This window comes from Citrobacter sp. LJND-P06, from assembly GCF_058188415.1.
In genome coordinates this window covers 3508137-3565807 of the sequence record NZ_CP187317.1, presented here as the reverse complement: position 1 = coordinate 3565807, position 57671 = coordinate 3508137, and the positions used below count along the sequence as shown (strand labels likewise).

49 protein-coding genes (2 of these 49 cut by a window edge) are annotated in these 57671 nt (G+C 52.6%); 33 read left to right on the top strand and 16 right to left on the bottom strand.

Annotated elements, in window-relative coordinates:
* Positions 1-839 carry the beginning of an alkyl/aryl-sulfatase gene (locus tag ACO7SM_RS16915; protein WP_490468492.1) on the bottom strand. The gene continues 1138 nt to the left of window position 1, outside the view, so 839 of the gene's 1977 nt are visible here — the first part of the coding sequence; the start codon lies at positions 837-839; its stop codon lies off the left edge, out of view.
* A 408-nt stretch (positions 840-1247) separates the two neighbouring features.
* Between ACO7SM_RS16915 and ACO7SM_RS16910 the strand changes: the two genes are divergently transcribed.
* Complete coding sequence (locus tag ACO7SM_RS16910) at positions 1248-2864, top strand: mechanosensitive ion channel family protein (RefSeq protein ID WP_490470970.1); 1617 nt, start codon at positions 1248-1250, stop codon at positions 2862-2864.
* Between the two features lie 4 nt (positions 2865-2868).
* Here the strand turns inward: ACO7SM_RS16910 and ACO7SM_RS16905 are convergent, their stop codons facing one another.
* Positions 2869-4257 carry a diguanylate cyclase gene (locus ACO7SM_RS16905; protein WP_490468491.1) on the bottom strand — a complete coding sequence of 463 codons (1389 nt, stop codon included), beginning with the start codon at positions 4255-4257 and terminating at the stop codon, positions 2869-2871.
* A 337-nt stretch (positions 4258-4594) separates the two neighbouring features.
* On the opposite strand from ACO7SM_RS16905, the gene ACO7SM_RS16900 reads away from it, so the two are divergent.
* Together ACO7SM_RS16900 and ACO7SM_RS16895 are read left to right on the top strand one after the other, a co-directional pair.
* Positions 4595-5224, top strand: coding sequence for a winged helix-turn-helix transcriptional regulator (locus ACO7SM_RS16900; protein ID WP_490468490.1), 630 nt, complete (start codon positions 4595-4597; stop codon positions 5222-5224).
* A gap of 179 nt (positions 5225-5403) precedes the next feature.
* Entirely contained in the window at positions 5404-6009 is a 606-nt protein-coding gene (locus ACO7SM_RS16895) for an outer membrane beta-barrel protein (protein WP_490468489.1), read from the top strand.
* Between the two features lie 62 nt (positions 6010-6071).
* On the opposite strand, the gene ACO7SM_RS16890 is transcribed toward ACO7SM_RS16895, so the two are convergent.
* A complete protein-coding gene (locus ACO7SM_RS16890) occupies positions 6072-6461 on the bottom strand; it encodes a hypothetical protein (protein WP_490468488.1) in 390 nt (129 codons plus the stop codon).
* Positions 6462-6767: 306 nt separating this feature from the next.
* Here ACO7SM_RS16890 and ACO7SM_RS16885 point away from each other — a divergent pair, with 306 nt between their 5' ends.
* Positions 6768-8750, top strand: coding sequence for an alkyl/aryl-sulfatase (locus ACO7SM_RS16885; protein ID WP_490468487.1), 1983 nt, complete (start codon positions 6768-6770; stop codon positions 8748-8750).
* A 164-nt stretch (positions 8751-8914) separates the two neighbouring features.
* A complete protein-coding gene (locus ACO7SM_RS16880) occupies positions 8915-10099 on the top strand; it encodes an OmpP1/FadL family transporter (protein ID WP_490468486.1) in 1185 nt (394 codons plus the stop codon).
* 12 nt (positions 10100-10111) lie between these two features.
* Here ACO7SM_RS16880 and ACO7SM_RS16875 read toward each other — a convergent pair whose 3' ends face one another.
* Complete coding sequence (locus tag ACO7SM_RS16875; RefSeq protein WP_490468485.1) at positions 10112-10744, bottom strand: LysE family transporter; 633 nt, start codon at positions 10742-10744, stop codon at positions 10112-10114.
* 164 nt (positions 10745-10908) lie between these two features.
* Positions 10909-13581 carry an autotransporter outer membrane beta-barrel domain-containing protein gene (locus ACO7SM_RS16870; protein ID WP_490468484.1) on the bottom strand — a complete coding sequence of 891 codons (2673 nt, stop codon included), beginning with the start codon at positions 13579-13581 and terminating at the stop codon, positions 10909-10911.
* Between the two features lie 845 nt (positions 13582-14426).
* On the opposite strand from ACO7SM_RS16870, the gene yahO reads away from it, so the two are divergent.
* Positions 14427-14702, top strand: a complete 276-nt coding sequence (gene yahO, locus ACO7SM_RS16865) for a DUF1471 family periplasmic protein YahO (protein WP_490468483.1) — start codon at positions 14427-14429, stop codon at positions 14700-14702.
* 43 nt (positions 14703-14745) lie between these two features.
* Here yahO and prpR read toward each other — a convergent pair whose 3' ends face one another.
* Positions 14746-16341 carry a propionate catabolism operon regulatory protein PrpR gene (prpR, locus tag ACO7SM_RS16860; RefSeq protein WP_490470969.1) on the bottom strand — a complete coding sequence of 532 codons (1596 nt, stop codon included), beginning with the start codon at positions 16339-16341 and terminating at the stop codon, positions 14746-14748.
* Positions 16342-16593: 252 nt separating this feature from the next.
* On the opposite strand from prpR, the gene prpB reads away from it, so the two are divergent.
* The 4 genes from prpB (at position 16594) to prpE (ending at position 22291) form a co-directional block, all read left to right on the top strand.
* Positions 16594-17481, top strand: coding sequence for a methylisocitrate lyase (prpB, locus tag ACO7SM_RS16855; RefSeq protein ID WP_490468482.1), 888 nt, complete (start codon positions 16594-16596; stop codon positions 17479-17481).
* A gap of 106 nt (positions 17482-17587) precedes the next feature.
* Entirely contained in the window at positions 17588-18757 is a 1170-nt protein-coding gene (gene prpC / locus ACO7SM_RS16850) for a bifunctional 2-methylcitrate synthase/citrate synthase (RefSeq protein WP_490468481.1), read from the top strand.
* Positions 18758-18914: 157 nt separating this feature from the next.
* Positions 18915-20366, top strand: a complete 1452-nt coding sequence (locus ACO7SM_RS16845) for a bifunctional 2-methylcitrate dehydratase/aconitate hydratase (RefSeq protein ID WP_490468480.1) — start codon at positions 18915-18917, stop codon at positions 20364-20366.
* 38 nt (positions 20367-20404) lie between these two features.
* On the top strand, positions 20405-22291 hold the full coding sequence (gene prpE, locus ACO7SM_RS16840; protein WP_490468479.1) for a propionate--CoA ligase: 1887 nt from the start codon (positions 20405-20407) through the stop codon (positions 22289-22291).
* A 55-nt stretch (positions 22292-22346) separates the two neighbouring features.
* Here the strand turns inward: prpE and ACO7SM_RS16835 are convergent, their stop codons facing one another.
* Positions 22347-25424: a beta-galactosidase gene (locus ACO7SM_RS16835; RefSeq protein ID WP_490468478.1), complete on the bottom strand. Its 3078-nt coding sequence runs from the start codon at positions 25422-25424 to the stop codon at positions 22347-22349.
* Positions 25425-25640: 216 nt separating this feature from the next.
* Between ACO7SM_RS16835 and ACO7SM_RS16830 the strand changes: the two genes are divergently transcribed.
* Entirely contained in the window at positions 25641-26249 is a 609-nt protein-coding gene (locus ACO7SM_RS16830) for a class I SAM-dependent DNA methyltransferase (protein WP_490468477.1), read from the top strand.
* Positions 26250-26257: 8 nt separating this feature from the next.
* Here ACO7SM_RS16830 and ACO7SM_RS16825 read toward each other — a convergent pair whose 3' ends face one another.
* Positions 26258-27211 carry a GlxA family transcriptional regulator gene (locus ACO7SM_RS16825; protein WP_490468476.1) on the bottom strand — a complete coding sequence of 318 codons (954 nt, stop codon included), beginning with the start codon at positions 27209-27211 and terminating at the stop codon, positions 26258-26260.
* Positions 27212-27239: 28 nt separating this feature from the next.
* Positions 27240-28016 carry an MBL fold metallo-hydrolase gene (locus ACO7SM_RS16820; protein WP_490468475.1) on the bottom strand — a complete coding sequence of 259 codons (777 nt, stop codon included), beginning with the start codon at positions 28014-28016 and terminating at the stop codon, positions 27240-27242.
* Positions 28017-28259: 243 nt separating this feature from the next.
* Between ACO7SM_RS16820 and ACO7SM_RS16815 the strand changes: the two genes are divergently transcribed.
* From ACO7SM_RS16815 to tauD, 7 genes are all read left to right on the top strand, one after another.
* Positions 28260-28799 (top strand): DUF2058 domain-containing protein, encoded by a 540-nt coding sequence (locus ACO7SM_RS16815; RefSeq protein WP_490468474.1) that lies wholly within the window; start codon positions 28260-28262, stop codon positions 28797-28799.
* 103 nt (positions 28800-28902) lie between these two features.
* Positions 28903-29385: a cold-shock protein gene (locus tag ACO7SM_RS16810; protein WP_490468473.1), complete on the top strand. Its 483-nt coding sequence runs from the start codon at positions 28903-28905 to the stop codon at positions 29383-29385.
* A gap of 406 nt (positions 29386-29791) precedes the next feature.
* Entirely contained in the window at positions 29792-30724 is a 933-nt protein-coding gene (gene mmuM, locus ACO7SM_RS16805) for a homocysteine S-methyltransferase (RefSeq protein ID WP_490468472.1), read from the top strand.
* Between the two features lie 620 nt (positions 30725-31344).
* Positions 31345-32307: a taurine ABC transporter substrate-binding protein gene (gene tauA / locus ACO7SM_RS16800; RefSeq protein WP_490468471.1), complete on the top strand. Its 963-nt coding sequence runs from the start codon at positions 31345-31347 to the stop codon at positions 32305-32307.
* 11 nt (positions 32308-32318) lie between these two features.
* Entirely contained in the window at positions 32319-33086 is a 768-nt protein-coding gene (tauB, locus tag ACO7SM_RS16795) for a taurine ABC transporter ATP-binding subunit (protein WP_490468470.1), read from the top strand.
* Positions 33083-33910, top strand: coding sequence for a taurine ABC transporter permease TauC (gene tauC, locus ACO7SM_RS16790; protein WP_490468469.1), 828 nt, complete (start codon positions 33083-33085; stop codon positions 33908-33910). The genes tauB and tauC overlap by 4 nt, the downstream gene beginning before the upstream one ends.
* The gene (gene tauD / locus ACO7SM_RS16785) at positions 33907-34758 is read left to right on the top strand and encodes a taurine dioxygenase (RefSeq protein ID WP_490468468.1); all 852 of its coding nucleotides are present in this window, start codon (positions 33907-33909) and stop codon (positions 34756-34758) included. The genes tauC and tauD overlap by 4 nt, the downstream gene beginning before the upstream one ends.
* A gap of 175 nt (positions 34759-34933) precedes the next feature.
* On the opposite strand, the gene hemB is transcribed toward tauD, so the two are convergent.
* A complete protein-coding gene (gene hemB / locus ACO7SM_RS16780) occupies positions 34934-35908 on the bottom strand; it encodes a porphobilinogen synthase (RefSeq protein ID WP_192611314.1) in 975 nt (324 codons plus the stop codon).
* Between the two features lie 507 nt (positions 35909-36415).
* On the opposite strand from hemB, the gene ehaB reads away from it, so the two are divergent.
* Positions 36416-39346, top strand: a complete 2931-nt coding sequence (gene ehaB, locus ACO7SM_RS16775; protein WP_490468467.1) for an autotransporter adhesin EhaB — start codon at positions 36416-36418, stop codon at positions 39344-39346.
* An 89-nt stretch (positions 39347-39435) separates the two neighbouring features.
* Positions 39436-40059 (top strand): hydrogen peroxide resistance inhibitor IprA, encoded by a 624-nt coding sequence (gene iprA / locus ACO7SM_RS16770; protein WP_490468466.1) that lies wholly within the window; start codon positions 39436-39438, stop codon positions 40057-40059.
* A 1-nt stretch (position 40060) separates the two neighbouring features.
* Here the strand turns inward: iprA and ampH are convergent, their stop codons facing one another.
* Positions 40061-41218, bottom strand: a complete 1158-nt coding sequence (gene ampH / locus ACO7SM_RS16765; RefSeq protein WP_490468465.1) for a D-alanyl-D-alanine-carboxypeptidase/endopeptidase AmpH — start codon at positions 41216-41218, stop codon at positions 40061-40063.
* A 425-nt stretch (positions 41219-41643) separates the two neighbouring features.
* On the opposite strand from ampH, the gene sbmA reads away from it, so the two are divergent.
* Both sbmA and ACO7SM_RS16755 read left to right on the top strand, forming a co-directional pair.
* A complete protein-coding gene (gene sbmA, locus ACO7SM_RS16760; protein WP_490468464.1) occupies positions 41644-42864 on the top strand; it encodes a peptide antibiotic transporter SbmA in 1221 nt (406 codons plus the stop codon).
* 14 nt (positions 42865-42878) lie between these two features.
* Positions 42879-43982 carry a DUF1615 domain-containing protein gene (locus tag ACO7SM_RS16755; RefSeq protein ID WP_490468463.1) on the top strand — a complete coding sequence of 368 codons (1104 nt, stop codon included), beginning with the start codon at positions 42879-42881 and terminating at the stop codon, positions 43980-43982.
* A gap of 25 nt (positions 43983-44007) precedes the next feature.
* Here the strand turns inward: ACO7SM_RS16755 and ACO7SM_RS16750 are convergent, their stop codons facing one another.
* Positions 44008-44316: a YaiY family protein gene (locus tag ACO7SM_RS16750; protein ID WP_490468462.1), complete on the bottom strand. Its 309-nt coding sequence runs from the start codon at positions 44314-44316 to the stop codon at positions 44008-44010.
* Positions 44317-44576: 260 nt separating this feature from the next.
* Here ACO7SM_RS16750 and ACO7SM_RS16745 point away from each other — a divergent pair, with 260 nt between their 5' ends.
* Positions 44577-44792 carry a DUF2754 family protein gene (locus ACO7SM_RS16745; RefSeq protein ID WP_490468461.1) on the top strand — a complete coding sequence of 72 codons (216 nt, stop codon included), beginning with the start codon at positions 44577-44579 and terminating at the stop codon, positions 44790-44792.
* Positions 44793-44869: 77 nt separating this feature from the next.
* Here ACO7SM_RS16745 and ddlA read toward each other — a convergent pair whose 3' ends face one another.
* Complete coding sequence (ddlA, locus tag ACO7SM_RS16740; protein WP_490468460.1) at positions 44870-45964, bottom strand: D-alanine--D-alanine ligase; 1095 nt, start codon at positions 45962-45964, stop codon at positions 44870-44872.
* Positions 45965-46562: 598 nt separating this feature from the next.
* On the opposite strand from ddlA, the gene iraP reads away from it, so the two are divergent.
* The 4 genes from iraP to adrA all read left to right on the top strand — a co-directional run bounded on the left by iraP (position 46563) and on the right by adrA (position 50087).
* The gene (iraP, locus tag ACO7SM_RS16735; protein ID WP_490468459.1) at positions 46563-46823 is read left to right on the top strand and encodes an anti-adapter protein IraP; all 261 of its coding nucleotides are present in this window, start codon (positions 46563-46565) and stop codon (positions 46821-46823) included.
* A 149-nt stretch (positions 46824-46972) separates the two neighbouring features.
* Positions 46973-48388, top strand: coding sequence for an alkaline phosphatase (gene phoA / locus ACO7SM_RS16730; protein WP_490468458.1), 1416 nt, complete (start codon positions 46973-46975; stop codon positions 48386-48388).
* A gap of 152 nt (positions 48389-48540) precedes the next feature.
* The gene (psiF, locus tag ACO7SM_RS16725) at positions 48541-48861 is read left to right on the top strand and encodes a phosphate starvation-inducible protein PsiF (RefSeq protein WP_490468457.1); all 321 of its coding nucleotides are present in this window, start codon (positions 48541-48543) and stop codon (positions 48859-48861) included.
* Between the two features lie 110 nt (positions 48862-48971).
* On the top strand, positions 48972-50087 hold the full coding sequence (gene adrA, locus ACO7SM_RS16720) for a diguanylate cyclase AdrA (protein WP_490468456.1): 1116 nt from the start codon (positions 48972-48974) through the stop codon (positions 50085-50087).
* Positions 50088-50102: 15 nt separating this feature from the next.
* Here the strand turns inward: adrA and proC are convergent, their stop codons facing one another.
* Positions 50103-50912, bottom strand: a complete 810-nt coding sequence (gene proC, locus ACO7SM_RS16715; RefSeq protein WP_490468455.1) for a pyrroline-5-carboxylate reductase — start codon at positions 50910-50912, stop codon at positions 50103-50105.
* A 149-nt stretch (positions 50913-51061) separates the two neighbouring features.
* Here proC and ACO7SM_RS16710 point away from each other — a divergent pair, with 149 nt between their 5' ends.
* From ACO7SM_RS16710 to ppnP, 5 genes are all read left to right on the top strand, one after another.
* Entirely contained in the window at positions 51062-51520 is a 459-nt protein-coding gene (locus tag ACO7SM_RS16710; protein ID WP_490468454.1) for a YaiI/YqxD family protein, read from the top strand.
* Between the two features lie 181 nt (positions 51521-51701).
* Positions 51702-52247, top strand: a complete 546-nt coding sequence (gene aroL / locus ACO7SM_RS16705) for a shikimate kinase AroL (protein WP_490468453.1) — start codon at positions 51702-51704, stop codon at positions 52245-52247.
* Between the two features lie 30 nt (positions 52248-52277).
* The gene (locus ACO7SM_RS16700; RefSeq protein WP_490468452.1) at positions 52278-52469 is read left to right on the top strand and encodes a YaiA family protein; all 192 of its coding nucleotides are present in this window, start codon (positions 52278-52280) and stop codon (positions 52467-52469) included.
* A gap of 234 nt (positions 52470-52703) precedes the next feature.
* Positions 52704-53381 (top strand): AroM family protein, encoded by a 678-nt coding sequence (locus ACO7SM_RS16695; RefSeq protein WP_490468451.1) that lies wholly within the window; start codon positions 52704-52706, stop codon positions 53379-53381.
* 70 nt (positions 53382-53451) lie between these two features.
* Positions 53452-53736 carry a pyrimidine/purine nucleoside phosphorylase gene (ppnP, locus tag ACO7SM_RS16690; RefSeq protein ID WP_192611331.1) on the top strand — a complete coding sequence of 95 codons (285 nt, stop codon included), beginning with the start codon at positions 53452-53454 and terminating at the stop codon, positions 53734-53736.
* 316 nt (positions 53737-54052) lie between these two features.
* On the opposite strand, the gene rdgC is transcribed toward ppnP, so the two are convergent.
* The gene (gene rdgC, locus ACO7SM_RS16685) at positions 54053-54964 is read right to left on the bottom strand and encodes a recombination-associated protein RdgC (protein WP_192611332.1); all 912 of its coding nucleotides are present in this window, start codon (positions 54962-54964) and stop codon (positions 54053-54055) included.
* A gap of 249 nt (positions 54965-55213) precedes the next feature.
* On the opposite strand from rdgC, the gene mak reads away from it, so the two are divergent.
* The gene (gene mak / locus ACO7SM_RS16680; RefSeq protein WP_490468450.1) at positions 55214-56122 is read left to right on the top strand and encodes a fructokinase; all 909 of its coding nucleotides are present in this window, start codon (positions 55214-55216) and stop codon (positions 56120-56122) included.
* A 51-nt stretch (positions 56123-56173) separates the two neighbouring features.
* Here mak and sbcC read toward each other — a convergent pair whose 3' ends face one another.
* Positions 56174-57671, bottom strand: partial view of an exonuclease subunit SbcC gene (gene sbcC, locus ACO7SM_RS16675; RefSeq protein ID WP_490468449.1) — the end only. Its footprint extends 1646 nt past the window's final position; the window shows 1498 of its 3144 coding nt (coding positions 1647-3144); its start codon lies beyond the right edge, outside the window; its stop codon occupies positions 56174-56176.

Genomic DNA, 57671 nt, shown 5'->3' with positions numbered 1-57671 from the left:
AAGTCATAGGTCAGCCCGTCAATGACTTCCTTCTGGCCGTCCTTCTCAATGAAATTGGTCGGCGCAATCAGGGTGACGGTACCGGCAGAGGTCGTCGTCCCCAGTCCTGCACCCACCTGACCTTTGGCATCCGGCTTCAGCAGGTTGCCGTACATATAACTGGCACGGCGACTCATTACATTACCGGCCATAATGTTTTCCGCGACGGCGGCTTCCATAAAGCCAGCAGGCGCATACACTTTCACTTTACCGGATTTCACATCGGCTTCATCCACCACGCCGCGCACGCCGCCATAGTGGTCAACGTGACTGTGAGTGTAGATAACCGCGACCACCGGTTTTTTACCGCGGTTTTTAAAGTAGAGATCCATACCGACTTTGGCGGTTTCGGCAGAAACCAGCGGGTCGACGACGGTAATCCCCTCTTTCCCTTCGATGATGGTCATGTTCGACAGGTCAAGGTTGCGGATTTGGTATACACCGTCAGTCACTTCAAACAGGCCGCTGATATTAATCAACTGCGCCTGACGCCAGAGGCTTGGGTTTACCGTATCAGGCGCTTTTTCCCCTTCTTTAATAAAGGCATACTGCTGTGGGTTCCAGACTACGTTCCCCTGTTCGCCATGAATAATGTCGGAAGGAAGGGCGGCAATAAAACCTTTGTGGGCGTCGGTAAAGTCCGTGTTGTCGGAGAACGGAAGCTGGTTGTAGAGTTGTTCGTTGGCTTGCTTAGTGGCGGATGTGGCGTCCTTAGAGGCTGTGTCGGCATAGGCTGGAACAACGAGAGTTGTTAACAAGCCTGCCAGGGCAAGCCCTCTGGCGATGGGTTTTAGTCTCATTATGATTCTCACATTTTTTAGGCTTAGTGATGAATATCAGTTAGATCCCTAAAGTTACATTCTGTAACCCTCGCAATTAAATATAACCCGTTGTTAACATTCAGCCAGTTAATCCATACAAATATTTAATTTAATAAGTTTTACTTAACTTTTTGATTCATCTATCAGGATTAAAGCATCTGAGACGGGAAATCGATAAAAGGGATGATGCCGGGAGGGGAGGTGTAAACGTCACTGCGAGTTTATACGCCCCGACACTGGGCCGCATAAAATTGGGCAACGCTGAAATGTGAAGCATGTTGGTAGATGAAAAAGCACCGGGCTGGTCTATGCTCAAAAAGAGTAATGACGACCTCTATTTTTGACTCTATGAATAATAACGATAATTACACATTTTGGGTGGTGGTGATGAACAGGATGCTGCTCACTATTTTGGCATGTTTTATGGTCATTCTGGCGCTCCCTTCCCGGGCGGCGGAACCCCGACAGCAGCCCACAGACCAGGAGCGTGCGCGCACGGTTTATATTTTTCATCAGCCCATTGTCATGTTGCAGGCGAAGTTTGGCCTGACCACGCCAGAAGAACGCGTTCTGCGTATCCACAATACATTGCGAAATTTTACCCAGGCGGACGTACGCGAACCGTTGAAAATTGTGCCTGTTACCCGCTATCGCCAGCAGGGGCGGCTGATCGTGATGAACGGTAAGCCGGTCATGCTATTGGCGGAAGGGGATCTGGATGAAGGGGATGACCTGACGCTCGACCAGGCAGCGCAGCGCGTACTGGCGCGAATGGAGATCCAGCGAACCTCCCTGCGCGACCAGTATGACAGCGGCTGGCTTGCCCTCTCCGCCGTGAAAACCGCTGCAGGTTTACTGAGTCTCACCTTGTTCTGGTATGGCGCTTACCGCTCCTGGCGGTGGGTACGTCGACATTATCGACGTAAAATTTTCGAAAACCGTAGCTGGATCCCGCAAAACTGGCGGCGTTTCGTCGGTGCGATTGAAACCCGACTGTATGCGTTGTGGATGATTTTGCTCGGTATTATGGCGTTCTATGTCTGGCTAAGCTGGGTATTCAGCCTGTTCCCATGGACCCGGGTGTGGGGGGAATCGCTGGGCGACTGGTCTGTGCGTGTTGTCAGGGAAATCGCGCTGTCGATTGTCTCCGCATTACCGGGACTCATGATTGTCCTGCTCATTTTTGCCATCACCGCGCTGATTTTAAAACTGCTCAAAGTGATCCTTAATCAGGTGGAAGCCGGGCGGTTGACGTTGCCAGGCATTCACCCTGAAACGGTTGGCGCGACCCGTAAGTTAATCTCCGTGGTGGTGTGGCTGTTTGCGCTCTCGGCGGCATATCCTTTTCTTCCCGGTGCGAATTCACTGGCGTTTAAAGGCATTAGCGTCTTTTTCGGTTTGATGCTCACACTCGGTTCTGCGGGGGTGATGAATCATGCCATGAGTGGGCTGGTGCTTATCTATTCACGCGCGCTGCGCAAAGGCGATGTTATCCGTATTGCCGACAACGAAGGGCAGGTCAGCGAAATTGGTATGCTGGCTACCAAGATTATTACCCGGGAAAACTACGTCGTCACGGTTCCCAATGCGGTGGTGGTCAGTGGCAAAATTACCAATCTCAGCGCGCAAAATCCGGACGGCGGCGTCAATTTAACCGTCGGCGTCACAATCGGTTATGACACCCCCTGGCGTCAGGTGCATGCCATGCTTGAACTGGCGGCCAACCGCGCCCAGGGCATCGATCATACGCAGCCGCCGTTGGTGCGCCAGCTCAGCCTGATGGACTGGTACATCTCTTATGAGCTACAGGTTCGTCTGCAGCCCGATGAGTCGCTGGCGGCCGCCCGCGATGCCTTGCATAGCAATATTCAGGACGTTTTCAATGAATTCAATGTGCAAATCATGTCGCCAAACTTTGTTATGCAACCGAAAGGGGCGGTGATGGTGGCGAAGGAAAACTGGTATGCATCACCCGCAATGCCGCCCGAAAAGTCAGAGACATAAGGGGCTAGCGACGATAAATTTCCACGCGATTACGTCCGTTGCTTTTGGCGAGATAAAGCGCCTGGTCTGCTTTCTCAATCAACTGTTTGTAGTCCGGGTGATAATCGTACTCGGCGATACCAATGCTGGTGGTGACCGAGAAGGTTTCTACCGGAGATGCCGAAATCCGCAGCGCGGCAATTTTTGTTCGCAGCGTTTCCAGAATGATGCTCGCCTGCGACACCTCGGATTCGACAAGCAACACCATAAACTCTTCGCCGCCGTAGCGGAAAACGTAATCGCTGCTGCGGATGTGCTCGTAAATCACCGCGGCGACATTTTTCAGCGTGGTGTCTCCGGCATTATGCCCGTAGCGATCGTTGATCTGTTTGAAGTAATCAATGTCGAGCATCGCCAGCACGAACGGTTTACGCGAATGCAGCGCAAGGGAAATCTCGCGGCGCATAATGGTGGGAATAAAGCGGCGATTAAGCAACTGCGTCAGCGAATCTTTGCCGTTCTCTTGTTTCACCAGCTCTTCAAACATGGAAGACAGGAGGAAGTGGATTTGCGCGGATAACTGGCGAATCTCCTGGAGCAAACTCATCCGTTCGTTTGCTGAAGGCTGTTGACCATTCAGTAACACCTGAGTCAGATTGCCGTCGATCTGCTGTATCAGTTGCTCCATCCCGGAAAGCAGTTTTCCGTTACCGAGAATGTGTTTTCCCTTGTGTGATAGCCACATACCAAAGTCAGATTTCGACAGAAAAATCAGCTCTTCGACAGGCAAACCGGTGGCGATATTATAGATAAACTGATTTTCCCAGTCCGTCAGGGAGCGGATTTGGCGCTCCCGCTCTACGTTGACATCATCGTAAATCGTCAACAGGCGGTACTGTTCCTGCGTGTTCATTGAATTTTGGTAATTGGGGGAATACGAGACGGTCATTGCCTCTATCGCGGTGTCCATTGCCAGACTGCTAAAGCAGATAGCATCGCTAAGCACGGTCGTTGGGTAAACGGATTTCGCCTTCAGCAGGCGATACAGCTCATCTTTCAATCTCCGCGCGCCACGGGCGACCAGATCTATCGGCAGGCCGATACGGGCATGAACGACGCCAATATCGCGCTGTTTGGCCAGCAGTTGGTGGAGATCTTCCTGCGCGCTTCCCAACACGCTGCGTAACCAGTGAAACATACTGTGGCTGAGTCGGGTTGCTACCTGCTCGGTATTGAGGAACAGCGCGCTCTCAGCGTGTGAAAGCATATAGTCATAAAAAACGGTAACCAGATGACGAATCTCCTCGTCGGTTAACGAGGTCAAAATCTCGTGAACCTCAGGGGAGGTTTGGTGTAGCAAGGTCTGCCATTCTGTAAGGAGTAGTTTGTCGTTACCGGGTTCTACCTGTTCCATCTTTCCGCCGAATGTAAATACCATTAAAGAGTTGGGTGGATATTACGAGGAATTTCAGTGCGATGGTCAAGTTAAAGCGTGAGACGCGGGCGCGCTGAAGCACTCATTGTCCAACGCTTACGCACTTCACTGAAATTATGGCACAGCAAGCGTACAGTCGCTGAGCAGAGGCGCATCACGGCACGCTGTATCAGCGATTATTTAAAAATAAACGTAAAGTGCTTTGCCTGGTATTATTCCCTTAACGAAAATAGTCTGTTTAATATCAGTTTGTGTTTTTTTAACGTTAAGATATATAGTTTACAACTCACCCTGGCGTAGATGGTCTGGTATTCGTATGCATATTCATCCACCTGTACAACCCGATCAGAGTATTGAGCGTTTAACCGCGGTACTGAAACCATTGGCAGAAAAAATGAAGGTGATACCGCGCAAGAGGATTACGTGGGATTATCAGGGCCAGTCACAGCTCTATCTGTTCATTGAAGGCGAACTTTCAATATTGCGGGCCTCGGATGGGCTTCTGATCGCCACGCTGTATGACCCTCATCTTTTTGGGCTTGCTGAGATGATTCAGCCTGTTCGGGGGCATATTTTACGCGCCGAGAAGGATTCAACAATCCTGCGGGTTGATTCGCAAAAGGCCGCTGACGTGTTTCGTCGGGAAGGATTATGGGAGGATGTCGCAGCGCTGCTCTCGTATCACTCTGCGTATCTGTTTTATCGGGATGCGTTGATTGTGCAGCAAGGCACCTATTCTGTTATTCGTAGCCACTTGCAGGAGATGATTTTACTGCCAGAGGAGACCCGAATGAGAACCTCGATCCTCGAGTATATTCAGGAGAGAACTCACCTTTCGCGCAGTAGTGTATTGAATGTGCTTTCTGCATTAAAACAGGGGGGCTACATAGCGTTTAAACGTGGTGGCTATTTGACGGAACTGACAGAGTTGCCCGAACGGTTTTAATTTCTCGGTGGTGACAGGAATTTCATTATTCTCAGCGCGTTATCACGCCCGTAAATTCTTTTGTCCAAAAATAAATAAACTTATGATTACTCCCGCGCGTGTTTTTATTTATATTTTCTGCGTTTTTATACAAATATACGCGATCGTATAGATTGCAACATGTGAATAATGGGATATTTATGAAGAAGACGCTTGTCGCTTTAATTATTGTTAACGCAGTTACAGCATCAACCGCATTTGCCGCTGCGGATACCGGAACCTGGTATGCCGGGGGTAAATTTGGCTGGTCGCACTATTTTGATACCAGCAGCAGTAAAAACGGAGGAAATAGCTCATCAACGGATTTCGATTTTAATCATGATAATGTGGGTGGCGGAGTGTATACCGGTTATCAGATAACCCCGTGGCTGGCGGTAGAAGGGGGATATGACTATTTGGGGAATATGGGCGTCGAAGGGCATCACGGGGCTTCTGGCGCTAAAATGAAGAGTCAGGGGCTGCAATTGTCATTAAAAGCCAGTTATGGTCTGAATGATAACTGGGATATTTATGGTCGGGCGGGGGCGATGGGTTACCGTGCGGAATCCGACATCAGGGGTAAAAATCACTTTGATACTGGCGTGCGTCCGTTAGTTGCGGTAGGGACGGAATATGCGTTCAATCAAAACCTGGCCGGCCGCTTAGAATATCAGTGGGTGAGTAATGTCGGGAACGCGAATCAGATTGGCGTCAGCAGTGACGTCAGTTCCCTGAATGTCGGTCTGACCTACCGTTTCGCTCAATAATGCGAGAGGCTGTAATCATAAAACCCGATACCGAATGTGTCGGGTTTTAACCGTCAATAGCGTTATGACACTGACTGCAGTGTCATTGAAATCTCCTGCAACCCTTGCACATTATGCTGCGTCAGATAGTTATCGTTCAGGTAGCCTAATTGCTCCAGTTTTGTCAGTGCGGCATAAACCCGCGCTGTCTCGCTGTGGGTGTCAAAAATATCTTTTCGGGTGCTCCGTTGCAGATATGTCTGTTTAAGGTTTGCCGTTAACATGCTTATTTTTTGTTGATTTTGCTGGTGTAGCGGTCGCAATGTGGCTGTGGCTACCGGTGCCTGAACGGTGTCTGGCGCCACCACGGGAACGGTCAGACTATTTAATTGTTGCACAGTGTCAGGCGAGTGAGTGCTACATGCGGTGAGTATGCACAGACTGAGTAAAAGCGGAGAAATACGAATCTTCATAAAAATATAACGCTCCAGGTAAATAACTGGGGGCAATTATCCTGTTCGTTTTTTGTCTGGCGAGAAGATATTTGTTTAATTTTAAATTATGTCCGGTGGATATTTAAAATTAAACAAGTTGGGTTGTGCCAACTGCCGGAGTCAGTGATAACCTGATTTCAGTTATCTACACTACGACATAAGCGTTGAACGTTGTCGAAAATATTTAATGTTATTGGGCTGTTTACTCTTTAGCGTGTTACGGCTCGTTTTGGATTCTCCACTTAAATATTTGCCTGGCAACAATACGCTAGCAAAGAGGCAATTATGAAGCTGAATAAAATTGTTGGATATATGGCGATGGCCGGTGTGTTATCGGCGGCAGTTACCTCATCACCGGTGATGGCAAATGACGCGCCGAAGGAGGCTACGCCGTCCACGAAAGCTGCAAATGAAGCGCTTTATCGCCAACTGCCATTTTCAGATAACACCGACTTTTCGAATGCGCATAAGGGGTTTATTGCACCGTTGCCTCAGGATGTGATTAAAGGCGAGAAAGGCAATGTGGTCTGGAACCCGCAGCAATATGCTTTTATTAAAGAAGGGCAAAAATCGCCTGATACGGTGAACCCAAGCCTCTGGCGTCAGGCGCAGTTGATTAATATCAGCGGCCTGTTTGAAGTGACCGATGGGGTATATCAGATTCGTAATCTGGATCTTTCAAATATGACCATTATCGAAGGGAAAGAGGGGATTACCGTCGTCGATCCACTGGTTTCCGCAGAAACTGCAAAGGTCGGTATCGATCTCTATTACAAAAACCGTGGCAAGAGACCGGTGGTTGCCGTGATTTATACCCACAGTCACGTTGACCACTATGGCGGCGTGCGCGGCGTGGTGGATGAAGCCGATGTGAAGTCCGGTAAAGTGAAAGTGTATGCGCCTGCCGGATTTATGAAAGAGGCGGTTTCAGAGAACATTATGGCCGGTAATGTGATGAGCCGTCGCGCCAGCTACATGTACGGAAATTTATTGAAATCGAATGAAAAAGGCCAGGTGGGTGCCGGGCTGGGGACGACCACGTCTGCCGGTACGGTGACGCTTATTGAACCCACCAACATCATCGAGAAAGACGGCCAGAAAGAGGTTATTGATGGCCTGACCTATGACTTTATGATGGCGCCAGGTTCCGAAGCGCCATCTGAAATGCTGTGGTATGTCGAAGAGAAGCAAATGATTGAGGCCGCAGAGGATGTGACCCATACCCTGCACAATACGTATTCACTGCGCGGGGCAAAAATTCGCGACCCGCTGGCCTGGTCGAAATACATCAATGCCGCCATTGAACGCTGGGGTGACAAAGCGCAGATCATTATGGCGCAGCACCACTGGCCGACATGGGGTAATGAGAATGTGGTTAAGTTAATGAAAAGCCAGCGAGATATGTATCGTTATATCAACGACCAGACTTTGCGTATGGCGAATAAAGGGCTGACCCGCGATGAGATTGCGGCCAACTTCAAACTGCCGGAAGGGCTGGCGAACTCCTGGGCAAGCCGCGGCTACTACGGTTCGGTCAGCCATGATGTGAAAGCCACCTACGTGCTCTATCTCGGCTGGTTTAACGGCAATCCGGCATCGTTGGATGAACTGCCGCCAGAAGAAGCGGCGAAGAAATATGTTGATTACATGGGGGGCCCGGATCAGATCCTGAAGAAGGCCAAAGAGGATTACACACAGGGGAATTATCGCTGGGTGGCGCAGGTCGTGAGTAACGTGGTGTTTGCCGACCCGCAGAATGCCACGGCGCGTAATCTGGAAGCGGATGCGCTGGAGCAACTGGGCTATCAGGCCGAATCTGGCCCGTGGCGTAACTTCTACCTGACCGGCGCGCAGGAACTGCGTAATGGCGTGGTGAAAGGCCCGACGCCGAACACCGCCAGCCCGGACACCGTACGCGCCATGAGCCCGGAAATGTTCTTTGATTATCTTGGCGTCCATCTCAACGGTGAAAAAGCGGCTAACGCAAAAGCCATTTTCAATGTTGATCTGGGTAAGGATGGCGGTATCTACAAACTGGAGCTTGAAAACGGTGTGCTGAATCATACCGCCAATGAGCAGTCCAGCCATGCCGATGCGACGATTACCCTCAATCGCGCAACGCTGAATAAAATTATCCTGAAAGAGGAGACGCTAAAACAGGCGCAGGATAACGGTAGCATGACAATTACCGGTAATGCGGCGAAGTTTGACGAAATGCTGAGTTTTATGGATACGTTCGACTTCTGGTTTAATATCGTGACTCCCTGACTGATGCGCCCAAAACGGCTTTTGGCTGTTTTGGGCATCAGCGTTTTTTGAAATCAGGTCTATTCTATGAATGGGATAAATATGTTTTTCTGAAATCTATTTTCCCCATCGTGTTTTTTCTGGTGAATAAAATAGACAATGATAATAATTTCATCGAGTAATTAATGAAAAAAATAACTCTGGTGTGTACCGGTTTACTCTTTTCTTCGCTTTCCCATGCCAGCGCGTTGTACTTCTATGAAATTGGGACTGAGGATACCGCGCTGGCAGGGGCGGGACAGGCCGCCAGGGCACAGGATGCCTCGACCATTGTCACCAATCCGGCGGGCATGACCCGTTTACCTGATCATATGTTTACCGGGGGATTACAGGTGATGGATGGTGATATTCCTTATCACCTCGATGATTCCAGTAAAGAAAGTCCGGGTAATGTGATGAATATTTTTCCGGGCGCCAGTTCTTTTTATTCTCAAAAAATCAACGACAGGCTATACGCCGGAATTGGATTATATGGGAACTATGGGCTGGGAATTGATTTTGGTGATTGGGCGGGCGATCGTTTGATCAAAAAAAGTACCATGGTGGCAATGACGTTGAGTCCTTCTGTAGCCTACAAATTAAATGACAGGCTGTCGATTGGCGCTTCTGCCAATGCAAACTATGGCTATTTGTCATTAACCCGTAATGTTAATGGGGATGATGAAAAAGAGAATGATCACGACTGGGCGATGAGTTATCGCCTGGGGTTACTGATGGATCTGACCGACAGCACGCGGGCGGGCATCACCTGGACCAGCAAAACCGATTACGACTTTAACATCAACGGCAAAGCGCGCTTGCCGAATTTACCCAATGTTGAATACGATCTGCCTATTTCGGCGCAGGTTCGGGCGCCGCAGCAGATTATGTTCAGTCTGGTGCATGACATTAACCCACACTGGTCTGTGATGGGCGATCTTGGCTGGCAAGACTGGAGCCAGTTTGGTAGCCCGCAGGTCACGATTGCCGGGCAGGAGAGTCAACAGCAGAATCGCCTGAAAGACTCCTGGCATACGGCGTTAGGCGTGCAGTACCGGCCAACAGAACAGTGGCGGCTGAATGCGGGCGTTGCATTCGACAGTACGGTGTATCACTCGCAAAGCGATGTGGCGCTGTCATTACCGACCGGTGATGAATGGCGGTTTGCGACCGGTGCTCAATATCAGATAACCCCGGCGAGCAACGTGGGTTTTGCCGTATCGTATCTGCATATGCAATCGTCAAACGTGAAATCACCAGAGGTATTTTCCGGGAGCTATGACCATCCCTACCTCTGGTTTGCGAGCGTTAACTACAGCTATCAATTCTAAGAGGCGCAGGAATTACCGGTGCGTGACGCCCTCGTAAATGAGTCTCAGGGCGAAAGCACCAATAATGGCGCCGATAACGCGACTGGCGACGCGATTAACCCGTGCATAACCGCGACGAACCGCGGGCAGAGAAAAAGCCTGACTGAGGAAAATGCGCCAGATAACGGAGGAGAGCACAATGCCGGCCCAGGCCATCAGCCTCGCCCATGTCGGTGTTTCTGCGCTCAGCGTCACAGAAAAAATACTGATAAAAAACAATACAGTCTGTGGATTGGAGAGATCGGTTATCAGCCCACGGCGAAAAAACACATACCACGGGGCGGCGATCGGTTGCGAAAGGGCGGACATTTGCGGCGTCGCCTGGTGGCGAATACTGTTCCATGCAAACCACAGCAGGTAGGCTCCGCCGACGATTTTGATAATCGAAAAGATCCCCTCGCATTGGGTAATCAATGTTGCCATGCCGAATAACCCAAGACCGGAATAAAACGCATCACCCAACGCCACGCCCAGACCGGTCAATACGCCCGCCCGCCGACCGGATGCCAGACTGGTTTGCACCACCACAAAGAGATTCGCACCTGGGTTAAAAAACGTTAACACGAACAGGCTGACGGTGAGCACAACGGCGTGGATGGGATCCATAGGCAACACTTCCGAATAATGGGTGAATTAACATCATCTTATTGGTAGCAAAACGGCGCGAGTGAGAGAGGGATCACAAACAAGTGAGGTTAATCTGGCGAGGAGAATAACGGCTGCGCTTTCTGTTGTTCGCCACCCGCGAGTTCCCGGGTGGCGAACGAGGATCAGAAGGTGTATTTCAGTCCTAACATCCCCTGAGTATCGCTATAGCCATTATCGCCGACCTGTTGTGCGACGTTGCCCCACAGTTGCAGACGTGCATTAATTTGGCCTTCCATCCCTACTTTTAACTCGCCGACATTGCGTGACCCTTTGATCTCATTGCTGATGTCATCCATCTTCACGCTGTAATTGTTCGAGTTGTAGATCCAGTTAGCTTCGACAAAGGGCTGGAACGTGCGGTCTTTGCCGTCATCCCTTGCGCTATGGCCCTGCAGATACGCTTTCATCCCCAAACGGGTTTGCAGATTGCCGTCGGTGTCATCGGACACCCGGGTTCCGTTTTTCTCGGTGTGATTGTCGGCTTGCACATCCATCCAGGTCAGTTGTGCTTTCGGCTGCAACCAATAGCTATTGCGGCCATCGCTGCTTTCACCAAGACGGAAGGTGTAACCGGCTTCCACAGAGGCGGTGATACCGTCGGAATCATATTTCTCGGTTGCCAGATTCTCGCCGGACACCTGGTTTTCAAACCAGTTATAGAGCAGCCAGGTATCAACATAGGCACCCGCTTGGTCGGCATCGTTGGCATACCATGTGCCGTAAACCCCGACGCTGTAACCGCTGATTTCACCACGCGAGGAATAACCGGTCAGGCTGGAGTGCGTGCGGCTTTTGCTGTTGGCATATCCGGTCATCAGGCCGAGATGCCAGCGATCCAGACCGTCGCTGCTCCACGTAGCAATATCGCCGCCGAGTTGCAGGACATAGCGGTTGCTTTGGGTACTCAACTGGCCGGAACCCTCTTTAAAGCGGTTATGCCCGCCGATGTGACGCATCCACAGACTGGTGACTTTCTGTTCACCGGTGAGTACATCGGTGTACTGCGTTTCGCCCAGACGGTCATGCAGTCGGGTGTTAAACAGCGTATTTGCGGCGAAGGTATTTGCCAGATAGCTGCCAAATTCCGGGCGATACTGCTGCTTGCCTTCGGGTTGTGGTGTCGGAGTTGGCGTGGGGCCAGGGCCGGGTTCTGGCTCAGGATTGGGCGTCGGCTCTGGTGTCGGATCGGGATCTGGCGTCGGTTCTGGTTCCGGCGTTGGGTCTGGATCGGGTTCCGGCGTCGGATCGGTGACGGCGGTGCTGGTTAAGTACCAGTTTTGATTGTCGCTTTTCACCAGATTGTAATCAAACGCACCGGCCACAATACGGCCTTCTTTGGTAAACGTACCGTCTGATACCCCCTCAATTTCGACAATCTGAATGCCTTCAATGGTTTGTGAACCTGTTCCTCCCGCGTTAGTCACGCTCACACGGGTATTTCCGGCGGTATCGCCTTTGACCAGCAGTTTGTCGGTGGCGGAATCATCACCTGCCAGCGCGGTTTGCAGCACCAGCAGGCCATTATCTGAGGTGTAATCTCCGTTGATGGTCAGCGTGGTTGGGGAAAATGCAGCACGGGTTTGCGGTGAAGAAAGTGTCGCCGTACCTGCCAGTACCAGTGATTTAACGGTTTGCGAATAACCGTTTAAATCCAGATGACCCGCGCTTTCCACCGTGAAATCCGAGTTAGCGCTCAGGGTATTTTCCGTTCCGGTGCGCAGGGTGCCGTTTGCCACCTGAGTGGTGCCGGAATAGGTATTCGCCCCGGTCAGCGTGGTTGTTCCTGAACCTAACTGATTTACGTCGCCTTTGCCGGTAATATTGGCGGCCAGCGTAAAATCCTGACTCAAATGGTTAAAATTCAGAATCGCCGTGCTGAGATTATCGGTATTGCCCAGATGAATACGCGGAACGTTAATTTGCCCGGCGGCTTGTTCTGCTTCGCCCTGAGCGCCGCCAATATTTAAAATACCGGTGCTGCCCTGACCAACGGCGAGCCAAATTATGTCACCGGAATTTATCGTTGCGCCATTGCTGGCAGTAAGAATACCGGTGGCGTCATTATTGGTGGTGGCGAATCCCCCCAGATAAATACCCTGGGTTACGTTCAGCGTGGAATTTTCACCGTCGATAATGGCCTCTCCATGGCCATTGCGATGGGTGTTGTCGGTATTTCCGACATAACCAATGCTAAAGTGTTCCGACAGGGAGAGAGTGCCGCCGTTGGTAATTATCAGCTTACCTTTTCCCTGGTCGCCAACGACTGCCCAGCCTGACGAAACGGTAGAGTTGGCGCCATCAATCGCCACCAGTCCCTCGGCGCCCCCGGCATATTCGCCAATACGCAGCTCATCAATTCCACTTACCGTGCTGCCATTATTAACGAAAAGGGAACCTGAGCCATTATGTGTGCCCAATACCAGATTAACCTGATTCTCGCTATCAAAGGACCAGGAGGCGCCGTTGGTTAACGTGACAGATCCCGTCGCCCCGTCGCCAATGGTGCCTGCTGATGTTGTAATATGACGGCCATCGATAATGAGCGAACCATCGGTATTTTCCCCGACGTTAAGGCTACTAAAACGATCCCAGCCGCTTTCTGTATTTTCTGTATCAGAAAGGGTCAGGCTTTCATTATTATTAATGACAATATCATCATCTGGTGTCGCCGGAGGGGCTATTGACAACAGACTGATATTATTGGCTGATGTCGCGGCGACAGCAGGTACAGATAACGCAAGGGCTATGGCGAGTGATAATGCCGATAGCGGGTGTCGTAGAATAGTTGTTGTCATATTATTCCTCTTCCGTAAGGTAATGCAGTGTTGTTTGTGTTGATGATTGACTCATCATGAGTCGGGTGTGAATACGCAACACACCCCCATCCGTATCCTAAACATTACGTTTGCTTAGTGACATGAATAGCGTATTCCGATAATGCGGATGGTATTTGCACATCACGAAAGAAAGAAATCGTTTAAAAAATCCATAATTGAGTTTATTGATAGATTCCAACAATTATAAATAAGACGTAAAGCGCGGTGATGATTCAGTGTGTGGATAAACAGATAATGGCGTCTTAATGATTTTGATAGTCGGTTTTTTGGTTGCGTTTAAAATACAACGCGATATAACTTTTGGACTTTTTATTTTATTAAGTGATGCTGGTAAGTAAGTTGTGGTTAATATACGCGTGCTTATTCTTTTTATTGATTTAATTGCGAAGGGGAATGATATTATTGCCGCTGTTTTCGTGTTTTATTGCCGTTATATTGATAATAATCAAAAATTATAGCAGTACGAATTTAAGATAACTTATCTCTTCTTTAAGAGAATTGCAAATATATTATGGCGGGGTTTGTATTATTCTGAATACCGATGTTGCCTGGCTGCCATCCGCCACTGAAGCGCAAGGTGGCGAGGCTCTCAACATGCTGTAAGTCATCCGGATTCTGGCGACGGCGTTCACCCGGCAGACGTTGGCACAGGCGGTGTTGTCGCTGCCGCCACGCAAAATCAATTTATACTGATTTTCGCGCTGGATTTTTTGCAGAACATGAACTACTTATTAATCATCCTTGTAGGGTGCTGTAACATTCATGTGTGATGATAGCGTAATAACAAAAATGGGAGTTTTTATATGAAGACAGGATATAAGGTATTGATTGGGGCGTTGGCGTTAGTGGTTTCAAATGCGTATGCAGCAGAGTTGATGACGAAAGTCGAGTTTGAAAAAGTCGAATCACAGTATACCAAAGTGGGTACAATTTCTACGAGCAACGAAGTCTCTACTTCTGATGCGAAGGAAGACCTCCTGAAGAAAGCCGATGAAAAAGGTGCCGATGTTGTCGTACTGACATCTGGCCAGACGGATAATAAAATCCATGGCACCGCCAATATTTATAAAAAGAAATAACGCGCTTCTCTGATAGACAAAACCCGCCAGTCTCACTGGCGGGTTATTCTTTTAATCGCCGCCAGAATGTTGTTCTGCTCACCCCCAGATACCGCGCTGCTGCGGTTTTATCCCCGTTAAACTGTGCGAGAACCTCCTGAGCCGTAAGCGATGTGGGGGCTGGAGGCGCTTCGTCTGTGGCAGTCAGTTCCGGTAACAATCGCTGTAGAAAATGGACATCGAGCGCAGGTTGCGGCTCAACGCTTAAGAAAAGCGCCAGACGTTCCATCATATTGCGCAACTCACGAATATTCCCAGGCCAGCCGTAATGCAGCAGAACCGCCTGACTTTGCTGTAAGCCTTCGCGTACCGATTCGCTAAACGGCGCTTCTAATGCCGCCAGCGACTGTTTTAAAAATCCTTCTGCCAGCGGCACAATGTCAGCATGACGCTCACGTAGCGGTGGCAGCGCCAGGCGCAAAATACTGAGGCGATAAAACAGATCGGTACGAAATTGCCCCTGTTTCATCTGCTGTTCCAGATTGCAGTGGGTGGCACTAATCACCCGCACATCCACCGGGATAGGCTGATGCCCGCCGACGCGCGTCACCTCTTTTTCTTCCAGTACGCGCAATAGCCGGGTCTGGAGCGGCAGGGGCATCTCGCCTATCTCATCCAGAAACAGCGTTCCGCCGTGGGCAATCTCAAACAGTCCGGCGCGTCCTCCGCGACGTGATCCGGTAAAGGCTCCCTCTTCGTAGCCAAACAACTCCGCTTCGAGTAAAGATTCGGCAATCGCCCCGCAATTGACGGCAACAAAAGGCGGGGAACGCCTGCCGCTGCGCCCTCCCTGACGGGTAAAATATTCGCGATGAATGGCCTGGGCCGCCAGTTCTTTTCCGGTGCCCGTTTCCCCCTGAATCAGGACGGGCGCACGGGAACGGGCGTAGAGCATAATCGTGTGTCGAACCTGCTCCATTTGCAGCGAATGACCGCGTATATCGCCCAAATCATAACGGGTGCGCAACCCGTTTTCAGAGGCATACGGGCGGTGTTGTCGTCGCGTCAGGCGGGTCATATCCAGCGCGTCGCTAAAGGCCTGACGCACGGTGGCTGCCGAATAAATAAAGATCCCCGTCATGCCCGCTTCCTCTGCCAGATCGGTTATCAGTCCCGCGCCAACCACGGCTTCAGTGCCGTTCGCCTTCAGTTCATTAATTTGCCCGCGCGCGTCTTCTTCGGTGATATAGCTGCGTTGATCGAGGCGCAGCTTAAAGGTTTTTTGGAACGCCATCAGGGCTGGCAGCGTCTCCTGATAGGTCACCACGCCGATAGAAGAGGTCAGCTTGCCTGCTTTCGCCAGCGCCTGTAAGACGTCGAAGCCGCTGGGTTTAATCAGGATCACGGGAATGGACAGCCGACTTTTCAAATATGCACCGTTCGATCCCGCAGCGATAATCGCATCGCAGCGTTCACTGGCCAGCTTCTTACGGATATAGGTCACGGCTTTTTCAAAGCCGAGCTGGATGGGGGTGATGGTCGCCTGGTGATCGAACTCGAGACTGATGTCGCGAAACAGCTCGAACAGCCGCGTCACCGAGACCGTCCAGATAACCGGCTTATCATCATTTACCCGCGGTGGAAGGTGCGTATCCGCCATAGTCGCCCAAAAAAATGAAGGAACAGAGTATTGGGTGTAGTCTTGTTTCATAAATGTTGCAATGAAACAGCATCACGCGTTTCATGAAACGTTAACTGGCACGCATTTTTTCACTTTCAATATTACTTAGACATCTAATTCATTGTTTTAAAATGAATAAAAATAAAGTGGTTGTCTTTATGCCTGCGTTGGCATAGCCCTTGCTTTATGTAAATCAACTAAGGCAACAAGTTGATAACAAAAGGACGGGATATGTCTCTACATTCTCCGGGGCAGGCGTTTCGCGCCGCGCTCACCAAAGAAAACCCATTGCAGATTGTCGGCACCATCAATGCGAATCACGCGCTTCTGGCCCAGCGCGCCGGATATCAGGCGATTTATCTCTCTGGCGGCGGTGTCGCGGCCGGTTCGCTGGGGCTGCCGGATCTGGGGATCTCCACGCTGGATGATGTGCTGACCGACATTCGCCGTATCACCGACGTTTGTCCGCTGCCGCTGCTGGTGGATGCCGATATCGGTTTTGGCTCTTCAGCGTTCAGCGTTGCGCGGACGGTGAAATCGATGATCAAAGCCGGCGCCGCTGCGCTGCATATTGAAGATCAGGTCGGCGCCAAGCGCTGTGGTCATCGCCCCAACAAAGCCATTGTCTCGAAAGAAGAAATGGTGGACAGGATCCGGGCGGCGGTCGATGCCCGCACCGATCCCGATTTTGTCATCATGGCGCGTACCGATGCGCTGGCGGTCGAAGGGCTGGACGCGGCTATCGATCGTGCCCGGGCGTACGTTGAAGCCGGGGCAGACATGATATTCCCGGAGGCGATCACCGAGCTTTCCATGTATCGCCAGTTTGCCGACGCGGTACAGGTTCCTATTCTCGCTAACATCACTGAGTTCGGCGCGACGCCGCTGTTTACCACTGATGAACTGCGCAGCGCCAACGTCGCCATGGCGCTTTATCCGTTGTCTGCCTTTCGCGCAATGAACCGCGCCGCTGAGCGCGTCTATAACGTGCTGCGCCAGGAAGGAACGCAAAAGAACGTTATCGACACCATGCAAACGCGTAACGAACTGTACGAGAGCATCAATTACTACCAGTACGAAGAGAAGCTCGACGCGCTGTTTGCCAAAAATAAATCGTAGGCCTGGTAAGGCGCAGTCGCCATCTGGCAATGCCGGATGGCACTGCGTTTATCCGGTCGACAAGATGAATTTGTACCTTACACATTAAAACAATGACGAGGACACTATGAGCGACACGACGATCCTGCAAAATAATACCCATGTCATTAAACCGAAAAAATCAGTGGCCCTTTCCGGAGTCGCTGCGGGCAATACCGCGCTGTGCACCGTCGGCAAGAGTGGTAACGATTTGCACTACCGCGGCTACGATATTCTCGATCTGGCCCAGCATTGCGAATTTGAAGAAGTGGCGCATTTGCTGATTCACGGTAAGCTGCCGACCCGCGATGAACTCCAGGCGTATAAAATCAAATTAAAAGCGCTGCGCGGATTACCTGCCAATGTGCGTACCGTTCTGGAAGCGCTACCTGCGGCGTCGCACCCGATGGACGTTATGCGCACGGGCGTTTCCGCGCTGGGCTGTACGCTGCCGGAAAAAGAGGGGCACACCGTCTCCGGCGCTCGCGACATCGCTGACAAGCTGCTGGCCTCGCTCAGTTCCATCCTTCTCTACTGGTATCACTACAGTCACAACGGCGAACGTATCCAGCCGGAAACCGACGACGACTCTGTCGGCGGGCATTTTCTGCATCTGCTGCACGGTGAAAAACCGTCGAAAAGCTGGGAAAAGGCGATGCACATCTCGCTGGTACTGTACGCCGAGCATGAATTTAACGCCTCCACCTTTACCAGTCGCGTGATTGCAGGAACAGGTTCCGACGTCTATTCAGCGATTATTGGCGCGATTGGCGCACTGCGTGGCCCGAAACACGGCGGCGCGAACGAAGTGTCGCTGGAAATTCAACAGCGCTATGAAACGCCGGACGAAGCCGAGGCCGATATCCGTAAACGCGTGGAAAACAAAGAGGTGGTGATTGGTTTTGGTCATCCGGTCTACACCATTGCCGATCCGCGTCATCAGGTGATTAAGAAGGTGGCGAAACAGCTTTCTCAGGAAGGCGGGTCGCTGAAGATGTACAACATCGCCGACCGTCTGGAAGAGGTGATGTGGGAAACGAAAAAGATGTTCCCGAATCTCGACTGGTTCTCGGCGGTTTCCTACAACATGATGGGCGTCCCGACCGAAATGTTTACACCGCTGTTTGTGATTGCCCGCGTCACCGGCTGGGCGGCGCACATCATCGAACAGCGCCAGGATAATAAAATTATCCGTCCTTCCGCCAATTACACCGGCCCGGAAGATCGCCTCTTTGTTCCACTGAATGAACGCAATTAATTAATAACCTCTAAATAGTTACCCAATGGATTTCGAGTTGCATCAAGGCGGCGACGCAGCGAACCCCCAGGCGCTTACACAAGTAAGTGACTGGGGTGAGCGAGGAAGCCAGGACAGATGCAGCTTGAAAGACGAAAGGAAAAAGGAAACGTACCCTATGTCTGCACATATTTCGAACGTCCGCCCGGAATTTGACCGTGAAATCGTTGATATCGTTGATTACGTGATGAATTACGAGATCACCTCAAAGGTGGCGTATGACACCGCGCATTACTGTCTGCTCGACACTTTAGGCTGTGGTCTGGAAGCGCTGGAATATCCGGCCTGTAAAAAACTGCTGGGGCCGGTGGTGCCAGGCACGGTGGTGCCCAACGGCGTACGCGTGCCGGGCACCCAGTTTCAGCTCGATCCGGTACAGGCCGCCTTTAACATCGGCGCGATGATCCGCTGGCTCGACTTTAACGATACCTGGCTGGCGGCGGAGTGGGGCCATCCTTCTGACAACCTCGGCGGCATTCTGGCGACGGCAGACTGGCTCTCGCGTAACGCGGTCGCCGTCGGAAAAGCGCCGTTGACCATGAAGCAAGTGCTGACCGGCATGATCAAAGCCCATGAAATTCAGGGCTGTATTGCGCTGGAAAACTCCTTCAACCGCGTCGGGCTGGATCACGTGCTGTTGGTGAAAGTGGCCTCTACTGCGGTGGTTGCCGAAATGCTGGGGCTGACCCGCGATGAGATCCTCAATGCGGTGTCACTGGCGTGGGTTGACGGCCAATCGCTGCGCACCTATCGCCATGCGCCGAACACCGGCACGCGTAAATCGTGGGCGGCAGGGGATGCCACGTCTCGCGCGGTACGTCTGGCGCTGATGGCGAAAACCGGCGAGATGGGTTATCCGTCGGCGCTGACGGCAAAAACCTGGGGCTTTTACGATGTCTCCTTCAATGGTGAGTCGTTCCGCTTCCAGCGTCCTTACGGCTCTTACGTGATGGAGAACGTGCTGTTCAAGATCTCCTTCCCGGCGGAATTCCACTCGCAGACGGCAGTAGAAGCGGCAATGACGCTCCATGCGCAAATGCAGGCCGCCGGTAAAACCGCGGCGGACATCGAGAAGGTGACCATCCGTACTCATGAAGCCTGTATTCGCATCATCGACAAAAAAGGGCCGTTGAATAACCCGGCTGACCGTGACCACTGTATCCAGTACATGGTGGCCATCCCGCTGCTGTTCGGGCGCTTAACGGCGGCAGACTATGAAGACGGCGTGGCCCAGGATAAACGCATCGACGCGCTGCGCGAGAAGATCAACTGCTTTGAAGATCCGGCGTTTACCACCGACTATCACGATCCGCAAAAACGCGCTATCGCTAACGCTATCACCCTTGAATTTACCGACGGTTCGCGCTTTGAAGAAGTGGTGGTGGAATACCCAATCGGTCACGCGCGTCGTCGTAAAGATGGCATTCCTAAACTGGTCGATAAATTCAAAATCAACCTGGCGCGTCAGTTCCCGACCCGTCAGCAGCAGCGCATCCTGGAAGTCTCCCTGGACAGAACTCGCCTGGAGCAGATGCCCGTTAATGAGTATTTGGATCTGTACGTGATCTAACAACGAGCAGTAAGGCGTAAGTTCAACAGGAGAGCATTATGTCTTTTAGCGAGTTTTATCAGCATTCTATCGAACAACCTGAATCATTCTGGGCCGAACAGGCCCAGCGTATTGACTGGCAGCAACCCTTTACTCAGGTGCTGGATCACAGCAATCCGCCGTTTGCCCGCTGGTTTTGCGGCGGCACGACCAATCTGTGCCATAACGCCATTGACCGTTGGGTGGCGAAGCAACCCAACGCGCTGGCGCTGATTGCCGTTTCATCAGAAACCGAAGAAGAGCGTACGTTCACCTTCAGCCAGTTGTATGACGAAGTGAATGTGGTGGCGTCGATGCTACAGTCGCTTGGCGTACAGCGTGGCGATCGGGTACTGGTGTATATGCCGATGATTGCCGAGGCGCACATTACGCTGCTGGCCTGCGCGCGTATTGGCGCGATTCACTCGGTGGTGTTCGGCGGCTTTGCTTCGCACAGCGTGGCGGCGCGTATTGACGATGCCAAACCGGCGCTGATTGTCTCGGCTGATGCCGGGGCGCGGGGCGGTAAAATCCTGCCGTATAAAAAGCTGCTGGATGAGGCCATCGCGCAGGCAGAGCATCAGCCGCGCCATGTCCTACTGGTGGATCGCGGGCTGGCGAAAATGGCACGGGTGCCGGGGCGCGATCGTGATTTTGCGACGCTGCGCCAGCAGCATCTCGGGGCGAAGGTGCCTGTCGCCTGGCTGGAATCGAACGAAACCTCCTGCATTCTGTATACCTCGGGCACCACCGGAAAACCCAAAGGGGTGCAACGTGATGTCGGGGGCTATGCGGTGGCGCTGGTGACCAGCATGGACACCATTTTTGGCGGCAAAGCGGGCGGCGTCTTCTTTTGCGCGTCGGATATCGGCTGGGTGGTCGGGCACTCCTACATTGTTTATGCACCGCTGCTGGCAGGAATGGCGACCATTGTTTATGAAGGGCTGCCGACGTATCCGGACTGCGGCGTGTGGTGGAAAATCGTCGAGAAATATCAGGTTAGCCGGATGTTCTCCGCACCGACCGCCATCCGTGTGCTGAAGAAATTCCCGACCGCGCAAATTCGCAACCACGATCTCTCCTCGCTGGAAGTGCTCTACCTGGCGGGCGAACCGCTGGACGAACCGACCGCCAGTTGGGTGACGGAAACGTTAGGCGTACCGGTTGTCGACAATTACTGGCAGACGGAGTCCGGCTGGCCGATTATGGCGCTGGCCCGTGGACTGGATGACCGTCCCTCGCGGCTCGGCAGTCCCGGCGTGCCGATGTATGGCTACAACGTACAGTTACTCAACGAAGTGACCGGCGAGCCGTGCGGCGTCAACGAAAAGGGAATGCTGGTGATTGAGGGGCCGCTGCCACCGGGGTGTATTCAGACCATCTGGGGCGATGACAAGCGTTTTGTGGACACCTACTGGTCGCTGTTCTCCCGCCGGGTCTACGCCACCTTTGACTGGGGGATCCGCGACGCCGACGGCTATTACTTTATCCTCGGGCGAACGGACGATGTGATTAATGTCGCCGGACACCGTCTGGGCACCCGTGAAATCGAGGAGAGTATTTCCAGCTACCCGAACGTGGCGGAAGTAGCGGTGGTGGGGGTGAAAGATGCGCTGAAGGGGCAAGTGGCGGTCGCGTTTGTAATTCCCAAACTGAGCGACAGCCTGGAAGACCGCGATGTGGCGCACAGCGAAGAGAAAGCGATCATGGCACTGGTGGACAGTCAGATCGGTAATTTTGGTCGTCCGGCGCACGTCTGGTTTGTTTCTCAGTTGCCGAAGACGCGATCCGGGAAGATGCTCAGACGCACGATCCAGGCCATTTGCGAAGGGCGCGATCCGGGCGATCTGACGACCATTGACGATCCTTCGTCGCTCGATCAGATCCGTCAGGTGATTGAGGCGTAGTTCTGGTGCCCGGTGGCGCTTCGCTTACCGGGCCTACAGACCATCCGACAATCTGTTAACCCCAGACAACCCGATAATGATAACGCCCGGCGCTGAGCTGGAATTCCGGCGAGACGGAAGGACTCCAGGAATCATCGCCGCCAACGCCCATATGGAAGCCATCAATATTGAGCCAGGTTCCTGCTTCCGGCTTTAGTAAATGGCGATGGCTGGTGGTCATCAGTTGCTGCTGGCTGTAGCGGCTGATGTTGAAGTGAAAGTCGCCGTACCAGCGGTGTGCACCATAATTCAGCTCCCGCGTCCCGCAGCGCAGACCGTTTTCACTCGGGAAGACGTAAGGGGTATACATCTCGTCCAGCGACAGATCCCAGCGGTCGAAACAGGCGGAAGAAAGGCGGTCTGGATAGTTTTCGTGTGGCCCCAGCCCTAACCAGTTCACCCGTTTTTCGACCTGTGCGAGTTGGCAACTCAGACCGATCCGCGCCGGGTGTGGCGTACCGCTGACAACCTCAACATCCACCGTAATCTGCATCTCACTATTGCCGTCGATACGGTACGTTTTATGACTTAAAAACAGCGTCTCTCCCTGATATTGCCAGGCGTGGCGGGTGGTCAGCAGCACCGCACTGGAAAGCGCCTCGGCCTCGCATTGCAGCAGCACGGCGTGCAACTGGTAGTGACCGGCGGCCTTCCAGCGTTCAACCCAGGCGTTCGGGTCGATACGGGCGACTTCACTCACCCCGATGTCGTTGTCCAGCGGCGCCCGCGTGAACTGGTCAATAAGCGGAGTCAGCAACTGTGCTTCTTCGTTGATCCAATACTGTGTCAGCACACCCTGCTGGCGACAGAATTCCCAGCGTTTATCGTTCACCGTAATGACGAAGGCGGTTTCGCTGGCGGTAAGCTGCGGGGCTGTGTCGGCGCGTAGAGGCGGCTCAGTACAGAGTTTTTCGTCAAGCTTCCACTGCTGCCAGGCGCTGATATGTCCGGCCTGCGACCAGGCGGTTGCCCGCGGTTGCCCGACACGCACCGTTAACCACCGTTGACCTGCCGTTTTGCCCGCAGGAATTTCTGGCAGTACGATGACCTGGCGGCCCTGGGGGGCGATATCCAGTACCACGTCTCCGGTCGCCAGTGGGTTGCCGTCCTGCGTCACGGCCCAGTGCAGAATCTCGTTATCGCTGCGACGGAACAGGTATTCGCTGGTCACTTCAATCGTGCATTCCGCGCCCGGCAATTGCGAAAACTGAAAAAACTGCTGTGCGTGTTTCGCTTCATACAGCGCAGGATGCGGCGTGCGATCGGCAAATACCAGGCCATTCATACAGAACTGGCGATCGTTGGGCGTGTCGCCAAAGTCGCCGCCGTAGGCAGACCAGGGCTGGCCGTTTTCGTCATATTTTAAAAGCGACTGATCCACCCAGTCCCAGACAAAACCGCCCTGCAGGCGCGGATACTGGCGAAAAGCCTGCCAGTATTTGGCATAACCGCCGAGGCTGTTGCCCATCGCGTGGGCGTATTCGCAGAGGATCAGCGGACGCTGTTCGCCAGGCATCGACAGCCATTTTTTTATCGACCATTTCGGGACGGCAGGGAAGGGTTGATCCTGATCGACGCGGGCATACATCGGGCAGATGATGTCGGTGGCGGCGGTATTTGCGCCGCCGCCTTCGTACTGCACCGGGCGGGAGGGATCTTCGGATTTCAGCCAACGGTACAGCGCGTCATGATTAGCGCCGTGGCCGGATTCGTTGCCCAGCGACCAGATGATAATGCAGGGGTGGTTCCGATCGCGCTGCACCATGCGCGTGACGCGCTGACTCATGGCCGGCAGCCAGGTTGGATCGTCACTCAGGCGATTCATCGGCACCATTCCGTGGGTTTCGATATTGGCTTCATCCACCACATACAGCCCGTAACGGTCGCACAGGGTATACCACAGCGGATGGTTCGGGTAATGGGCGCAGCGCACGGCGTTAAAGTTGTTCTGCTTCATCAGCAGGATGTCCTGCACCATCGTCTCTTCGTCCATCACCTGACCGTTTTTGGGGTGATGTTCATGGCGGTTAGCGCCGCGGAGAAGCAAAGGTTTGCCGTTGAGCAGCAACAGTCCATTTTCAATACCGACCTGGCGGAAGCCGACGTCACAGGCTTCGGCTTCAATCAGCGTGCCGTCAGCGGTATGCAGTTGCACGACGGCGCGATACAGATTGGGCGTTTCTGCGCTCCACAGCGCCGGGCGCTCGACGTGGATACGCAGCGTCGTGCGGTCTGCGTAGGCGCCGCGCTCATCAATGATATCGCTGCCAAACGGTGAGGTACTTGTCCCGACGAGCGTCTCCCCGTGCCACAGATCTACGCTGACGCGGAGATTGTCATGCGGGACGCCCGCCAGCCTGACGTCCGTCTCCAGCACGGCGCGGCTGAAATCATCGTTAAAACGGGTGTTGACGCGCAGGTCGCGGATTTGCGTGTCAGGTTTATGCAGCAAAGAGACATCGCGAAAGATTCCGCTCATTCGCCACATGTCCTGATCTTCCAGATAGCTGCCGTCGCTCCAGCGCAGCACCATCACCGCCAGGCGGTTTTCCCCGGTGAGCAGAAAATGGCTGAGGTCAAATTCAGACGGCAGACGACTGTCCTGGCCGTAACCCACCCAGCGACCATTGCACCACAGATGAAAAGCCGAGTTCACGCCATCAAAAATAATGCGGGTCTGCCCTGCGTGCCGCCCGTTTTCATCAACATTAAATGTGAGTGAGTAACACCCTGTGGGATTCTCCGCCGGAACATACGGGGGATTCACCGGGAAGGGGTAGGTGATGTTGGAGTAGATGGGGACGTCGTAGCCCTCCATTTGCCAGTTGGACGGCACACTTTGGGTATCTGCATCGTCCAGATCGCTCGTTAGCCAGCTTTCCGGGACGGCTTGCGGTGAGGCAAACCAGGCAAATTTCCATACGCCATTGAGGCTTTGCCGTTGCCCCGACGGCAGATTATTTTTCGCTTCATCAGCATTGCGCCAGCTATAAAACGGCGGATGTGATTCAAGGCGATTATGTTGCGTGACACCGGGGTTTTCCCAGTCGCGTCTGGCGAGTACGGCGGCGAGTGAATCTGTGTTCAGGGGCATGGCAGTATCCTGTCTTTATTTGTTTCCGCTCACAATTTTAGTCAACATAAAGTGTGCAGCGAGAGCCTGTAAAGCCGGGGACGTAGAGTGGGTGAAGTGACTCACAGTAATGACGGTGAGCCGGAGTTGAGCTGAGAAACCTGACCGGGGTTGAGCGAGAGTTGTTATCCTTAATATGCTGATAGAAAAGTGAAAGATAAAAATAGTGAGGAAAACGTGAGTGACTCTGCGGCGAAGAACATTCTGTCCATCTACCGGCGTCACGCGGATGCCTATGCCAGCCAGCGATCGCGCACACTGTTCGAAAAACGCTGGCTGGATAAATTCATCGCCGTCATTGGCGGGAAGGGAAGCATTCTCGATATCGGTTGTGGGAATGGTCAGCCGATTGCTGACTATTTTATCCAGCACGGTTTTCAGCTTACCGGGGTTGATGGTTCAGCGGCGATGCTGGCACGCGCCCGGCAATCCTTTCCCGACCAGCGCTGGCTGGAACAGGATATGCGCGAATTAACGCTCAATGACACTTTTGACGGTCTGATTGCGTGGGACAGCTTTTTCCATTTAACCCAGCAGGACCAGCAAAAGATGTTCCCGATTTTTGCGCAGCTCAGTCATCCCGGCAGTGCGTTAATGTTTACCAGCGGCCCCGAAAACGGGATTGCCATGGGGCAGTTTGAAGGCGAGCCGCTGTTCCACGCCAGTCTTTCCCCCCAAGAGTACCGCGCACTCCTGTCTGCAAACGGTTTTGCAGTTGTGGATATGATGATGGAAGATCCCCACTGCACGGGGCATACCATTTGGCTGGCGAAAAAACGCAGGTAAGCGTTCGCTCACGCCACGCCCTGAAAGGTTTTGCGCCATTCGGCGGGACTGACGCCAAATTGAGATTTAAAATGCTGGCGCCAGGTCACTGGCGAAAGAAACCCGACCTGTTCCGCAATCCGTTCGACCGGGAGATGGCTGGATTCCAGCAGTTCCTGGCTCTGGCGCAGACGCTCGGTAATTAGCCACCCGGCCACGCTCGATCCGGTGGCTTTCATAAAATGACGCGTCAAAGTGCGACGGCTCATCATTACCTGCTGCGCCAGCGAGTCCAGGTTATGCTGTTCGCGGATGTGCAGGCGTAAATAATCGATCAGCGCGTTGATGCGCTCATCCTGGGTGTTTTTGGGCACGGGTTGTTCGATAAACTGCGCCTGTCCCCCTTCGCGATGCGGCGGGACAATCATCCGCCGGGCAATTTGATTAGCCACCACGCTGCCAAAGCGTTGACGGATAATGTACAGGCAACAATCCAGCGCGGCGGCGGTTCCTGCCGAGGTAATAATGCCGTCGTCGTCCACGTACAGGGCGTTAATATCAAGGTGAGTCGTGGGGAAGCGCGCCTGAAAATCCTGCTCAAATTCCCAGTGGGTGGCGGCTCGTTTATCGTCAAGTAAACCCGCGTAGCCCAGAACGAAGGCGCCCAGACAAAGTCCGACAATCTGTGCGCCATTATTCCGCGCACTAATCAGCGCGTTGAGTAAACGCTGCGGCGGGCGATGCGCCGTGGCACCCCAGTAGGGGACGACCACGATGTCAGCGTCGATGGCCGCCTCATAGCGGTGAGAGGCGGTGAGCGAAAAACCGTCCAGTGAGCTGACAACTCCGGGCTTTTCCGCGCAGATCTGTACCTCAAATCGTTTTTTCGCCGTCATTTTTTCACTGAAAATGATGCAGGGCACTGAAACGTGGAAAGGGCTAAAATCTTCAACGGCGATAATGGCGACGGTGACTGGACGCATACGATTTCTCATCGGGAGTCATTAAACATTAAAAGGTGAGTATTTCACCATCTTCCGGGACATTCACAAAGTCTGCAATTTGGTTATCCCGGGCATATTGTCTGAGCGCGTCTCGGGTGAGCAGACAGTGGTTAATGGCTTCCATGTGGGTGGCCACAATCTGTGCCTGCGGCAGCGCGAAGTGGGTTTTTAGCACATCTTCCGCGCCCATAATGATTGGGCCAAAACCGAGGACGTGCGCAAACCCTGCATTCACGACCACCACGTCAGGCTGGAAGGTCGACATCGTGGTTTCCACCTCGTCGCGCCAGATTGTATCGCCGACCAGATACAGCGTTTTTTCCTCAGGATGCTGGAAAATCACCCCGCAAGCCTCCCCTAAACGTTCCGCCATTTGTGGAATCGCGTAAGCGCGATCCGAACCGTGCTGACCGCCGGTTTTACGCAGAGTGATATCGCCCAACACGGTGTTATCCGACAATACGGTAAGCCGGGTGAAACCCTGATCCTGCAACGTTTGCGCATCCTGGGCATTTTGTACGTAGACAGGTTTATCTTTGGGGATTGTGCGAGCGGCGACCTCATCCCAGTGATCTTCATGCAGGTGGGTGACGATCAGGGCATCGGCTTGCAACAGCGTGTCAATACTGCACGGTAATTCCACCGTCGGATTACGGATCTCCGCGCGCGCTGTTCCGGCAAATCCTGGATATGCGCCTTGCGGGGCAAGCATCGGGTCTACCAGAAACGTTTTGTGACCAAAGGTGATGAGCTGCGTGGCATTACGGATTTGGGTGATATTCATGAGGGTTACTCCACGTTATGAGTCAGTGATGCCATCGTAGAGTGTTGTCCAGAAGATGAATGTGGGCAAATGGGCAAGTCACGATGAGATTGGGCCAACCTATCCGTCGGGTTCAGCGTAATCGCCGATCGTATTTCTGAAATTCATAAACACGCTTGCCACGCCCAGGATGCGGCAAACAGGTACAGCCCCAAAAAATACAGGTATAATCCCCATAAATATTCAACCGGTTTAGATACGAAGATGACGAAACTCACCTTACAAGAGCAGATGCTTAAAGCTGGATTAGTGACCAGCAAAAAAATGGCCAAAGTCCAGAGAACGGCTAAAAAATCACGCGTTCAGGCGCGTGAGGCAAGAGAGGCCGTGGAAGAGAATAAAAAAGCGCAAATTGAGCGTGATAAGCAACTCAGCGAACAACAAAAACAGGCTGTTTTATCGAAAGAGTATAAAGCGCAGGTAAAGCAGCTTATTGAAATGAACCGAATCACCATTTCAAGAGGCGATATTGGTTTTAACTTCACCGACAATAATTTAATCAAAAAAATCATGGTGGATAAGCTGACTCAGACGCAGTTGATCAACGGTCGTCTCGCGATTGCGCGTTTGGTTGTTGATAGCAGCAGCGAGAGTGAATACGCGATTATCCCTGCGAGCGTAGCCGACAAGATAGCCCAGCGAGATGAGAGCAGTATTGTGTTACACAGCGCGCTGAGTGCAGAAGAGCAGGATGAAGAAGATCCGTATGCTGACTTTAAAGTGCCCGACGATTTGATGTGGTAAATAAAGGTAGTCCAGACTTAAGCCAAAGGCATAGTCTGTGCAGGCGTTGTGCTTTACACTGCGCGCTGCAAAACTGAGTAGATAAACGATTAATCAGGCGGTAATGGCGATGAACGGAACGATCACAACGTGGTTTAAAGATAAAGGCTTTGGATTTATCAAAGATGAAAACGGTGATAACCGTTATTTTCATGTGATTAAGGTCGCCAATCCGGAGCTTATCAAGAAAGATGCAGCGGTGACCTTCGAACCGACGACCAACAACAAGGGCTTGTCGGCCTATGCGGTGAAAGTCGTCCCGGAAAGCAAATACATCTACATTGCGGGCGAGCGCCTTAAGCTCACCTCGATAAAGTCTTTCCTGGTGTACAGCGAAGAAGTTCCTGTCGATACCGGCATAGATAAAGAAAACGCGGTGCTGTCGGTGGGGATCCTGATGAGCAATATCAGACCCAAAACAGACGCGAAGCCTGGCGAAATGCGCTCGGTGAAAAAACTGGCAATCACCACCTTCCAGGGCTCGACGTTAATCTTCTCGGAAGATGAGATAGACATCGAGGCCACGGTAAAAATGCTCAAGATCTGACATCATTCAGACTGACCCGCGCCGAAATTCTGCGGCAGAGATAAGCAGAATTTCGGCACCGTTTTGGTCAGCAGACGCCATTATCGGCCTGCCAGAATGTAATCCCTTTCTCGTGCATTCAGCGCGCATCAATCTTCAATACCCACGGTTTTCCGTGCCTCTTCACTTTACGCTCTCGCTGAGAGGGGTTAGCCGACGATAACGGTGACGGGATTCCGGTGGCGACCCTTTTTGTTTCTAATCATTACCTCATACCCTCTGACACGCGCCAGCCCTTAAGGTGCAGCGTCGGTTGCCGGTTTGCGCGAGCGCTAAAAATGGGTGATGGTACAGGTTATCGTTTGCGTCGCTGTGATAGGCTGATTTTCTGTTTATTACCGTCGAAAATCCCAACAGGAGCCACAACATGTCGCAGCATAATCCGTTGAACGCCATCCTCGAAAAGCAAGATTTTCTGTTGCTGGATGGGGCGCTGGCAACGGAACTGGAAGCGCGTGGCTGTACGTTAGCGGACAAACTCTGGTCGGCTAACGTGTTAGTGGAAAACCCGGAAGTGATCCGCGAGGTTCACCTGGACTACTACCGTGCGGGGGCGCAGTGCGCCATTACCGCCAGCTATCAGGCCACGCCCGCAGGTTTGGCTGCGCGCGGTTTCGATGAGGCGAAATCAAAAGCGCTTATCACAAAGAGCGTTGAACTGGCGCGTAAAGCGCGGGAAGCGTATCTGGCGGAAAACCCGCAGGCGGGCACGCTGCTGGTGGCGGGCTCCGTGGGGCCTTATGGCGCGTTTCTTGCCGATGGTTCTGAATACCGTGGCGACTACCTGCGTAGCCGCGAAGAATTTCAGGCGTTCCACCGTCCACGCGTGGAAGCGTTGCTGGATGCGGGCGCCGATATGCTGGCCTGCGAAACGATGCCGAATTTTGCCGAGATCAACGCGCTGGCAGAACTGTTGAACACCTGGCCGCGCGCCCGCGCGTGGTTCTCTTTTACTCTGCGCGACAGCGAGCATTTGAGCGACGGCACGCCGCTGCGCGAAGTGGTTGCGTTCCTCAGCCATTTCCCTCAGGTGGTGGCGATTGGCGTTAACTGTATTGCGCTGGAAAATACCACCGCCGCGTTACAGCATTTGCAGGGACTGACGTCGCTGCCGCTGGTGGTCTACCCGAACTCGGGCGAGCATTACGACCCGGTGAGTAAACGCTGGCATCAGCACGGCGAATGCCGCGCGCGGCTGGCGGATTACCTGCCGCAGTGGCTGGCGGCGGGGGCACGGTTGATTGGCGGGTGTTGTCGCACCACGCCAGAGGATATTGCCGATTTAAAAGCGCGTTGTTGAGGAAATTGCCGGATGGCGCTTTGCTTATCCGGCCTACAGCTCCGTGCTGTTATTTGAAACTCATACTCTTTTGAGGCCGGATGGCGCTTCGCTTATCCGGCCTACAGCTCCGCGCCGTTATTTGAAACTCATGCTCTTTTGAGGCTGGATGGCGCTTCGCTTATCCGGTCTACAGCTCCGCACCGTTCTTCGACGTTCATGCTCTTTTGAGGCCGGATGGCGCTTTGCTTATCTGGCCTACAGATCCGTGCCGTTACTTGACGTTCATGCTCTTTTGAGGCCGGATGGCGCTTCGCTTATCCGGCCTACAGATCCGTGCCGTTCTTTGACGTTCATGCTCTTTTGAGGCCGGATGGCGCTTCGCTTATCCGGCCTACAGATCCGCGCCGTTACTTGAAACTCATGCTCTTTGTAGGCCGGATAAGACGCGTTGGCGTCGCCATCCGGCAGCGGTGCCATGCGAGCGCGATATTCTGCCTGTCACTAAATGCTCCCCATAACTAACCTTTGCCGTTTTATTTCTAAAAACGCTTTGTTCTTAGCCAGAATTTTTAATTCCTTTATCAAACCCAGCCGCCACGAAATACTGCCTCCATAACAAAACAGGGGGAGCAGACAATATGGCTTTAACATCGCGTAACACCGTCATTGCCGCACTGGCATTCATCGCTTTTCAGGCACAGGCGGTGAACGTCACCGTCGCGTATCAGACGTCTGCGGAACCGGCGAAAGTGGCCCAGGCAGACAACACGTTCGCCAAAGAGAGCGGGGCAACCGTTGACTGGCGCAAGTTCGATAGCGGCGCGAGCATTGTGCGTGCGCTGGCCTCCGGCGATGTGCAGATAGGCAATCTGGGTTCCAGCCCATTGGCGGTCGCCGCCAGTCAGCAGGTGCCGATTGAAGTCTTCCTGCTGGCGTCAAAACTCGGCAACTCTGAAGCGTTGGTGGTGAAGAAAAACATCAGCAAGCCCGAAGATTTGATCGGCAAACGGATAGCCGTTCCCTTTATTTCGACTACCCATTACAGCCTGCTGGCGGCGTTAAAACACTGGGGGATTAAACCCGGTCAGGTAGAGATTGTGAACCTGCAACCGCCTGCGATTATTGCCGCCTGGCAGCGCGGGGATATCGACGGTGCCTACGTCTGGGCGCCTGCGGTGAACGCGCTGGAAAAAGACGGCAAGGTACTGACCGACTCCGAAAAAGTGGGTGAGTGGGGCGCGCCGACGCTGGATGTCTGGGTGGTGCGTAAAGACTTTGCCGAGAAACACCCGGAGGTGGTGAAAGCCTTTGCCAAAAGCGCTATCGATGCCCAGCAACCCTATCTCGCCAATCCTGATGAATGGCTGAAACAGCCCGAAAACATCAGCAAACTGTCGCGCTTAAGCGGTGTACCGGAAGCTGATGTGCCGGGACTGGTGAAAGGCAACACCTATCTGACGCCGCAACAGCAGACGGCTGAACTCACCGGGTCGGTAAACAAAGCGATTATCGACACCGCGCAGTTCCTCAAAGAGCAGGGCAAAGTGCCCGCCGTGGCGACAGATTACAGCCAGTACGTCACCGATCGCTTCGTGCAATAAAGGAGGCGCTGATGCTGCAAATTTCTCATCTCTTTGCGGATTACGGCGGTAAACCGGCGCTGGACGATATCAGTCTGACGCTCGACAGCGGTGAACTGCTGGTGGTGCTGGGGCCGTCGGGCTGTGGAAAAACCACACTGCTGAACCTGATTGCCGGATTTGTGCCGTATCAGCGCGGCAGCATCCTGCTGGATGGCAAACCGGTGGATGGTCCAGGCGCAGAGCGCGGCGTGGTTTTTCAGCACGAAGGTCTGCTCCCCTGGCGCAACGTGCAGGATAACGTCGCGTTTGGTCTGCAACTGGCGGGTGTAGAGAAAGCGCAGCGCCAGCAGGTGGCCCAGAAGATGCTGAAAAAGGTCGGGCTGGAAGGGGCGGGGAAACGTTTTATCTGGCAGCTTTCCGGCGGGCAGCGTCAGCGGGTGGGGATAGCCCGCGCGCTGGCGGCGAATCCGCAGCTTTTGCTACTGGACGAGCCTTTCGGCGCGCTGGATGCGTTTACCCGCGAGCAGATGCAAACCTTGCTGCTGACGCTCTGGCATGAGACGGGCAAAAAGGTACTGCTGATAACGCATGATATTGAGGAGGCGGTATTTATGGCAACGGAACTGGTGCTGTTGTCTCCAGGGCCTGGCCGGGTGCTGGAACGTCTGCCGCTGAACTTTGCCCGCCGTTTTGTCGCGGGTGAACCGAGTCGCCGTATTAAGTCCGATCCGCAGTTTATCGAGACTCGCGAATATGTGTTAAGCCGCGTCTTTGAGCAACGGGAGGCCTTTTCATGAGTGTGTTTATCGGTGATAAGCCGCGTCAGCGGACGTTGAAATGGCGCTGGCCATTTTCGCGACAGATAACATTAAGTCTCACCACGCTGGCGGTTATCCTCGCGGTGTGGTGGACGGTGGCGGCGTTGCAGTTGGTAAGCCCGTTGTTTCTGCCACCGCCGGAGCAGGTATTGCAGAAACTGATCGCCATTGCCGGGCCACAGGGCTTTATGGACGCCACGATGTGGCAACATCTGGCGGCCAGTCTGACCCGCATTGTGCTGGCGCTGCTGGCGGCGGTGATTATCGGTATTCCGGTCGGCATTGCGATGGGGTTAAGCCCAACGGTACGCGGCATTCTTGATCCCATCATCGAGCTTTATCGCCCGGTTCCGCCGCTCGCCTATCTGCCGCTGATGGTTATCTGGTTTGGCATTGGTGAAACTTCCAAGATCCTGCTGATCTACCTGGCGATTTTCGCGCCAGTCGCGATGTCGGCGATGGCGGGAGTAAAAAGCGCGCAGCAGGTTCGCCTTCGCGCGGCAAGGTCGCTGGGCGCCAGCCGCATACAGGTGCTGTGGTTTGTTACCCTGCCTGGCGCATTACCGGAAATTCTCACCGGATTACGTATCGGACTCGGCGTTGGCTGGTCGACGCTGGTGGCGGCGGAGCTGATTGCGGCAACCCGAGGTTTAGGTTTTATGGTGCAGTCGGCGGGAGAATTTCTGGCGACCGACGTGGTGCTGGCGGGTATCGCAGTCATTGCGGTGATTGCCTTTCTTTTAGAACTGGGTTTGCGTGCGCTCCAGCGACGCCTGACACCCTGGCATGGAGAAGTACAATGAGTGAACGTCTGAGCATTACCCCGCTGGGGCCGTATATTGGCGCGCAGGTTTCCGGTGCGGATTTAACCCGCCCGCTGAGCGATAACCAGTTTGAGCAGTTGTATCACGCGGTGCTGCGCCATCAGGTGGTGTTTCTGCGTGAGCAGTCCATCACACCAGAGCAACAGCGTGCGCTGGCGCTGCGTTTTGGTGAACTGCATATTCATCCGGTCTACCCGCATGCCGAAGGTGTTGATGAGATTATCGTGCTGGATACCCATAACGATAATCCACCGGACAACGACAACTGGCACACCGATGTGACATTTATTGAAACGCCGCCTGCCGGGGCGATTCTGGCAGCCAAAGAACTGCCCTCAACCGGCGGCGATACGTTATGGACCAGCGGGATTGCGGCGTTTGAGGCGCTTTCTGCGCCTTTCCGTCAGTTGCTGAGCGGCCTTCACGCGGAGCATGATTTCCGTAAATCGTTTCAGGAATATAAATACCGCAAAAGCGAAGAAGACCATCAGCGTTGGCGGGAGGCGGTGGCAAATCACCCGCCATTGCAGCATCCGGTCGTGCGTACTCATCCGGTGAGCGGTAAGCAGGCGCTGTTTGTCAATGAAGGTTTTACCACGCGGATTGTCGGTGTGACGGAAAAAGAGAGTGACGCGCTACTCGGATTCCTGTTTGCCCATATCACAAAACCTGAGTTTCAGGTGCGATGGCGCTGGCAGCCCAATGACGTGGCGATTTGGGATAATCGGGTGACGCAACATTACGCCAACGCCGATTACCTGCCGCAGCGGCGCATAATGCACCGGGCGACCATTCTGGGCGATAAACCTTACTTCCGTGCAGGCTGAATCCTGGAGAATGGCGCTTCGCTTACCGGATCTCCATTTTTGTAGGCCGGAGATAGCGAAGCCGCCATCAGGTAAATAACGTAACGCTTAAGCCAATGAATAAGGGGAAACACCGGGATTGGGTTCCCGGAGGGACGCCAGACCCGGCGGTCGCCCCGGATATCCCGGTCTTAACTTAACGCAGGATTTTTTTCTCAGCCAGATCCAGCGCAAAGTAGCTGAAGATCAGATCCGCGCCCGCGCGTTTGATCGACCCTAAGCTTTCCAGCACCACTTTCTCTTCATCAATCGCGCCAGCCATGGCGGCGAATTTGATCATCGCGTATTCGCCACTCACTTGATAAGCGCCGATCGGCAGTTCGGTGCGTTCACGGATATCACGCAAAATATCCAGATACGCGCCCGCCGGTTTCACCATCAGGCAGTCAGCGCCCTGCGCTTCGTCGAGCAGCGATTCACGGATCGCTTCACGGCGGTTCATCGGGTTCATCTGGTAGGTTTTACGATCGCCTTTCAGCGCCGTGCCTGCCGCTTCGCGGAATGGGCCATAGAAAGAGGAGGCGAACTTGGTGGAATAGGACATGATGGCGGTGTCGGTAAAGCCTGCGGCATCAAGCGCCTGGCGGATTGCCTGCACCTGACCGTCCATGGCTGCGGAAGGGGCGATAAAGTCAGCGCCAGCCGCTGCCGCCACGACGGCCTGCTTACCCAGATTGGTCAGCGTAGTGTCGTTATCGACGCCGTGTTCGCACAACACGCCACAATGACCGTGTGATGTGTATTCACAGAAACAGGTGTCAGACATGACAATCATTTCTGGCACCGTTTGTTTGCAGATACGTGACATACGTGCCACCAGACCATCTTCCTTCCAGGCATCGCTGCCGGTGTCATCGGTATGGTGCGAAATGCCAAAAGTCATGACGGAACGAATGCCCGCGTTGGCAATGCGCTCAATTTCGCGCGCGAGATGCTTCTCTGGAATGCGCATGACGCCGGGCATCGCTTCAATTGCTTTATAGTCGTCGAGTTCTTCTTCAACAAAGATCGGCAACACCAGGTCATTTAAGCTGAGTGTTGTCTCTTCAAACATAGCGCGAAGCGCAGCAGATTTGCGCAGGCGGCGAGGGCGTTGGATTAAGTCTGTCATGGTATGCCTGATGTTTGTGGAATCGAAGGGCGTAGTATACCTGAAGCTGCGCGCGAGTGTTTTACGAAAGTTGGCCTTATGCTTTTTCCCTCAGGATTAATTAAATAAATAGATGAACAATATTTTGTTATGGCTGGATAAATATTTATATTGGCTGGTTGAATTGTTGTTTTTTGTATATCTAAAATATCAATTCATTCTATTTAATATTATTTAAATATTTTTTGGCTATTTATTCATTGGTTTGTTTTTATTTTCGCATGCTATTGATGTTATGTATAGTTTTTTCTTTTTATTTGTATGTAACATATTAATTTTCAATGATGTTTTCGGGTTTTTATTCGATGGTTTCGGTGTTTTGTTTATTGTCCGGTTCCGGACTGCCGGGAAAGAATAATTGAACCTTTTGGTGTGGGTACCGCATAATCCGCCTTGCGAAATAAAATGTTTTTTACGCATTGATAATTGATGGATCAACGATATTATGTCCCTGAGGAGGGATGAAAGATGCACTCCTGGAAAAAGAAACTTGTAGTCTCAAAATTAGCATTAGCCTGCACATTGGCAATCACTTCTCAGGCAAATGCTTCTACTGATATTTCTGGTACGACTTACACCACGTTTACGCACTATAACGACGCCACTTATGCTGATGGCGTTTATTATGATGGTTACGTCGGCTGGAACAACTACGCGACCGATAGCGTTTATAACGGCGATATCTATCCGGTAATTAATAACGCGACCGTTAACGGCGTCATCTCCACCTACTATCTCGATGACGGTGTTTCAACGAATACCAATAGTAATAGCCTGACGATCAAAAACAGCACCGTACACGGAATGATTACTTCCGAGTGCATGACGAGCGATTGTGCCAATGGTCGTGATACCGGCTATGTTTATGACCGCCTGGCGTTGACCGTTGATAACTCGACGATTGACGATAATTACGAACATTATACCTACAATGGTACAAACGCCGATGGTACCGCTGATACCCACGATGTACCTGTTTTTGGCATGGGTACCGCCATCACGCTGGATCAGGAAGTCGATCTGGCGATTACCAATAATTCTCACGTTGCAGGCATCACGCTGACTCAGGGATATGAGTGGGAAGATATTGACGACAACACCGTTAGTACAGGTGTAAACAGCAGCGAAGTGTTCAACAACACCATCAATGTGACGGATTCTACCGTAACGTCAGGTTCATGGTCAGATGAAGGAACTTCAGGTTGGTTCGGCAATACCAATAACGCAAGTGACTATAGCAATACTCTGACGGCTGATGACGTTGCGATTGCCGCAATTGCGAATCCGTATGCAGACAATGCGATGCAGACGACGGTCAATCTCAGCAATTCTACGCTGATGGGCGATGTTGTGTTCTCCAGCAACTTCGACGAAAACTTCTTCCCGAACGGTGCTGATTCTTATCGTGATACCGATGGCAATGTCGACACCAATGGCTGGGATGGTACTGACCGCATGGATGTTACCCTGAATAATGGTAGCAAATGGGTCGGTGCGGCAATGTCTGTGCATCAGGTTGATACCGATGGTGATGGTGTATATGACAGCGTTGCAGCAGGAACTGACGCGACGGCAACGCTGATCGACATTGCAGCCAATAGCCTGTGGCCATCGTCCACCTATGGCATTGACAACGACAACACCGCTTATGATGAAAACGGTCACGTTATTGGCAACGAAGTTTATCAAAGTGGTCTGTTCAACGTCACGCTGAACGGCGGTTCTGAGTGGGATACCACCAAAACCTCTCTGATTGATACCCTGAACATCAACAGCGGCTCTCAGGTCGTCGTAGCGGATTCCCGACTGATTTCTGACTCAATCTCCCTGACCGGTGGTTCTGCTCTGAATATCGGTGAAGATGGTCATGTGGCAACAGACGCTCTGACTATCGACAACAGTACCGTCTCTCTGGCTGACGATGTCTCTGCTGGCTGGAATGAAACCGATGCGGCGCTGTATGCCAACACCATCACCGTGACCAACGACGGTCTGCTGGATGTCAATGTTGATCAGTATGATGCCAATCCGTTCCGTACAGATGTACTGAATCTGACCAGCACGACGGATACCGGCGGTAATATCCATGCAGGTGTGTTCGACATTCACAGCAGCAATTATGTACTGGATGCCGACCTGACCAACGACCGTACCAATGACACCACGAAGTCTAACTACGGTTACGGCGTGGTTGCGATGAACTCTGATGGTCACCTGACCATTAATGGCAATGGCGACGACGACATTTCTGCTGACCAGTCCGAAGTGGATAACGCAGGCGACCATGTCGCAGCGGCTACCGGTAACTACAAAGTCCGTATCGACAACGCAACCGGTACTGGCTCTGAAGCTGACTACAACGGTAAAGAGCTGATCTATGTGAATGACAAGAACAGCGACGCGACCTTCTCGGCGGCAAACAAAGCCGATCTGGGCGCTTATACCTATCAGGCTGAGCAGAAAGGCAATACTGTTGTGATGCAACAGATGGAGTTGACCGACTACGCGAACATGGCACTGAGCATTCCGTCTGCTAACAGCAATATCTGGAATCTGGAGCAGGATACTGTCGGTACACGTCTGAGCAACTCTCGTCATGGTCTGGCAGATAACGGTGGCGCATGGGTAAGTTACTTTGGTGGTAACTTCAACGGCGACAACGGTACCATTAACTACGACCAGGATGTCAACGGCATCATGGTGGGTGTTGATACCAAAGTTGACGGTAATAACGCGAAGTGGATTGTGGGTGCGGCAGCCGGCTTTGCGAAAGGTGACATGAATGACCATACGGGTCAGGTGGATCAAGACAGCCAGACTGCCTACCTCTACTCTTCTGCCCATTTCGCGAACGACATTTTTCTTGATGGCAACCTGAGTTACTCTCACTTCAACAACGATCTGTCTGCCTCTATGAGCGACGGTACCTACGTTGACGGTAGCACCAACTCTGATGCCTGGGGCTTCGGTCTGAAACTGGGTTACGACTGGAAAGTGGGTGATGCAGGTTATGTCACTCCGTACGGCAGCGTATCTGGCCTGTTCCAGTCTGGTGATAATTACAAGCTTAGCAACGACATGAAAGTTGACGGTCAGTCATACGACAGCATGCGTTATGAACTGGGTGTAGATGCAGGTTATACCTTCACTTACAGTCAGGATCAGGCTCTGACACCGTACTTCAAACTGGCCTACGTTTACGACGATGCCAACAACGATGCTGATGTAAACGGTGACTCTATCGACAACGGCACCAAAGGTTCTGCGGTACGTGTTGGCCTGGGTACACAGTTTAGCTTCACCAAGAACTTCAGCGCCTATACCGATGCTAACTATCTCGGTGGCGGCGACGTAGATCAAGATTGGGCCGCAAACGTGGGCGTTAAATATAGCTGGTAATTAATTCTCCCTGAGGAAATTACCCAGAATTATTTACTCTAAGAAATGCCCGTCAAGGATTTGATGGGCATTACTGTATAGGACGAAAAATGCTATCGTTGAGTAAACCAGTTAATGAATTTGGTAAGCTCGATCAATGTTTGTCAAAATATGGCACGCGTTTCGAGTTGTGTAACGAAAAGCAAACTGTTTTTTCTAATGATAACCATGAGGGCAATACGTTTGTTATCTTAAGTGGCGCCATTTCCTTATGGAGAGAAGAACATATACTTGTCGGTATTGCGCAGGCCCCCTTTATCATCGGGTTATCTGATGGTTTTATGAAAAATGATATGCAGTATAAATTAATAACGGAAGGTAGCTGCGCCGGGTATCATCTTCCTTCTTCTCAAACGATAAAAATAATTGAAAAGAATAATCTGTGGCGCGAGGCATTTTGCTGGCTGGCATGGAAAAACCGTATTATGGAATTGCGCGATTTACAGTTAATCGGTCATAACTCCTACGAACAAATCCGGGCCACGTTGATCTCAATGAATGAGTGGGATGAAGAGCTGCGTTTTCGTATCGGTGTTATGAATTACATTCATCAGAGAACGCGAATTTCACGCTCTGTGGTTGCCGAAGTGCTTGCTGCTTTGCGTAAGGGCGGTTATATCGTAATGAATAAAGGCAAACTGGTTGGCATCACCCGTTTGCCTTCAGAGTACTAAGTCAGGATGCAGGAACCACCCGGGGTTTATTGCCGCTCAATTCAGTGACCAGATCGTTAAGACCGTCACTCATACTGGTAAACCGGGTCAGCGGAGAACGTGTCACCACGACAAATGCGCCGACGTTCTGTTGTGGGATCATGGCCATATAGGTAATAAAACCGCCACCGCCGCCTGTTTTCTGAATGATCCCCGGACGCCCATTCTTCGGTGCCATGTAAACCCAGCCCAGCCCCAGAGCATCCGCTTTGCCTGGGACGTCCATGCCAATCACTTTCCTCAACTGTGCACGTTGATAGATGAGTGTCTGCATGCGGTCAGCCTGGTTGCTGCGGTGATAAAAATCTGAGGAGAGATATTGCTGCATCCAGCGCATCATATCCCCAGGCGTTGAGTACACGCCGCCGCTGCCAACGGCCGCTAACGTGTTATTACAGGGGCTGGCGCCTTTCTCTGCGACCATCAGGCGTTTGCACTGATCGGGCGAGGGGGTAAACGTCGTGTCTTTCATCCCGAGCGGACGGGTGATCTGCTCTTCAAAAATCTGGGTATAAGGCTTGCCTGAGGCGGTTGCCAGCGCGTCGGCCAGCAGGTCGAACGCCAGATTAGAATACGATGCCTGTGAACCCGGCGCGGCTTTTAATGTTGCGGTAGAGAGATAGCTCCAGCGCTGTTCACGGGTTGGCCAGACAAAAACCGGACGATGCGCCGCACCGCCGGGTTGCTCACGCGGCAGTGCACTGGTATGGGTCGCCAGATTCACCAGCGTAATCGGCGCTCCCTGATATGTCGGAACGCGTGCGCCTGGAGGCGCATATTTACTCAACGGATCGTGCAGTTTCACCGTACCCTGATCGAGCAATTTCACCAGCATTTCACTGGTCATTAATTTGGTGAGCGACGCAATACGAATGACAGAATCTAACTGCGGATGGACGTTATTTCCGGGTCGTGTTTCACCAAAACTACGGAACACACGTTGATTTCCATCTATCACAACCAGCGCCATTCCCGTGGCGCCGCTGCCGTAATAAATATGCTCGGCGTAACGATCGACGATATCGGAAGCGAAAACGGGATCGAGGCCAGGTTGGGCCGCGTGGACAGGTGTCAATGACGCCGCACACAGCGCGGCAGAAAAAAGCAGACTACGTTTCAACGGTGGTGTCCATAAGTTAATTGAAGAGAACAATGCGAGTTTACACACTTCTTCTTTCAGGCCGCCTCGACGCGACCTGAACGATTTGTTGTATATACTACTCAGCGGCGCCTGCAAAGCGCTAAATAGAGCAATGATAGTGTGAAAAACGTAACGGCGAGTAAATGGGGCTTTTTTTCTTGAGCGTGAAAGTTCGCTTTTGTGATCCCACGCTTGTGGTAACCTCGGGACGCCGGAGAATTTCGTTTTTGTGAAACCCGTCGAAACAATTCCTGAAGCCCGGAAAGCGAACTAAGCGCCATGATCCTGGTCACAATGGTCGGTTCCGTCTCGTTTTTCGTGGGCGAAGATCTGCATTACCGCCGTATATGGCGCAAAAACAAACAGCAGTCGTCATAACGATAAGAAGTTAGCAGGAGAGCATCATGTTTAAGTCTTTTTTCCCCAAGCCAGGGCCGTTTTTTATCTCGGCATTTATTTGGGCGTTGGTTGCTGTCATCTTCTGGCAAGCGGGTGGGGGAGCCTGGGTTGCACAAATCACAGGCGCGTCCGGTAATATTCCCATCAGCGCCGCACGATTCTGGTCGCTGGACTACCTGGTTTTTTACGCTTACTACATGATTTGCGTAGGGCTATTTGCGCTGTTCTGGTTTCTCTATAGCCCGCACCGCTGGCAGTACTGGTCAATTCTCGGCACATCGTTGATCGTCTTCGTTACCTGGTTTCTGGTTGAAGTGGGGGTCGCCGTCAACGCCTGGTATGCCCCGTTCTATGACTTGATCCAGACGGCATTAAGTTCACCGCATAAAGTGACCATTGGGCAGTTCTATCATGAAGTGGGCGTATTTCTCGGTATTGCGCTGATCGCGGTGGTCATTGGCGTGATGAACAATTTCTTTGTCAGCCACTATGTGTTCCGCTGGCGTACTGCCATGAACGAACATTACATGGCGCACTGGCAGCACCTGCGTCACATTGAAGGCGCCGCACAGCGTGTGCAGGAAGACACCATGCGTTTTGCGTCAACCCTCGAAGATATGGGCGTAAGTTTCATTAATGCCATCATGACGTTGATCGCCTTTTTGCCGGTGCTGGTTACGCTTTCCGCGCATGTACCGGAACTGCCAGTGGTCGGGCATATTCCTTACGGGCTGGTGATTGCGGCGATCGTCTGGTCGCTGATGGGTACAGGCCTGCTGGCCGTGGTGGGGATCAAACTGCCGGGGCTGGAGTTTAAAAACCAGCGCGTTGAAGCGGCTTACCGTAAAGAGCTGGTGTACGGCGAAGATGACGGCAGTCGCGCTACGCCGCCGACCATTCGGGAATTATTCAGCGCGGTGCGCCAGAACTATTTCCGTCTCTACTTCCACTATATGTACTTCAACATTGCCCGCATTCTCTATCTGCAAGTGGATAATGTTTTCGGTCTGTTCCTGCTGTTTCCGTCGATTGTTGCGGGTACCATTACGTTGGGTCTGATGACGCAAATCACCAACGTGTTTGGTCAGGTGCGTGGCTCGTTCCAGTATCTGATCAATTCCTGGACCACACTGGTTGAGCTGATGTCTATTTATAAACGTTTACGCAGCTTCGAACGTGAACTGGATGGGCAAGAAATTCAGGAAGTGACCAACACCTTTAGCTAACAAAAGGAAACGTTATGCCGGCGGTATCCCGTCTTTACCCCTTATCATTACTGGCTGTGCTGGTGTTGGCAGGTTGTAGTACCCAACCCCCGCAGCCCTTAAAAAAGGGTGAAAAACCCGTGGATGTGGCAAGCGTGGTGCGCCAGAAAATGCCGGCAAGTGTGAAAGACCGGGATGCCTGGGCAAAGGATCTGGCAAAGACTTTTGAGAGCCAGGGGCTGGCGCCGACGGTCGAAAATGTCTGTTCGGTGCTGGCGGTGGCGCAGCAAGAGTCAAATTATCAGGCTGACCCCGCCGTGCCAGGCCTGAGCAAAATTGCCTGGCAGGAAATCGACAAACGTGCAGAGCGTATGCATATCCCCGTTTTCCTGGTTCATACGGCGTTGAAAATCAACTCCCCGACAGGGAAGAGCTACAGCGAACGTCTGGATTCGGTGAAAACGGAGAAACAGCTCAGCGCCATTTTTGATGATTTTATTAATATGGTGCCCATGGGGCAGACGCTGTTTGGTTCGCTTAATCCAGTTCACACGGGTGGCCCAATGCAGGTCAGCATTGCGTTTGCCGAGCAGCATACCAAAGGGTATCCGTGGAAAATGGAAGGCACGGTGCGCCAGGAGGTCTTCTCCCGTCGGGGCGGATTGTGGTTCGGTACGTACCATCTGCTGAATTATCCCGCGAATTACAGTTCGCCCATTTTCCGTTTCGCCGATTTTAACGCCGGTTGGTACGCCAGTCGTAATGCGGCTTTCCAGAATGCGGTGGCCAAAGCCAGCGGTGTGAAACTGGCCCTTGATGGCGATCTGATCCGTTATGACAGCAAAGAACCGGGCAAAACGGAACTGGCGATAGGCAAACTGGCAAACACACTGGGAATGAGTGCGAGCGAGATTCGTCATCAACTGGAGAAAGGTGACAGTCTGGCATTCGAAAAGACGGCGCTGTACGAAAAGGTGTATAAGCTCGCAGAAACCAAAACAGGCAACGCGCTACCGAGAGAGATGTTGCCAGGGATTCAACTGGAAAGCCCGAAGATCACACGTAATTTGACCACTGCATGGTTTGCAAAACGGGTGGATGAACGTCGGGCCCGCTGTATGAATTCTCCGGCCGGATAAGCCCCGGAGTCTGTTGGTTCCGGGGTTATTGATGACGCTGGCGCCAGCGCAGAAACGCGGCAATCACACCGAAAATCAAGCATCCCGCGAGGAACGGCACCAGACCAAAAAGGGTGCCGACGCCTAACCCGATCTCAACACGAGGTCGTCCGGTTTCCTGTACCTGCATTAAATGTTCATAGACGCCCGGCGCGTGAACCAGCAGATTCAAAATTTGCGCCCCTGCCCAAAAGCAAAACAGCACAAATACGGCGTAAGCGATGTTACCTGGAGTGGAGTTAGTATCCCGCTTCTTCCCGCCAAACAAAGATTTTGAGAGAGTGAAATCAGCCATAAAGACCTCCGGGGGAATTCTGCAACGCTGGCGTCATACCAGTGGCTCGCAGTCATTCTGGCAGGTCATCGGATTTGTCAATATCAGAATGATGGTAATTTCGCCCAGGGATTACTCCTGGATTGCAGATTTCTGTTCATTGTCACAAAATACGATCTTTGCGTTACGTTGTGTAACATTTCAGAAGTTCCGCTTCCGCCACAGACCGCCTGGCGCAAATGTGCGAGGATGTTCTTTTATGCCCTGTCCCCGGAGCTGTCATGAACTTGCCTGTAAAAATTCGCCGTGACTGGCACTACTATGCCTTTGCCATTGGGCTTATCTTCATCCTGAATGGGGTGGTGGGGTTATTGGGTTTTGAAGCCAAAGGGTGGCAAACCTATGCCGTCGGTCTGGTGACATGGGGCATCAGTTTCTGGCTTTCCGGGCTGATTATTCGCCGTCGTGTGGAAGATGATGCGGAAGATGCCCGATAACGTGCAGCCATCGGGCTTTATCTGCGTCAAAACGTCGGACAGCAGAAGATGCCGTTCGACGTATGACGATGCGCCGTTTACATACTGGTTTTCAGCGCAGTGTTAGCCGCGTGGCGTTCCAGCGCCAACTCGATCAAACGGCTGATCAAATCGGTATAACCCAAACCGCTTGCCTGCCACAGTTTCGGATACATGCTGATATTGGTAAACCCAGGCAGCGTGTTGATCTCGTTGATCACCACTTCATTGTCTGGCGTTAAGAAAACATCGACGCGCGCCATACCCGCGCAGCCCAGTGTTTGATATGCCTGAACGGCGATCTCACGGATCTTTTCGTTCACTTCTGGGGCGATCGCCGCAGGGATCACCACTTTAGCGCCGTTATCGTCAATGTATTTGGTGTCGTAGGCGTAAAAATCGCTGTTCAGGACAATCTCGCCGCAGGTACTGGCTTGCGGGTGATCGTTGCCGAGAACGGCACATTCGATCTCGCGACCGTTGATGCCTTGCTCAACCACCACTTTATGATCAAATTCAAACGCCAGTGCCACGGCCTGATGATACTGCGCTTCGTTGGTGACTTTGCTGACGCCAACCGAGGAGCCCTGGTTCGCCGGTTTAACAAACAGCGGCAGGCCGAGACGCGCTTCTACCTCTGCAAAACTGACCGCATTGCGGTTGGTGCGAGTGAGCGTCATAAAAGGGGCGATATTCAACCCGGCATCGCGCAGCAGGCGCTTGGTGACATCTTTGTCCATACAGGCCGCAGAGCCGAGCACATCAGAACCGACAAACGGTAAATTTGCCACACGAAGCATGCCCTGTAGCGAACCGTCTTCCCCCAGCGTTCCATGAACGATAGGGAAAATCACATCAACCGTTTGCAGCGGTTGACCGTTCTGCGCGTCTATGAGCTGTTGCTCATGTTTGCCGGGCACCTGCGCCACGCTTGTGGCTGAAGGACGCAGCGCAATATGCGCGGGGTCGTCTGCGTTCAGCAGATAGTCACTGGCATCGCTAATGTGCCATTGCCCTTGTTTATCAATACCTAACAGCACAACATCAAAGCGGGTCTTGTCGATGGCATCGACAATATTTTTTGCCGATTGCAAAGACACTTCATGTTCCGCTGATTTACCACCAAATACGATCCCTACCCGCAATTTCGCCATCTTAAAAACCCATTCCATGAAACGCAAAGCGTATACATTACCACGACAAAACGAGGGTTTCGCGTGCTTCTGCCATATTGTTTCGAACAGACCGGAGGCACAAACGCTGCCAAACACAGGTCAAAGCACAAATCCCTGCTAATTACATGGCTTTGCGTGATGTGCTTCACAAATCTGATGAACGGGGAGATAAAATGTCAGTGACGGGCATCCGCACGCTGGATTCCACTTTTGTTCTCTTCAGGTCGACCCGAAGAGGGCGTCGCAGAAAATCCCCTGATGCACAGGGTGTTCCACACTATTCGGGTCTTAATCTGTTCAACAATGATGCGTGTCAGTACCCACGCGTATTATTGTTGTGCAACTTAAGTGAAATTAGACGATTTATCATAACTTTATATTATGGTACGGCGTGAACATTAATATTCATATTTTATTAATATGAAACTATTTAGCTTTGAGAAACGTTTCGCTGTTTAATGCAATGTGATTATTAACACAAAGTCTTTCCTTAATCATAAAAATACTACTTTCATCCTCTAGGCAGTGAGGAATCATAATGATACCGTCAGCCTACTTCGGATAAGGAAATACGTTTATGAAAAACCTCATTTCAGAGTTGCTGCTTAAACTCGCCCAAAAAGAAGAAGAGTCGAAAGAGCTGGTTGCCCAGGTAGAGGCGTTAGAGATTATTGTCACCGCAATGCTGCGTAATATGGCGCAGGTTGAGCAACAGAGGCTGATTCACCAGATAGAGGGCGCACTTGAAGGCGTAAAGCCGGATGCCAGCGTTCCGGTTAACGATACGGAATTGCTGCGCCAGTACGTAAAGAAGTTATTGAGGCATCCTCGTAGCTGATCGTATTCAGGGGTAATAACTGTCATATTGCTGTCATATCAGATACCTATAGTCGCTTTGTTTTTATGCTTGTCATACCTCAAATTGCATTTACTGCAATTTGAATTATTAAGAGCATATTTTATGTATTTATACATGGAGAAAATAAAGTGAAACAAAGCGCTATTGCTATTGCCCTGGCCTCTCTGTTTTTTATCCCCGTCACGCATGCCGGGTCTTCATCTGTGGCCGTGCTGGAGAACCGCGCGGCCCAGGGGGATATTACGACCCCTGGCGGTGCGCGCCGTTTAGCGGCCGATCAAACCTCTGCTCTGCGGGATTCACTCAGTAATAAGCCCGCGAAAAATATCATTCTGCTGATTGGCGATGGCATGGGCGACTCGGAAATAACCGCTGCGCGAAATTATGCCGAAGGGGCGGGTGGTTTTTTTAAAGGCATTGATGCGTTACCTCTGACAGGGCAGTACACCCACTATGCGCTGGATAAAAAAACCGGCAAACCCGATTATGTGACCGACTCTGCGGCCTCTGCTACGGCCTGGACGACCGGCGTAAAAACTTATAACGGCGCGTTGGGCGTCGATATCCACGAAAAAGATCACACGACTCTTCTGGAAATGGCAAAAGCGGCGGGACTGGCAACCGGGAATGTCTCAACGGCGGAATTACAGGATGCGACACCGGCGGCGCTGGTGGCCCATGTGACCTCCCGAAAATGCTACGGCCCTGGCATCACCAGCGAAAAATGCCCGACAAATGCGCTGGAAAAGGGCGGCAAAGGCTCCATTACTGAACAATTACTGAATGCACGCGCGGACGTCACGCTTGGCGGCGGCGCAAAAACCTTTATGGAAACGGCGAAGGCGGGCGAATGGCAGGGAAAAACGCTGCGTGAGCAGGCACAGGCGCGCGGCTACCAGTTAGTCAGCGATGCTGCTACGCTGGCCGATGTTCGCGAGGCCAATCAGGATAAACCGCTGCTGGGCTTATTCTCCGACGGCAACATGCCCGTGCGCTGGGAAGGGCCGAAAGCGTCATACCATGGCAATATTGATAAACCAGTAGTGACCTGTACGCCCAATGAGAAACGTAACGACAGCGTGCCGACGCTGGCGCAGATGACCGACAAAGCGATCGAGTTGTTGAGTAAAAATGAGAAGGGGTTCTTCCTGCAAGTTGAAGGGGCCTCCATCGACAAACAGGATCATGCGGCTAACCCGTGTGGACAGATTGGCGAGACGGTCGATCTCGATGAAGCCGTGCAGCGTGCGCTGGAATTTGCGAAGAAGGATGGCAACACGCTGGTGGTGGTGACCGCCGATCATGCTCACGCCAGTCAGATTGTTGCGCCGGACACCAAAGCGCCGGGCCTGACGCAGGCGCTGAACACCAAAGACGGCGCGGTGATGGTGATAAGCTACGGAAACTCTGAAGAAGAATCACAGGAACATACCGGCAGTCAGTTGCGTATTGCCGCCTATGGCCCGCATGCCGCCAATGTGGTGGGACTGACGGACCAAACCGATCTGTTTTACACCATGAAAGCGGCCCTGGGCCTGAAGTAAACGGCACCTGGCGGTAATTATTTTACCGTCGGGTGGTAATTTCGTCGTAAGCAGCCAGACTTAATGGCACGAAATCCTTCAGTTTATAAAGGTTGAATATTTCGTGTTTCCTGAAGGATTAGGTGTATGAATACCCACAAAAGGAGGGTGCTATGAAAATAACATTACTGGTTGCTTTGCTTTTTGGTTTGGTGTTTTTAACGACCGTCGGCGCTGCCGAGAAAGCCTTAACGCCGCAACAACAGCGTATGACGACCTGCAATCAGCAGGCGACAGCAGAAGCGCTGAAAGGGGATGCCCGCAAAACCTATATGAGTGATTGCCTGAAAAACAGCACGTCTGCACCTGGTGAAAAAAGTCTCACCCCACAGCAACAGAAAATGCGTGAGTGTAATGTCCAGGCGACAGAACAATCTCTGAAAGGTGACGATCGCAACAAGTTTATGAGTGCCTGCCTGAAAAAAGCGGCCTAATGCCTACGCTAAGCGGTAGTGCTAACGGGTGAGAGGAGAAAATCGCTCACCCGAAATATCATACTTTCTCCGCAAGCTTCGTCTCTATAATTTGGGAAAATTGTTTCAGAATGTTCCCAAAAATTATGAATGATGAAAGCTTTTACAAAAAAGCGGTAGCACCGGGTGGAGAGCCCGCCATACCGCCTCCCAATGACCACCAGCGTTCCGGGCTACGCTTCGCCCGGCGAGTCAGGCTGCCGCGAGCAGTAGGACTGGGATGGATGTTCTTCCCCATTTCTGCCGCCCTGGTTGATCAGTCTGTCGCAGGCGGGTGGTGGCTATTTTTGGTGGGGTGGGCATTTGTCTGGCCGCATCTGGCATGGCAACTGGCGAGCAAAGCCATCGATCCTTTAAGCCGTGAAATATACAACTTAAAAGCTGACGCGATTCTTGCGGGGGTTTGGGTCGGCGTGATGGGCGTTAATATCCTCCCCTCGACCGCATTACTGATGATGATGTGTATGAATCTGATGGGGGCCGGCGGTGTGCGGCTGTTTGTCGCCGGGATCGTCTTAATGATTGTGTCTAGCCTGGTGACATTGCAGCTAACCGGTATCACTGTGGCTTTTGCCAGTGCGCAACTGGAATGGTGGCTCTGCCTGCCTGTGATTGTGATGTACCCATTATTGTTTGCCTGGGTTAGTTATCAGACGGCGACGAAACTGGCGGAGCATAAGCGCCGGTTGCAGGTGATGAGTACACGGGATGGAATGACAGGGGTCTATAACCGGCGTCATTGGGAAATTTTATTACGTAATGAATTCGATAATTGTCGGCGCTATCACCGTGACGCCACGCTGCTGATCATCGATATCGACCATTTTAAGAGCATCAATGACACCTGGGGTCACGATGTCGGCGATGAAGCGATTGTTGCGCTGACGCGACAACTGCAAATGACCCTGCGCGGCAGCGATGTTATTGGTCGCTTCGGCGGTGATGAATTTGCGGTCATCATGTGCGGAACCCCTGCGGAAAATGCCATTGCCGCAATGTCGCGGGTACACGAAAGGTTAGGCGCATTGCGTTTACCTTGCGCGCCGCAGGTCACGTTACGCATTAGCGTGGGGATTGCGCCATTAACCGCGCAACTCGGACACTACCGTGAATGGCTGAAATCCGCAGATATCGCGCTTTACAAAGCAAAGAACGCCGGACGTAACCGCACCGAAGTGGCGGCCTGACGTCCAGCGATATCCTCAGGATTTACTGAGACTTTCCGACTTTTCCATACACTTCGCCATAGCTTCGATTACAGCAGCACGAAAGCCTCGTTCTTCAAGGATCCGAACCGCTTCGATGGTGGTGCCTCCCGGTGAACACACCATGTCTTTTAACTCGCCAGGATGTTTACCGGTTTCCAGAACCATTTTCGCCGATCCCATGACGGCCTGCGCGGCGAATTTATACGCCTGAGCGCGCGGCATCCCTCCCAGCACAGCAGCATCCGCCATCGCTTCAATAAACATAAAGACATAGGCGGGTGAAGAGCCGCTGACGCCGACAACCGGATGGATCATCGGTTCTGCGATGATCTCTGCTTCGCCAAAGCAACGGAAAATATTCAGCACATCGGCGGTGTCTTCCGGGGTGACCAGGGCATTCGGCGTCACGGAGGTCATCCCGGCATTAACCAGCGATGGCGTATTTGGCATCGCGCGAATAATTTTACGATCGTGTCCCAGCGCCCGTGCGAGCTGGTCGAGGGTGACCCCCGCGGCAATCGAGACGACCAGCGAGTCTTTGCTCAGGCTGGAGGTGATTTCACTCAGCACTTTAATCATAATGGCGGGCTTTACGGCGCCAAAGACGATATCGGCAACCTGCGCCACTTCTTGTGCGGTCTGCGCCGCGTTAATGCCGTACTGCTCATGCAGGGCCGCAACTTTGTCGGGGGAGGGGGTATAGACCCAAATTTGCCCCGGGAGAACCTGGCCGCTCGCAATCAGGCCGCCAAGAATCGCTTTTCCCATGTTGCCACAACCGATAAAACCGATTTTCTTCTCCATCGTGTCACTCCCCCCTGGGTGATATTCATTGTTTTGATGAGTAAAGCGTAGCTTAACGCGGAATGAGAATGTGCAGAAGGAGAAACAGCACTTTGACGGAAGGCAAAAGCACGAGACAATGTAAAAATGCACATCAGTAAGGAGCGATTATGACAATATGGGTGGACGCCGACGCGTGTCCGAATGTAATCAAAGACATTTTATACCGAGCCTCTGAGCGGATGCAGATGCCGTTGATCCTGGTCGCTAACCAGAATTTGCGTGTCCCGCCGTCACGATTTATCCGCACGATGCGTGTACCTGCCGGTTTCGACGTGGCGGATAATGAGATAGTACGCCAGTGTGAACCCGGCGATCTGGTGATCACGGCAGACATTCCGTTGGCTTCCGAAGTCCTCGAAAAAGGGGCGGCGGCGTTAAACCCGCGCGGAGAGCGGTACAGCGAATCAACCATTCGTGAACGCCTGACGATGCGTGATTTTATGGACACCTTACGCGCCAGTGGGATCCAGACCGGCGGCCCGGATAGTCTTTCTCCACGCGATCGCCAGCACTTCGCTGCTGAACTGGATAAATGGTGGCTGGAAGTTCAGCGCAGGGCGCGTTAACTGCAATAATATCTTTACACTTCACTGCCTGCGATTTCTTGTTATAGTAAGGACGTACGGTATACCACATTCTTTTTGGAATGATTTATTTACACTTAACGATGTACTAGTTTGGTGGTATGATTATTACTTTAACGATATCCGATCCCGCATGTTTGCGGCTCTCCTGGGAACGCCCGCTATGACGCAACCTCTTTTTCTTGTTGGCCCACGAGGCTGTGGTAAGACAACAACCGGTATGACGCTTGCTCAGGCGACCAATTACCAGTTTGTTGATACCGACCAGTGGTTGCAGTCGCATGTGCAAATGACCGTAGCGGAAATGGTCGAAAGAGAAGGGTGGGACGGTTTTCGTGCCAGGGAAACGACGGCGCTTGAGGCAGTCACTGCGCCATCAACGGTTGTGGCAACCGGTGGCGGGATTATTCTTACCGAATACAACCGTCATTACATGCGTAGTAACGGTATTGTTTTCTATTTATGCGCGCCGGTGTCGGTATTGGTTGATCGCCTGGAAGCGGCGCCGGAAGAGGGGCTGCGTCCCACCTTAACGGGTAAACCGTTGAGCGAAGAAGTGCGGGATGTGCTTGAACAACGCGACGCGCTATACCGTGAAGCGGCGCATTACATTGTTGATGCGACGAAAAATCCGGCCCAGGTGGTAGGCGAAATTCTCGCGGCGCTGTCGCAAGCGCATCTCCGTCGGCAGGGCGGCGTCTATACTTAAAGTTCATCCCGTTGTAAAAAAGGAGGAACTATGCCGAATAATCCCCTCTACCCGCGAAAAGCCTGGATTGTCACCCTTGAAAAAGGGACGCCAGGCCAGATGGCGCTCCGCTACCAGCTTCGGGCCGATTACCCCAAACCAGACTCTTTGATAAGCGAACACGCCAGCGAAGAAGACGCACTGGATGCCAAAAAACGCTATGAAGACCCTGATAAAACCTGATGCCATCACGACTCAGAAAGGACTCTGAGCGTGCCTGGATCACATTTATCATACTCTGTAGCGTTCAGCTAAAACTGAAAATTAAACGATAACAATACAGTACTGGAATTAATTGGAATCTTTACACAATGCGTTGCCTAACTGCTGCTACGCTTTTGGGCATTTGTAGCGCAGGTAAGTGTTCGTATATTTACCGGGAATTAACGACGAAGTATAAGAAGGCGGAGCATAAAAATGAGTGCGTCGTTGGCTATTCTCACTATTGGCGTCGTGCCAATGAGTGAAGTCTTACCTCTCTTAACCGAGTATATCGACGAGCAGCATATCGCTCATCATAGTCTGCTGGGAAAAATGTCGCGTGAGGAGGTGATGGCAGATTATGCCGTAGCACCCGGTGATGCCCCCCTGCTGACGCTACTCAGTGATAATCAACTTGCTCATGTTTCTCGGCAGAAGGTGGAACGAGACTTACAAAGTGTGGTTGAAGTGCTGGATAACCAGGGCTACGACGTGATCCTGTTAATGAGCACCTCACCTCTCAATAACATGAAGGCCCGTAATACGATTTTGCTGGAACCCTCGCGCATTATCCCGCCGCTGGTGGCGTCGATTGTCGATGGGCACCAGGTCGGGGTGATTGTTCCGGTTGAGGCGTTACTGGAAGCCCAGACCCAAAAATGGCAGGTATTACAGACGCCGCCGGTCTTTTCGCTGGCGAACCCCATCCACGGTTCGGAACAGCAATTGATTGATGCGGGGAAGGCATTGCTGGAACAAGGCGCTGATGTTGTCATGCTCGATTGTCTGGGTTTTAACCAGCGTCATCGTGATTTGCTGCAAAAGGCGCTGGATGTTCCGGTTTTACTTTCTAATGTCTTGATTGCGCGACTGGCGTCGGAATTACTTGTTTAATTTTGCGTGACAGGCAGAAGGTCAGGCCCCTATATTGAGAATTAACGTAATCATGAAACAGGGCCCGTTTATGCTACAAAGCAATGAGTATTTTTCCGGTAAAGTGAAATCAATCGGTTTTACCAGCAGCAGTACTGGCCGCGCCAGTGTTGGCGTCATGGCCGAAGGTGAATATACCTTCAGTACCGCAGCACCGGAAGAAATGACCGTGGTCAGCGGCGCGTTGAATGTTCTGCTGCCGGGTGAGAGCGAGTGGACTGTGTTTGCTGCAGGCGAGGTGTTTAACGTTCCCGGCAATAGCGAATTCCATCTGCAAGTGGCAGAACCGACCTCCTATCTTTGCCGCTATCTGTAATGTGATTCCCTCTCCTTCGGGAGGTCATGCTGGTCAGTTAGGTATTATGGAGAACCTGTCACCCTGGTGAAGGGTGACGTTCACCTTATGTCCACTGCCTCTCTGCAATCCCCCTACCTGTGAACGTGCAAGGGAGGCTCACCTGTACTTAACCCGTTCACGGGACATGAAATGCCAGAGAAGCGAAGAACATGAGGTGAGCGGAACCCTTCGCAAAACCAGTATGTTACTTCTTTAGAATACGTATCTCAGGCTTTCGGTTGGCCAGCACCTAACTGATTGACATTATTCCTTCGGGAGAGGGAACACTGTACAACTAGCGTTGCGCTTCGCCACCCAGTCCTTCGACCAGACTCTTAATCAGAGCGGCCAGCTCGCCGGTCATCAGGATAAAGTCGGCATCAAAACGTTGGGCAAAATCTTCCCTGTCGATATCTTCGTTTTGATCGCGCAGTTCATCGCAGAACTTCAGGCGTTTGATCGAGCCGTCGTCGCACATCAAAAACTGGATCCGTTGCTGCCAGTCAAGCGCCAGTTTGGTGACCACTTTTCCCGCTTCAATATGATTGGCGATTTCGGTGCTGACCAGATCCTGCTTCTTCGCGCGGATCACGCCGCCATCTTCGAGCATGGCTTTCAGTTCGGCTTCATCGAGCAACTGGAATCCCTGAGCAACCGTACCGGAACGTACCCACTCGGTGAGTGTTAATTCGATAGGGTTTTCCAGCGTCAGCGGAACTACCGGCAAGGAACCGAGGCACTTACGCAGCAGTGCCAGCGTATCTTCCGCTTTTTTGGCGCTCGCGCAGTCGACCATGATCAGGTCATTCACCGTGTCTATCCACATCATTGTCTGGTTAAAACGGCTAAAGGCGCGCGGCAGCAGGGAGTGCAGCACTTCATCTTTCAGCGAATCTTTTTCGGTCTTCTTCAGCTTGCGACCCTGCTCGGCTTCCAGTTTGGCGATTTTCGCTTCCAGCGCCTGTTTGATCACCGGCGCAGGCAGGATCTTCTCTTCTTTGCGCGCGCAAATAATAATTTGGCCATTGGCGGTATGCGTTAATGCATCGCTGTGCGATCCCATCGGCGGTACCCAGCCCATTTTTGCCATATCCTGGCTACCGCAAGGGGTAAACGTCATCGAGGATAGCTGTTTTTCCATCTCCTCAGCACGCAAAGAAACGTCGCGGCTAAGACGGTAAACCATTAAATTTTTGAACCACAGCATAATAATTTCCACGGCCTTGTCGTTAAATGCAGCGGGTATTGATACCCAAATAGTTCGAGTTGCAGGAAGGCGGCAACGCAGAGAGCCCCGGGAGCTTACTGAAGTAAGTGACTGGGGGGAGCGAGGAAAGCCGACGCATCTGCAACTTGAAGGATGCCGGGTATAATAACGAATTGTCGACGGGCTTGCATTGCCAATCAGGGAGCTCGCTTCTACTCTGTTGATATTTCATAAAATGAGGAACGTCGTGTGCGTATAGGTATTGATTTGGGTGGAACCAAAACAGAGGTGATTGCGCTCGGTGATGCGGGGGAACAGTTGTTTCGCCATCGTCTGCCCACGCCGCGCGACGATTATCGACAAACGATTGAAACCATTGCCAGCTTAGTGGAAATGGCTGAACAGGCGACCGGCCAGACGGGAACGGTGGGAATGGGGATCCCGGGCTCTATTTCTCCGTACACCGGGGTGGTGAAAAACGCCAACTCCACCTGGCTTAACGGTCAACCGTTTGATAAAGATCTGAGTACGCGCCTTAACCGTGAAGTCCGGCTGGCGAATGATGCCAACTGTCTGGCGGTGTCTGAAGCCGTGGACGGCGCGGCGGCGGGTGCGCACACGGTTTTTGCCGTGATTATCGGCACCGGATGTGGTTCCGGCGTGGCGCTGAACGGCCGTGCGCACATTGGCGGAAATGGTACGGCGGGCGAGTGGGGACATAATCCGCTGCCGTGGATGGACGAAGACGAGCTTCGCTATCGCGCGGAAGTCCCCTGTTATTGCGGTAAACAAGGCTGCATTGAAACGTTCATCTCTGGCACCGGTTTTGCCACGGATTACCATCGCTTGAGCGGCAACCCGCTGAAAGGCAGCGAAATTATTCGACTGGCGGAAGAGCAGAATGTAACCGCGGAACGGGCGCTAAGTCGCTATGAGCTACGGCTGGCGAAATCGTTAGCGCATGTGGTGAACATCCTTGACCCGGACGTCATTGTTCTGGGCGGTGGGATGAGTAATGTCGACAGGCTGTACCAAACGGTGCCGTCATTGATCAAACCGTTTGTTTTTGGCGGCGAGTGTGAGACGCCGATTCGTAAAGCGCTACATGGCGACTCCAGCGGCGTGCGCGGTGCGGCCTGGCTGTGGCCGCAAACATAATGGCGTAACGCGTTGCCGGATGGCGCTAATCCGCCTCCGGCAACAGACGGGTTATTCCACCGCAAACATCCTGTCCAGCTTGCTGTAGCCCAGCCCATTGATCTTCTTCACTTTGATCTGCACGGGGATCCGTTCTTTCATCGCTTCGACATGGCTTATCACCCCGATGGTTTTACCGGTTGCGTTCAGCGCATCCAGCGCATCCAGCGCGGTGTCCAGCGTTTCGCTGTCCAGGGTGCCAAATCCTTCATCCAGAAACAGAGAGTCGATTCGCGTTTTGTGGCTGACCAGATCCGACAGCGCCAGCGCCAGCGCCAGGCTCACGAGGAAACTCTCGCCGCCGGAAAGCGTACGGGTGTCGCGCACGGCATCGGCTTGCCAGGTGTCGACCACTTCCAGCTCCAGCGCTTCACTGGCTTTGCGTTGCAGTAAATAGCGCCCGTGCAGGCGCGTTAGCTGATTGTTCGCCAGCCAGACCAGATTATCCAGCGTGAGTCCCTGGGCGAATTTGCGGAATTTATCGCCCTCTTTAGAGCCGATGAGCGCATTGAGATACCCCCAGTCTTCCACCTGCTGCGCGGCTTTTTCTATCTCCAGCATCAGTGACTGCTGCTGCTGACGATTGTCGGCATCCTGCTTAAGCTGCTGGCGGATTTCGCCCTGGCGAGTGGCGTTTTCCCGCAACCGGGCGTTGACCTGCGCCAGTGCCTGTTGGATCTGTTCCAGCGTTTGGGTGAGATCCAGCGCGTCGGGAGGTTGCTGCTGGTGATCGGCGAGCGTCTGGGCGGCCTGGACAGCTAATGTCTGCGCCTGCTGTAACTGGTTTTCCAGCGACTGGCGGAGTTGTTCGAGACGGTTAACGGATTCATCATCGAGCAAGGCGGCGAGGAACGCGGCCTGGTCATCGAAGACACTGGCCTGCAACGCGGTGTTGAAATGGGCCTGAGCGTCTGCGGCTCGCTGCGTTTCCTGCGCTTCCTGCTGCTGCAACGTTTGCCATTGACTCTGTAACGACACGCACTCGTCATGCACCTGTCGCCAGTTTTCTAAAGACAGCGGGGCGTTATCGTCAACGGCGATATCGGTGGCTGGCAGCGTCTCCAGCAGCGGGGCTAATTGGGCAATTCGCGTTTGCAACTCCGTCAGTTCCGTCTGACGCCGTTGCCACGTTTGCGCTTCCTGCGTTCTTGCGCTGAGCCAGGACTCTTCCTCGCCTTCGCCGGGCAGTGAGAGCGTGTAGCGTGTCACGTCGGCTAACAGCGACGCGTGGCGTTGGGCTATCTGCTGTTCAAATTGCATCACCTGCTGCGTGTCTGCGGCGATTTGCGCCATCAGAACGTGTCGTTGACTCAGTTGGTGTAACTGCTGTTCGTAGTCATCCTGCGCGGTCAGCCAGGGCGAAATATCGTCCTGCGGCTGCAGCGAAATTTGCAGGCTGGCGCACAGCGTTTGCCATTCCTGTGTAAGTACTTGCTCTTCTTTTAACAGCGTCTGCGATTCGCTTTCGTCTCGCTGTAATTGCTGCGTGAGGGTGTCGAGTTGCCCGCGC

Coding starts and splice junctions, on each gene's coding strand:
- ACO7SM_RS16885 (WP_490468487.1), top strand. CDS start 6,768: ATGAAGCTGAATAAAATTGTTGGATATATGGCGATGGCCGGTGTGTTA.
- ddlA (WP_490468460.1), bottom strand. CDS start 45,964: ATGGCGAAATTGCGGGTAGGGATCGTATTTGGTGGTAAATCAGCGGAA.
- ACO7SM_RS16815 (WP_490468474.1), top strand. CDS start 28,260: ATGACGAAACTCACCTTACAAGAGCAGATGCTTAAAGCTGGATTAGTG.
- rdgC (WP_192611332.1), bottom strand. CDS start 54,964: ATGCTGTGGTTCAAAAATTTAATGGTTTACCGTCTTAGCCGCGACGTT.
- hemB (WP_192611314.1), bottom strand. CDS start 35,908: ATGACAGACTTAATCCAACGCCCTCGCCGCCTGCGCAAATCTGCTGCG.
- ppnP (WP_192611331.1), top strand. CDS start 53,452: ATGCTACAAAGCAATGAGTATTTTTCCGGTAAAGTGAAATCAATCGGT.
- psiF (WP_490468457.1), top strand. CDS start 48,541: ATGAAAATAACATTACTGGTTGCTTTGCTTTTTGGTTTGGTGTTTTTA.
- yahO (WP_490468483.1), top strand. CDS start 14,427: ATGAAGACAGGATATAAGGTATTGATTGGGGCGTTGGCGTTAGTGGTT.
- ACO7SM_RS16710 (WP_490468454.1), top strand. CDS start 51,062: ATGACAATATGGGTGGACGCCGACGCGTGTCCGAATGTAATCAAAGAC.
- ACO7SM_RS16820 (WP_490468475.1), bottom strand. CDS start 28,016: ATGAATATCACCCAAATCCGTAATGCCACGCAGCTCATCACCTTTGGT.
- ACO7SM_RS16700 (WP_490468452.1), top strand. CDS start 52,278: ATGCCGAATAATCCCCTCTACCCGCGAAAAGCCTGGATTGTCACCCTT.
- tauD (WP_490468468.1), top strand. CDS start 33,907: ATGAGTGAACGTCTGAGCATTACCCCGCTGGGGCCGTATATTGGCGCG.
- prpB (WP_490468482.1), top strand. CDS start 16,594: ATGTCTCTACATTCTCCGGGGCAGGCGTTTCGCGCCGCGCTCACCAAA.
- ACO7SM_RS16835 (WP_490468478.1), bottom strand. CDS start 25,424: ATGCCCCTGAACACAGATTCACTCGCCGCCGTACTCGCCAGACGCGAC.
- mmuM (WP_490468472.1), top strand. CDS start 29,792: ATGTCGCAGCATAATCCGTTGAACGCCATCCTCGAAAAGCAAGATTTT.
- ACO7SM_RS16845 (WP_490468480.1), top strand. CDS start 18,915: ATGTCTGCACATATTTCGAACGTCCGCCCGGAATTTGACCGTGAAATC.
- ACO7SM_RS16755 (WP_490468463.1), top strand. CDS start 42,879: ATGCCGGCGGTATCCCGTCTTTACCCCTTATCATTACTGGCTGTGCTG.
- ACO7SM_RS16880 (WP_490468486.1), top strand. CDS start 8,915: ATGAAAAAAATAACTCTGGTGTGTACCGGTTTACTCTTTTCTTCGCTT.
- proC (WP_490468455.1), bottom strand. CDS start 50,912: ATGGAGAAGAAAATCGGTTTTATCGGTTGTGGCAACATGGGAAAAGCG.
- ACO7SM_RS16875 (WP_490468485.1), bottom strand. CDS start 10,744: ATGGATCCCATCCACGCCGTTGTGCTCACCGTCAGCCTGTTCGTGTTA.
- ACO7SM_RS16750 (WP_490468462.1), bottom strand. CDS start 44,316: ATGGCTGATTTCACTCTCTCAAAATCTTTGTTTGGCGGGAAGAAGCGG.
- adrA (WP_490468456.1), top strand. CDS start 48,972: ATGTTCCCAAAAATTATGAATGATGAAAGCTTTTACAAAAAAGCGGTA.
- ACO7SM_RS16810 (WP_490468473.1), top strand. CDS start 28,903: ATGGCGATGAACGGAACGATCACAACGTGGTTTAAAGATAAAGGCTTT.
- prpC (WP_490468481.1), top strand. CDS start 17,588: ATGAGCGACACGACGATCCTGCAAAATAATACCCATGTCATTAAACCG.
- ACO7SM_RS16910 (WP_490470970.1), top strand. CDS start 1,248: ATGAACAGGATGCTGCTCACTATTTTGGCATGTTTTATGGTCATTCTG.
- tauA (WP_490468471.1), top strand. CDS start 31,345: ATGGCTTTAACATCGCGTAACACCGTCATTGCCGCACTGGCATTCATC.
- ACO7SM_RS16900 (WP_490468490.1), top strand. CDS start 4,595: ATGCATATTCATCCACCTGTACAACCCGATCAGAGTATTGAGCGTTTA.
- sbmA (WP_490468464.1), top strand. CDS start 41,644: ATGTTTAAGTCTTTTTTCCCCAAGCCAGGGCCGTTTTTTATCTCGGCA.
- iraP (WP_490468459.1), top strand. CDS start 46,563: ATGAAAAACCTCATTTCAGAGTTGCTGCTTAAACTCGCCCAAAAAGAA.
- iprA (WP_490468466.1), top strand. CDS start 39,436: ATGCTATCGTTGAGTAAACCAGTTAATGAATTTGGTAAGCTCGATCAA.
- tauB (WP_490468470.1), top strand. CDS start 32,319: ATGCTGCAAATTTCTCATCTCTTTGCGGATTACGGCGGTAAACCGGCG.
- prpR (WP_490470969.1), bottom strand. CDS start 16,341: ATGGCGGATACGCACCTTCCACCGCGGGTAAATGATGATAAGCCGGTT.
- ACO7SM_RS16905 (WP_490468491.1), bottom strand. CDS start 4,257: ATGGAACAGGTAGAACCCGGTAACGACAAACTACTCCTTACAGAATGG.
- ACO7SM_RS16895 (WP_490468489.1), top strand. CDS start 5,404: ATGAAGAAGACGCTTGTCGCTTTAATTATTGTTAACGCAGTTACAGCA.
- ACO7SM_RS16870 (WP_490468484.1), bottom strand. CDS start 13,581: ATGACAACAACTATTCTACGACACCCGCTATCGGCATTATCACTCGCC.
- tauC (WP_490468469.1), top strand. CDS start 33,083: ATGAGTGTGTTTATCGGTGATAAGCCGCGTCAGCGGACGTTGAAATGG.
- ehaB (WP_490468467.1), top strand. CDS start 36,416: ATGCACTCCTGGAAAAAGAAACTTGTAGTCTCAAAATTAGCATTAGCC.
- ACO7SM_RS16890 (WP_490468488.1), bottom strand. CDS start 6,461: ATGAAGATTCGTATTTCTCCGCTTTTACTCAGTCTGTGCATACTCACC.
- aroL (WP_490468453.1), top strand. CDS start 51,702: ATGACGCAACCTCTTTTTCTTGTTGGCCCACGAGGCTGTGGTAAGACA.
- ACO7SM_RS16825 (WP_490468476.1), bottom strand. CDS start 27,211: ATGCGTCCAGTCACCGTCGCCATTATCGCCGTTGAAGATTTTAGCCCT.
- prpE (WP_490468479.1), top strand. CDS start 20,405: ATGTCTTTTAGCGAGTTTTATCAGCATTCTATCGAACAACCTGAATCA.
- ACO7SM_RS16695 (WP_490468451.1), top strand. CDS start 52,704: ATGAGTGCGTCGTTGGCTATTCTCACTATTGGCGTCGTGCCAATGAGT.
- ACO7SM_RS16745 (WP_490468461.1), top strand. CDS start 44,577: ATGAACTTGCCTGTAAAAATTCGCCGTGACTGGCACTACTATGCCTTT.